Here is a 57,671-nt window from a genome sequence, read left to right on the forward strand (position 1 = left end):
TACGCCTTGGTAAATATGGGTAACACCAAGGGCTGTCATACGGTTTTCAACGATTTTGGATTGACGTCCTGTGATCACGGCGAGGTTGAAACCGCTGGTGAGGAGTGAGCGCACGCCATAACCATCGCGGGTATGGAAGGCTTTGAGCTCTTCGCCGCTATTACTCAAGTAAATACGGCCGTCGGAAAACACCCCATCGACGTCACAGATTAACAGTTTAATCTTTTGTGCGCGTTGCCACACATCATCACTGATTGGGCCGTAAAATCCTTGCTGTGGCATTAAATGACTCCTGCTTTAACCATGTCTAGCATGTTAAGAGCGCCGATAGGATGGCGGTCTTTATCAATAACAATTAATCCGTTGATGTTTTTTGAGTCCATCACTTGCAGCGCTTGGGCGGCCAATACATTATCCGTGATCGTGACGCAGTTACGGGTCATCACATCGGCAATGGGCGTCGTGCGTAAATTCACTTCGGCATCAATAACGCGGCGTAAATCACCGTCGGTGAAGATACCAACCAGCTTGCGCTGATCATCAATAATCGCCGTCATGCCTAAGCCTTTCTTGGAGATTTCGTACAGAGCTTCTGTGATGCAAATATCGTGGTTGACGAGCGGTAAGTCATCACCGCTATGCATGACATCGCAGACTTTTAACAGCAACTTACGTCCTAATGCACCGCCGGGATGGGACATAGCAAAATCATCACGGGTAAAGCCTTTTGCTTGCAGCAGCGCAATGGCGATGGCATCGCCCATCACTAAGGTTGCTGTGGTACTTGAGGTGGGGGCAAGTCCAAGTGGGCAAGCCTCTTCTGGGACTTCAATACATAAATGCACTTTAGATAATCGCGCCATGTTCGATTCGGGTTTACCTGTTACCGCGATAACGGGCACGCCCATACGTTGGATGACCGGCATTAAGGTGAGGATTTCGCTCGACTCACCGGAATTTGAAATCGCTAAAATCACATCGTTATCGGCCAATACACCCAGATCGCCGTGGCTGGCTTCACCCGGATGCACAAAAAATGCGGGCGTTCCTGTGCTGGCGAGGGTGGCAGAAATCTTATTGCCGATATGGCCCGATTTGCCCATTCCCATGACAATCACTTTGCCTGTGCAGTTGAGGATCAACTCGCAAGCTTCTGCAAATTCAGCCGAATCAACATATTGATAAAGATTGTCTAGGGCTGACTTTTCAATGTCGATAACTTTACAACCCCATTGGCGCAGTTGTGATTTGTCTACCATGTCTATCTCTCTTTTTGCATTGTCTTTGTCGCCCCATTGATGGGATTGGAATAGCACAATTTGGTACGCGATAAAGATGATATGTAATAGGCTTTCTGCCAAGTATTAGTTTGTTTTCAGACAATTTAGCTTATGTCTTACTGTGGTTTATTACCGAAAACAGCAAAACAATTGCGGCAGGCTAGAGCGATTGATCCGACTCGTCAAGTTCAGCTGCGTTAGCTATTCACGCACAATAACGTGTTTAGCGGCAGAAGGTCTTGAGCAATATCATCGTCTTTGTCGTTTATTTCAATGGATTTATTCCATATCGCAGCGGGTATTACCCTATGGGATGCCTCTATTGCGCAATTGCGTATCGACTCTCCCCGATAAAAGTGGGCAAAGAGTGAGCTAAGTGCGAACGAATTAGCCAATACTGCCAATTCTGCAACTAGGTTGAAAACATTAAGTAACATTTTACCTGTGCAGAGTGAAAACTTAGGGCGCATTTTCGCTGTAAATGAGGCAAATTGAAAGTATCGCAGGGCGATAGTGTCGATTCGGTTGTAGGTTAAAGCGCAATTACGTACAATTTGCGGCTCTTCGATTGGTCAGTCTCGGAAGACTAGGATCACCTCATTTGCAAATGTCGGAATCAAGCATGACTCAAGAACAAACGCCGTTGGTTGAGATCCGTAATTTGGGGTTTAGCCGCGGTCAGCGTGTGATATATGAAGATATTAGCCTGTCCATTCCAAGGGGCAAGGTGACGGCGATCATGGGGCCGAGCGGCATAGGCAAAACGACCCTGTTGAAATTGATTGGCGGCCAATTAACGCCTGACCATGGACAAGTGTTATTCGACGGTCACGATATCCATGGCGTGAGTCGCAATGAATTATTTAGTCTGCGTAAGCGGATGAGCATGCTGTTTCAAAGTGGCGCGCTGTTTACCGACATTAATGTGTTCGATAACGTGGCGTTTGCACTGCGTGAACATTCTGGACTGCCTGAAGACATTATTCGCACTATCGTGCTGATGAAGCTTGAAGCCGTAGGTTTACGTGGTGCAGCTCAGATGATGCCAAGCGAGTTATCCGGTGGTATGCAACGCCGCGCCGCATTGGCTAGAGCCATAGCGCTTGAACCTGAAATGGTGATGTACGATGAGCCTTTTGCAGGGCAAGACCCAATATCGATGGGCGTGTTAGTAAAGCTTATTCGTGAGTTATCCGATGCACTGAATCTGACTTCAATTGTGGTGTCCCACGATGTGGATGAAGTGCTTGGCATTGCCGATTATGTATATGTGGTGGCTGACAAAAAAGTCATCGCCCACGGTACCCCTGAAGAATTAAAGTACGCTGATAATCCGCAGCTGAAACAGTTTATTCAAGGTGCTCCGGACGGCCCTGTGCCGTTCCATTATCCGGCAAATGATTACCAGCAAGAATTAATGGCAAAAGGAGTTGGCAAGTGAAGTTAATCGACAGTATTGCCGACTTAGGCCGCAGCGCGATTGAGCTAGTGCTCGGTTTTGGCCGTGCAGGCCTTATGCTGTGGGGTGCGATTTTTCGCTGGCCACGCGTGCGTAAAGGTTTTCCATTATTAGTGCGCCAGATTTATGTGGTCGGTGTGCAATCTATGGTGATTATTTTAGTCTCAGGACTCTTTATCGGCATGGTGCTCGCACTGCAAGGCTATAACATTTTAGTTGGTTTTGGCACCGAAGAAAGCTTAGGTCCTATGGTGGCGCTCAGTTTACTGCGTGAGTTAGGGCCAGTTGTTACCGCGTTATTGTTTGCGGGACGGGCGGGTTCAGCATTAACCGCTGAAATTGGTTTAATGAAAAGTACTGAGCAGCTTTCCAGTTTAGAAATGATGGCGATTGACCCATTAAGGCAGATTATTGCACCGCGCTTTTGGGCTGGAGTGATCAGTATGCCATTGCTGGCGTTGATGTTTACCGCTGTAGGTATTTATGGCGGGCACCTTGTTGGCGTGGAATGGAAAGGGATCGACAGTGGTGCGTTTTGGTCGATTCTGCAGGCGTCTGTCGAATGGCGTCAGGACATAGTTAACTGCTTGATCAAAAGTGGTGTGTTTGCCGTAGTGGTCACTTGGATTGCGTTATATCGCGGTTATCAAGTGATCCCAAATCCGGAAGGCATCAGCCGTGCAACGACCCAGACTGTCGTTCAGTCGAGCCTCGCTGTATTGGCATTGGATTTTTTACTGACAGCCCTGATGTTTGGCCGCTAACGGAACACTGCGGATTTCGACACAGGTTAGATGGATTAACAGAGTGGTAGCTGAACATGTTGACACGAAAAATTGAATTATTAGTGGGTGTGTTTCTTTTAACAGGATTGGCCGCTTTTTTGGTCTTAGTCTTTAACGTCGCCAATATTGAAGTGAAAAGCAGCGATAGCACTTATACCATACAAGCCAATTTTACCAACATTGGTGGTTTGAAGGTGCGTTCGCCAGTCAAGGTTGGCGGTGTTGTCGTTGGCCGAGTGAGCAGCATAGATTTAGACCCAGTTAAGTTAGTGGCTGTGGTCACATTAGTGATGGACAAGCGTTACGATAAATTCCCTGAAACCAGTAGTTTAGCCATTTTGACTTCGGGTTTGTTGGGCGAACAATTCTTAGGGTTAACACCGGGTTTTGTCGACGATGATGTCAGTATGCTGAAAGATGGCGATAAGATTGACGACACTCGTTCGGCATTAGTGTTGGAGGAGCTGATTGGTCAGTTCTTATATAGTATGGGTTCGAAGGATAAATAGGGGTTACCGCTATGTTTAAAAACTTATCTCGTTTTTTATTGCCGTTAGTGATGGTTTTAGGGGCAACGAGCGCAGTCGCCGCTGATGTGGTTGTCGATACGACAGATCCGTATGCCATGGTGAAAGCCGTTGCCAATAAAACCTTCGATCGTTTTCACAAAGATAAAGCATTAATCGATGCAAATTCAGACCATTTAAAGGTGATTGTTCGTGAAGAACTCATGCCTTATGTCGATTATAAATACGCTTCTTATAAGGTATTAGGCCAATATCTTAAGGATTCAACCGAAGAGCAACGCAATCGTTTCGTCAATGCTTTTGAAGGTTATTTAATATCTACTTATGCTCAAGCCTTTACTGAATATACTAATCAAAAAGTGGAATTCTCACCTGGGATTGATTTTAGCAAAGAGAAAATGGTCGATGTAAACGTGCAGATCATCGAAGCCGGTCGCCCACCGATTAAACTGTTGTTTAAGGCGCGCCGTTTAAAGGATGACTCATGGAAGGCATTTGATTTAGTTGCCGAAGGTGTGAGCTTACTGTCTTCTAAGCAGTCGGAAATCTCTAATCTAATTCGCCAACAGGGTATCGATCCCGTGATTAAGATGCTCGAAGATCGCACTAAAGAGAAAGTGGTCATGAAGGCTAAGTCAGGGAAGTCACAGTCGTGATTGAATTTGTGCAACAGGGGACAGTTTGTCATCTCAAAGGGCGCATAACCCAAGTTGATGTCATTACACTTTGGCCACAGCGGCAACAACTGCTAAATGAGTCAACCCAGATATTGTCTCTGTCTGGGCTCGAATACAGTGATAGCGCTGGCATGGCATTTTTGCTGGCGTTAGTGCGTGAACATCGCAGCCAACTTGTATTGAGTTCTGCTTCACCACAACTTAAAAAACTAATTGATTTATATGATTTAGATGCCTTCTTTACCGAAGAAGCGCATTGAGAATAGGGTAATAGATTTCATGGAATGCAGCTTAATCGAACAGATTTTACGTGATGCGTTAGGGCTTGAAGAAGTTCACGCTAGCTCGGATGGTAGCCATTATAAAGTGATCGCCGTAGGTGAATGCTTCGATGGTATGAGCCGAGTCAAACAGCAACAAGCCATTTATGCACCGTTGACGGCACACATTGCCAGCGGTGAATTACATGCATTAACGATCAAAACTTTCACGCCGACTCAATGGAAACGCGAAAAAGTTTTCAACATGCCTAGCTAGTGAGGAAAAGTGGATAAACTAACAATTCAGGCAAGCCCCCCGCTTGCCGGTGATGTGATTATTTCGGGTGCTAAAAATGCAGCTTTGCCTATTCTGATGGCCGGTGTATTGGCTGAAACCGATTTTGTGGTTTCTAACGTGCCCAATCTGCGTGATGTGAGTACGAGCTGTAAATTATTACGCTGTCTCGGCGCTGAAGTGACTGAACTCGGTGACGGACAGATCCGCATTTCTACCACTAATCTGAATGAGTTTTGCGCTCCCTATGATCTAGTGAAAACCATGCGTGCTTCTATCTTGATCTTAGGGCCGTTATTGGCTCGCTATGGTACGGCTGATGTGTCATTGCCTGGCGGCTGTGCCATTGGCGCAAGACCAGTGAACTTGCACTTACATGGCCTTGAAATGATGGGCGCCAAGATTGAAGTGAAAGAAGGTTATATCAAGGCCCGTGTTGATGGTCGTCTTAAAGGCGCACATATCTTTATGGACATGGTGAGTGTTGGTGCGACCGAAAACTTACTGATGGCCGCAGCATTAGCCGATGGCGAAACCGTAATTGAAAACGCGGCCCGTGAACCTGAAGTGATCGATCTCGCTAATTGCTTAATTGCCATGGGTGCAAAAATCACTGGTGTAGGCAGTGCGACATTGCGTATTCAAGGGGTTGAGCGTTTACAGGGCTGTAATTACCGCGTGATGCCAGATCGTATCGAAACCGGTTCATTTTTGGTGGCCGCTGCGGTGACCCGTGGTCGCATTCGTTGTTTAAAAGCCGATCCTGCTTCACTTGAGTCGGTTATCGCTAAGCTTGAAGATGCAGGCGCGACGATTACTACGGGCGAAGATTGGATTGAGCTCGATATGCAGGGTAAACGTCCGAAGGCGGTGAATATCAAGACGGCACCTTATCCTGGTTTCCCAACCGATATGCAGGCGCAGTTTTGTGTGCTCAATGCCTTAGCACAAGGTACGGCAACCATAACTGAGACTATCTTCGAAAATCGTTTTATGCATGTGCCTGAACTTATCCGTATGGGCGCTACCATGGAGCTTGAAGGTAATACCTGCATCATTCAAGGGATTGAATCTTTAAGTGGTGCTCAGGTAATGGCGACGGATTTACGTGCGTCAGCGAGTCTAGTGATTGCGGGTTTAGTGGCCGATGGTAAGACGATTGTCGATCGTATCTATCACTTAGATCGTGGCTATGAGCATATTGAGAATAAGTTTCAAGGTTTAGGCGCACAGGTTGTGCGTATTCAGTGATCTGTTACTGACTTAAGCTAATTTTGAATCATTAAAAAACCAGCTAAAAGCTGGTTTTTTGTTTTCTGCAGTTGAGCTCGTAATACTGAGTGACACTCTAGTTATCGATCACAACCTTCTCATCGATAATCACAGGCAACTCTTGTTGTTTACCTTGGCGTATCACAGTCATCATCACTTTCTTACCCGGTGTGGTTTCAGCGATGCGGTCCATTAGCATTTCAACGCCTGGCACATCTTCACCATCGTATTTAATAATCACATCCCTTGGCATTAGCAGGGCTCGGGCCGCAGGGCCATTAGGATCGACACCCGTAACGAGCACACCTTTGAGATCGGGTAGATTAAGGATTTGTGCCACCACAGGATTAATCGGCTCGCCAGAAATTCCTAAGGCACCACGGATCACGCGGCCGTTTTTAATCAACTTACCCATAATGCTGTGGGCTAATTTAATCGGGATAGCGAAGTTAATCCCATGGCCGCCACCTTCTTCACCCACTTGGAATGCTGCGGTATTAATACCGATAAGGCTGCCGTTAGTGTCAATGAGTGCGCCACCCGAGTTACCCGCATTAATCGCTGCATCGGTTTGTAGGAAGTCTAAGTAACCTGAACTTAAGCCGTTGCGCCCCGTGGCACTGATGATACCTTGGGTAATGGTCTGGCCTAAATTGTAGGGATTACCAATAGCGAGTACGACATCACCGACTTGAGGCGGACTGTCGAGATTAACGGGGACAATTGGTAAGTTATCGCCTTCAATTTTGAGTACCGATAAATCGGTTTCAGGATCGAAACCAACCACTTCAGAGGTAAATTTGCGTCCATCTTGCAGGGCGACAACAATCTCATCGGCCTTCTTAATGACATGATAATTAGTGAGAATATAACCTTCTTTACTCATTATCACCCCAGAGCCTAGACCTTGAAGTGAGCCTGAATTAAGCGGCCGATTTTGATCTATGCTGAGGCTATAAATATTGACAACGGCAGGAGCTGCACGGCGTACCGCCTTGGCAAAGGATAGCTCGACTGTGTTGTTGGCACGGGTTTGTAGCAGACTACTACCGAGGGATTGGTTATCGAAATAACGTGTCACCAATAAAAACATGGCCGCCATGATAAGGCCGAAAAGGGTGGCTTTACCGAGATATAACAGAGTGTCTTTTATAGTCATGGCAGGATGGATCTAGAAAAAGGTGAGTTAGATTAACATGTTTAATCGATGTAAGCATAGGGAACCTAAGCTCCCTATGCTTATCTATGGCAGAAAAAATGGCCTATTTTGTCGATTAACGTAGGACTAAATACAACATGCTCTTATCACGCATTATCTTCAGTGCAACGGCACCTTCTTGATCTTTAAGTTGTGCTTTCAGTGTCTTAAGATCTTTAATCGCAGTACGGTTAATACCGACAATCACATCTCCTTTTTGTAAGCCACTCATGGCCGCGGGTGAGCCTTGTGCGACATCGGTAATTTCAATGCCCTTAGATGAGTTTTCTAAGGACGCACCTTGCAGCATAGGATGCACGGCACCAGCCGCTGTTTCACTGGTTTGGCTCGCTTCACCTAAGGTCACTTTAACTGTTTTCTTATCACCGTCACGGATGAGTCCTAACTCAACGTTAGCACCTGCACCCATAGTGGCGACTTTAGCCCGCAGTTCTTGGAATGACTTAATACCACGGCCATCAACGCTGATGATGATATCACCTGCTTTTATACCGGCCTTCTCTGCGGCACTGCCCTTGGCTACTTCATTCACGAAGCCACCGTGTTGAGTGTCTAAACCGAAACCTTGGGCGAGTTGGCTATCGAGATCACGTCCCGAAATACCTAATACACCGCGGCGTACTTCTCCGTGTTCGGCAATTTGTGCCACGAGGTTTTTCACCATATTAGCAGGGATGGCAAAGCCAATACCGACGTTACCGCCGCCCGGTGCTACGATTGCCGTGTTAATCCCAATTAACTCGCCGTTAAGATTGACGAGTGCGCCACCCGAGTTACCACTGTTAATCGCAGCATCGGTTTGAATAAAGTTTTCCAGCATTTCAATGCCTAAGCCGCTACGGCCTAAAGCACTAACAATGCCCGAGGTGACGGTTTGACCTAAGCCGAAGGGGTTACCAATGGCAACGGCAAAGTCACCTACGCGTAAATCATCGGAATCAGAGGATTTGATTGCGATGAGATTTTTCGCTTCAATTTGCAATAATGCGATATCTGACTCTGAGTCAGTACCAATCAGTTTTGCTTTTACTTCACGGCCATCGTGAAGACCAACTTGAATATCATCAGCACCGTCAATCACATGGTTGTTCGTGACGATATAGCCTTTTTCTGCGTCAATAATGACGCCTGAGCCTAAGCCTCTAAAAGGACGTTCTTGCACTTGCTCTTGTGGCGCATTAGGGCCGAAAAAGTAACGGAAAACATCAGGTACTCTTTGCTTAGAAACATGAGTCCCCGTTACTGCTACTGATACGACTGCGGGCGTCGTACGCTCAAGCATAGGCGCAAGACTTGGAATGGATTGTCCCTCAACCGTCTGTGGAATGGCGGCCTGTGAGACGACAGGCATTATAGTCAGGGTCGCGGCTAACATTGCGGCTGAAAGTACAGATAATTTTGTTTTCATCTATTCATAACTCCAAATAAGGGTTGAAAGATCTGGATGTAATGCATCAGCAATCGTGCGAGTGCCAGATCAAATCTGTATCGGTACCGGCTATTTGCCTAGGTAATCACTCTGACTCGCACCTTATTGAAAAAGTTCATTATATTAATAAATGTTAATTTTTTTAGCCTATTTTGTCGGCTGTTTCATACTTGTTTCTGAACAGAAATCTGTGGGCGAGATTAGGATTTTTCAAGCCCCAATATTAGCGGATTTTGCCGATTAAAATGACCTACAGCATAGATGCTTATTAGACGTTTGTATGCAGTTTAGCGTTAAGGTAAAAGTCGTATTCTGCATTAATATATCCTGCGTCATATTGGCCGTGCTAATATCGTCACAGTTTTAATAAAGGACATAAGAGAATTTAAACGTGCCTCAGTTAAGCCCTTGGCAGCATTATCAAAAAGATCTTACCCGTGACGGTTTTTCCCATGATCCGGCTCAAGAAATTGCCGTTAAGGCGTTACAACGTGTCTATGAAGACTTAACTACGGCAGAAGAGCCGAGTTCTATTGTAGGGAAATTGTTTAGCGCATTAGGCTTAAAATCGGCACCAGCATCACCTAAAGGCCTGTATCTTTGGGGCGGAGTTGGGCGCGGTAAAACTTACCTGATGGATACTTTTTTTGATGCCTTGCCTGGCGATCAAAAGCTGCGGGCTCACTTCCATCGTTTCATGCATCAGCTACATTTAGATTTAGATGAGCTGAAAGGCGTGCGCGATCCCTTGTTGGTGATTGCGAAAAAGATGGCTGCAAAATATCGCGTTATCTGTTTCGATGAATTCTTTGTCTCTGATATTACCGATGCCATGCTATTAGGTACGCTGTTTCAAGCGTTATTTAAAGAAGGCGTTGTACTGGTTGCAACCTCGAATATTATCCCCGACGACTTATACAAAAATGGCTTACAGCGCGCACGTTTCTTACCTGCGATAGCTCTAATTAATCAACATTGTGAAGTGCTCAATGTGGATTCTGGCATTGACTATCGATTGCGTACCCTTGAGCAAGCAGAGATTTATCATCATCCATTAGATGCACAAGCTGATGCCAATCTTATACGTTATTTTAGTCAGTTAGCGCCTGAGTCTGAGGTGCTTACTGCTGACATCGAAATAGAAGGCCGCAGTATTAGTATTCGGCAACAGGCGCAGGGAGTATTGTTGGCCGATTTTAGAGCGCTCTGTGATGGTCCACGAAGCCAGCGTGATTACATGGAACTTGCGCGGATTTATCACACTGTCCTCGTGAGTGGCATAGAACAAATGGGCGCCTTTTTGACTGGCGATGACATCGCTAGACGTTTTTTAGCTATGGTCGACGAATTTTACGAGCGCAATGTAAAGCTGATTGTATCGGCTCAAGTGCCACTCGAAGATATTTATGCCGATGGTTTGCTTAACTTCGAATTTAGGCGTTGCCGTTCACGCTTAATTGAGATGCAATCCCACGATTATTTAAAAACCGAACACCTGCCGTAACCCAGTAGTGTAAGAGTTTTGCATTAGCTGCGGCCTTAAATCACCAGAGGCTTGTTAATCCTTAGGATGACAAGTCCGATTGGTCGATATTTTATAATTTTTATCAAAATATCAGGTGATTTTTAACTCAGCTTTGTCTATACTCCGCCACCTGCCCACGTTACTCCGCCAATTGGGCGGAAGTTGTAAGCCGAAGTCGGTGCTCGAAGGGGTACTAAAAGGCAATTTTGTGTTGTTTGCAAATGCAGACAACATGTGAGACAGAAAATTAACTTTGGGTTTTTGTAATAATGAAGACTTTTACTGCTACACCAGAAACTGTAACTCGTGACTGGTTCGTCGTCGACGCAGACGGCAAAACTTTAGGTCGTATCGCTACTGAAATCGCTGTCCGTTTACGCGGTAAGCATAAGCCAGAATACACTCCACACGTTGATACCGGTGATTACATCATTGTTGTTAATGCTGAAAAAGTGACTGTTACTGGTAACAAAGCGAAAGGCAAAACGTACTACTCGCATTCAGGCTTCCCTGGTGGCATTAAGCAAATCAGCTTTGAAAAGCTGCAAGCGCAAAAGCCAGAAATGATCATCGAGAAAGCAGTTAAGGGTATGTTACCAAAAGGTCCTCTGGGCCGTGCCATGTTCCGTAAACTGAAAGTTTACGCTGGCGCAGAACATAACCACACTGCACAACAACCTCAAGTTCTTGATATCTAAACGGGATTAAGCAAATGGCTGCAACTCAGTACTACGGCACTGGCCGTCGCAAAACCTCTACAGCTCGCGTTTTCGCTAAAGCAGGTAGTGGCAACATCGTTGTAAATCAACGTCCTTTGGATCAGTATTTTGGTCGTGAAACTGCTCGTATGGTTGTTCGTCAACCTTTAGAGTTAGTTGAAATGACTGACAAGCTGGACATCTATGTAACTGTTAAAGGCGGTGGTATCACTGGCCAAGCAGGCGCAATCCGTCACGGTATTACCCGTGCTCTGATGCAATTAGATGAAGCACTGCGTCCATCACTTCGTTCTGCTGGTTTCGTTACCCGTGACGCTCGTAAAGTTGAGCGTAAGAAAGTGGGTCTACGTAAAGCACGTCGTAAGCCACAATTCTCTAAGCGTTAATTCGTTTTTGGAATATCAAAAAACCCAGCCTATGCTGGGTTTTTTATTGGCTAAAAATTGACGGTATAAGAAAACTCTTTGGTTGGAGTATGCTGATATACAATAAATTTATATTAAGCGAGTGAGTTTGAGGTAAGCATGACTTTTCAAATTTTTATGCTAGCAGTGGCACTTGTGTTGGTTTTGGAAGGCCTTGGGCCATTATTATTCCCAAATAAATGGCGTCGTTATTTAAATGAACTCTCCCATCAAAATCAGCAAGTTATCCAGCGACTTGGTGGGGCATTAGTCACTGCTGGAGTCGTCATTTGGGTTATTTTTGCGTGAAAAATAGCCTGCTTGCCCTTATTAACTAAGATCTGTTAAAATTCTTTTTTAACCGCAACCTTGCAGCAAATAATGGGCAAAAACGTAGTTGTTCTCGGCACCCAATGGGGTGACGAAGGAAAAGGTAAGATTGTCGACCTTCTAACAGAACAGGCAAAATATGTAGTTCGCTATCAAGGCGGCCACAATGCTGGTCATACCTTGGTTATCGACGGTGAAAAAACCGTTCTTCATCTGATCCCATCGGGTATCCTGCGCGATAATGTGAAATGCATTATTGGCAACGGTGTGGTGCTTGCACCTGACGCCCTGATGAAAGAGATCAACATGCTGAAAGATCGTGGAGTTCCTGTTGAGGAACGTCTGTTGATCTCTGAAGCGTGTCCGCTGATCCTTCCCTTCCATTGTGCCCTTGATATTGCCCGTGAAAAAGCGCGCGGTAATAAAGCTATTGGTACAACTGGCCGTGGTATTGGACCTGCGTATGAAGACAAGATCTCTCGTCGCGGTCTGCGAGTAGGCGACCTGTTCAATGCTGAACTGTTTGCTGAAAAGCTGAAAGAAGTTATGAAATATCATAACTTTATGCTGACAGAGTACTATCAAGTCGAAGCGGTTGATTACGAGCAAACGCTAGCAGATGCTTTGGCTATGGCCGATTATCTGAAGAGCATGTGTGTTGATGTGACTGAATTATTGGATACTGCGCGTAAAGCCGGTGAGCCAATTTTGTTCGAAGGCGCTCAAGGTACATTACTCGACATTGACCACGGAACATACCCATTTGTAACTTCTTCAAATACCACTGCCGGTGGTGTTGCGACGGGTTCAGGTTTTGGTCCGCGTCACTTAGACTATGTCTTAGGTATCATGAAGGCTTACACCACTCGCGTAGGTGCAGGTCCATTCCCAACTGAACTATTATGTGAAGTCGGTGATCATTTAGGTACTAAAGGTCATGAGTTTGGTGCGACAACGGGTCGTAAGCGTCGTCCAGGTTGGTTGGATGCTGTGGCAATGCGCCGCGCAGTTCAAATCAACAGTGTTAGCGGCTTCTGCTTGACTAAGTTAGATGTACTTGATGGTCTGAAAGAAGTGAAGATTTGTGTCGGTTATCAGAATCCTGATGGCACTATCTCTAAAGTCACTCCGCTGGCCGCTGAAGGTTATGAACTGGTTACGCCGGTTTATGAAACTATGCCGGGTTGGAGCGAGTCGACTTTTGGCGCGACATCAATTGAGCAACTGCCTCAAGCAGCGATCAATTATATCAAGCGTCTTGAAGAGTTATTAGAAACACCTATCGACATTATCTCTACGGGTCCTGATCGTAACGAAACCATGATTTTGGTTAATCCGTTCAATTAAGATCTGTTAAGGCCGTGTTTCACGGCCTTTTTCTCTGCTTCTTTATGCCTTTCTCTGTTTCATTCTGCGGTTAGAAATTCAGCTCAAGCTCAAGAAATAGGTTATACTGCCGATGCAAGTATTCATCCTACTGTCATTGAGAGTCGTTATGCTACGTACAGCACTCGTTGCGCTACTGCCTTTAGTATCTTCAATGTGCTTTGCTGAAACGCAGGCGGTAGATATTTATAGTCAAGATCAATTGCTTGATTTGATCCGTAGCAATCAATACTTAGCGAAAGTGAAACGTGATGATTGCCAGTTAGTCCAAGACATTGAGGCGCGAGCCCAAGTCTTAAAACAGCCTTTATATCAATTTCTTTGGGGCGAAATGCTCAATCATGGAACGTGTGTGAAGGCTAACCCTGTGAAGGGTATTGCTTTGTTACGTGACTCGGCCGAACAAGGTAGCTCAGAAGCGATGTTAAAGCTTGCCGAGTATTATCAGAGTGGGAAATTTGTCATCCGCAATAAAGACAGAGCAGTGCATTATTTACTGCCTGCGGCTGCAAGTGGCAGTTTATCCGCTCGTATGATGTTAGTTCGTTTATTCGGTGAAGGTTATGGTAGTCCTAGGGATTACGAGATGGCCTATCACTGGTTATATAACGATGTATTTGCGGACGAGGCGACTAAGAATAAAGCCTTGTCTTTACTGCAGGTGTTAGCAGCTAAAATGCCCCCCAGTGCAGTGGCGCGGGCCCAGCAAGAACAGTTGCGAACCCGTTAAGTGGTCTCTTAATCTAGAGACACATTATTTGGATATTGAATGATCAAAGACCCTCATTTTGAGCGTGAACAGGATAAGTACGAAAACCCTATCCCAAGCCGTGAGTATATTCTCGATTACTTACGTTCTCAAAAATCACCTATCACCCGTGACAGCATTGCCGCGGCGTTAAACATCCAAGAGGAAGAACAACTTGAGGCCTTGCGCCGTCGCCTGCGTGCGATGGAACGCGATGGCGAACTGGTGTTCACCCGTGGGCAAAGCTATGGCTTACCCGAGAAAATGGATCTGATCCCCGGCACTGTGCTCGGACACAGAGAAGGCTTCGGCTTTTTCAAACCCGATGAAGGCGGCGATGACTTATTTATTTCGAACCGCGACATGCTGATGTATTTCCACGGTGATAAAGTGCTGGCGCAAAAAGCGGGCACAGATCGTCGTGGCCGTCGCGAAGCGCGTTTGGTTCGTCTGATCCAGCCGCGAAGTGCCGCGATTGTTGGCCGTTATCATGTCGATAGCGGTATGGCCTTTGTCATTGCCGATGATAAGCGTATTACCCAAGAAATTTTAGTCGCGAATGAAGATCGCAACGGTGCCCGTCAAGGTGATGTGGTTGTGGTTGAATTAACGCGTCGCCCAGGCCGTTTTGTTAAGGCTGCGGGTAAAGTGACTGAAGTGCTTGGTAAGCAAATGGCGCCGGGGATGGAAATCGAAATTGCCCTGCGTAATTATGATTTACCCCATACTTGGTCACCTGTGATTGAGAAGAAACTGCGCCGTATTCCCGATGAAGTAACCGACGCCGATAAAGTCGGTCGTGTGGATTTACGTCATCTGCCATTAGTGACTATCGACGGTGAAGACGCCCGCGATTTTGACGATGCCGTGTACGCGGAGAAAAAAGCCGGTGGTGGCTGGCGTTTATGGGTTGCGATTGCCGACGTCAGTTATTATGTGCGTACCGATTCTGCCTTAGATACCGAAGCGCGTGCCCGTGGTAACTCAGTGTATTTCCCGTCGCAAGTGATCCCTATGCTGCCGGAGAAAATCTCCAATGGCCTCTGTTCGCTTAATCCCCACGTCGACCGTTTATGTATGGTCGCCGAGATGACCGTATCTGCTAAAGGTAAGTTATCAGGTTATAAGTTTTATCCGGCTGTGATGTATTCCCATGCCCGTTTCACTTATACCCAAGTGGCAGCAATGTTAGAAGGCGGCCCCATTGCGCCTGAGCATGAGGCTTTGTTCCCGCATTTGCAGTGTTTACAGTCATTGTATTTAGCGCTCGATGAGCAAAGGGCCGAGCGTGGTGCGATTGCGTTTGAAACCATGGAAACGCAGTTCATTTTCAATGAGCAGCGCAAGATTGATAAAATCGTGCCGCGTGGCCGTAATCAAGCCCATAAAATCATTGAAGAATGTATGATTTTAGCCAACGTTTCTGCAGCTAAGTTTGTGAAGAAACACAAAGGCGAAGTCTTGTATCGTGTGCATGAAGCGCCATCCGAGCAAAAATTGGCGAACTTTAAAGAGTTCCTTGCTGAGCGTGGTTTAAGCATGCCCGGTGGACTTGAGCCTACGCCGTCAGATTATCAGAATGTGATGTTGCAAATTGCCAACCGCCCTGATGCTGAACTTATCCAAGTGATGTTACTGCGCTCTATGCGTCAGGCAATTTACACTCCGGATAACGAAGGTCACTTCGGTTTAGCCTTAGAAGAATATGCGCATTTTACTTCGCCCATTCGCCGCTATCCGGATTTAGTGTTACATCGTGTGATCCGTTATTTACTCGCGAAGGAAAGAGGCGAAACCACTGAGAAGTGGACGCAGGATGGTGGCTACCATTATCAACTCGATGAACTCGATCAATTAGGCGAAGAGTGTTCGACCACAGAACGTCGTGCCGATGAAGCAACTCGCGATGTCAGCGATTGGCTGAAGTGCGAGTTTATGCAAGATCACGTCGGCGATACCTTCGAAGCTGTGATTGCTTCAGTAACCAGTTTTGGTTTGTTTGTGCGTTTAAATGAGCTATTTATCGATGGCTTAGTGCATATCTCAAGCCTAGGTAGCGATTACTACCAGTTCGATCCAATGCGTCAACGTCTTATCGGCGAGCACACAGGCCAAGTCTATCAAGTGGGTGATCCTGTGACAGTTAAGGTCGCTGCAGTCAACTTAGATGACAGACAGATTGATTTGGTTATGCTGGGTGATGACGGCAAAGGTGGTAAACGTAAAGCATCTGCCAGCCGTGATAAGCCGATGACAGCCCGTGAGCGCGTTAATCGTGAAGGCGCTAAGCAAGGTAAAGCAGGCAAAACCGCGGTATCTAGCGCCAAGGCTGAAACAGGCAAAACCAAACCTAAGGCCAAAGCTGGCACTAAAGCTAAAAAAGCAGCAGTAAAAGATCCGGCTAAAAAGCCAAAAGCCGCTAAGCGGAGCACGAGAAAGAAATAAATGAAAAAACAAGATATTATTTTTGGGATCCACGCAGTTGAAGCCCTGTTAAAACACAGCCCTGAGCGCATTATTGAGTTGTGGCTGTTACAAGGTCGTGACGATGAGCGCTTAACTGTGCTGGCCGATCAGGCCAAAGCCTTTGGCACGACGATTCAAGTCGCTTCTCGTAAAGCCTTAGATGACAAAGCGGAAAGCAGCCAACATCAAGGCATAGTCGCGCGCGTTAAAGCGGCGAAAGTATTGAATGAGCAAGATTTAGATGTGCTGCTTGCTAACACTGAGCAAGCATTCCTGTTGATCTTGGATGGTGTGACGGATCCCCATAACTTAGGCGCTTGCCTACGTAATGCCGATGCGGCTGGCGTACAAGGTATTATCGTGCCTAAAGACAATTCAGTTGGCTTAACTGCGACTGTGAGTAAAGTGGCATGTGGCGCTGCGGAAACAGTACCTTTATTCCAAGTGACTAATCTTGCGCGCACTATGCGTCACCTGCAGGATAAAGGTGTGTGGATTGTGGGCACTGCGGGCGAGGCAGATTGCGAGCTTTATCAAGCGGATCTCAAGGGATCATTGGCGATTGCTATGGGAGCTGAAGACAAAGGCTTACGCCGATTAAGCCGTGAGTCTTGCGATTCACTGATCTCTATCCCTATGGCCGGTAGTGTGTCTAGCTTGAACGTATCGGTTGCAACGGGTATTTGCTTATTTGAAGCAGTGCGTCAGCGTCGTAGCTAATACACTCACGTTTGCCTGATTTCGAACATGAGGTATCAGGCTTGCAGTAACGACTTGTTGTAGTAACTATATGTTTTAGTTAGAGCTTACAGAAATAAAAAGGCCGATTAACTTTAAACAGTTAATCGGCCTTTTTATTGGCCTTTTTATGTCAGCGCTTTGTCTAGGTTGATCTGATGGCTATCGGCGTCATCCGTTTGAACGGCTTCAGGCTCTGCTTGCTCGATATCGAAACTGAAGGCGAGTTGCTCCTCATCACTGTCATTTGCGTCGATAATATCGTCATCGACACCATCAGCCCCTAAATCATATTCCGCTTCATCTAGGTTAGCACTGGGTGTCATATGTTCTTGAATCGATTCGACATCAACTCGTGGATCCAGCGCTGCCGCCAGTGGTGAAGAGACTAAGTCGCCCGTCGCCATTATGTAGTCTTGGGTGACATTAGTTTCGACTTTTTGCTGTGAATGTACATAACGTAAACGCACAAAGAGTATTAAGGTACAGGCTGACATAAAGCCATATAACATGTTATTGCCAAACCATTGCATTAATGTCGATGCGATAAGCGGACCGATACTGGCGCCTAAGCCGAAGGTTAATAATATTGTTGCTGATAAGCCGACCCGCTCATTTTGCTCTACTCGAGAGTTGGCAAGCGCTGTGGCGAGCGGATAGAAAGTGAAACCTAAAATACCAAATAGGAAAGTCATCACCAGTGAAATCACCGGATGATAGGGGGTTAAGGCGATAGCCAAGGCTAAGATACCGAGCAATATACAGTTGATACGGATAAGGCGACTGCGGGACATAATGTCGGACAATTTTCCCATTGGCCACTGTGCCAGTAATCCCGCTAAAATCGTTGCCGTCATATACGTGGCGACTTTTTCAGGCGGTAAACCTAAGTTACTGGCGTAGGCGGGAGCGAGACCATAAAACGAACCCACTATCATGCTACCAATCGCGATTGTCGTGAGTGCTTGTGGTGCTTTTTTCCAGTAATAGGCAATTTTGAGTGGGGCAGGAACTAAGGGCGCAGGGTGAAGACGACGCGTGAGTGAAATCGGTACGATACAGAGTGAAAAACAAATTGCGATAAGCAGTAGTGGCTCTAGTCCTAATTCGGGGAAAATACTGATCGCACCTTGGCCCAAGATTAAGCCGAAGTAAGATACGATCATATAACTCGCAAACACTGTGCCCCTTTGATTACTTTCAGCTTGTTCGTTAAGCCAACTTTCTAACACCATGTATTGGCACATCATCCCCATGCCGACCACGAGTCTGAGGAGCAGCCAAACCGCAAGCTCATCCACGAGTGCATGGCCTAATGCCGATGCAGCGACTATGCCTGCGCTGGCGACAAAGGCGCGGATATGGCCCACTTGAGCGATAAGTCGATGACCAATCTTAGAGCCTGCCACTAGGCCAACATAGTAGGCCGACATCATGCCGCCAATCCATATTTGTGGCACATTCATTACTGAGAGTCTGAGCCCAAGATAGGTGGTAAGCAAGCCGCCGGCTAATACCATTAATAATGTGGTGCTATATAAAGAGGCGAAAGTGCGCAGCGGATTAGTCATATACAACTCCGAAAACACAAACTAGATTGATAATGAGGAGTGAGTATATCAGGGGTTAGTGTTTATGTTGTGTTGCAAATTGTTGGTAAATCTTGATTAATTGCGCATTTCTGCTCAAAAAATCACTGAATTATGTCGGAACAACTCAAGGGGATGCTTGTAAAGTATTCACATAGACGCCAGCCGAGTAGGCTATTAGCGTCATCTTACTCTATGTGTTTCGTCGTATTTTTTAAAAAGAGTTATCTAAAAGTGTAAAGCAAGTTGAAGGTGGTGATGGTATCCATGGGTTGGCTTCCTTCTGGTACCACTTCAGTGTATTTGATGTTCATACCGATCTTAAATGCCCAATCTTGGAACACCAGATTTTTATAGTTCATATCTAAGGTGAGGGTGTTGTTGTTCTCGCCCACTTCCGCGGTGAGATCGGCATTGAGACTGCTGTATTCCTGTAGTTTTTGAGAGAATTTGGCAGCGGTACGAAGAATGACATCTTTTTCGGCATCAGGGTTGGGAATGGTTACCGACTCTGCAGGTAAGTTATATCGATAACCTGGGCCGAACTCGAGACTGAGTTTTGTTTTATAACTACTGATAGCATTGAAACCGTAACCACTCGAAAGCGTTGATATTTGCGTGTAACTACCGAATTGATCCCAAGTAAAATCACCACGTCCGAAGACATAACCCTTAGTCAGTTTATAGTTCGATTGTAACTGTAGCTCATATTTTTCGGAGGTTGTTTGACTTTTTTCTGAGGCAAAATAGGCTTTTAGTGTGGCTTCTTGCTTGGTTTGCTTTGTATCGTAAATCAGTTGGGTTCGACCATTAAAACTGCTGGATTCGGTATTGCCTGTGTTCAGTTGCAAGCCAGCTTCGATTTCCGCGGTAAAATCGCTGGGCGGTTCCTGATAATCAGGTGGAACAAGCGCAAGCGCAGGAAATGAAAGGAAAAACAAACTGATTGGCGCAATAACTTTTAGCATTATGTTTTATTCTTGGTTAGCTGATTTCAGACGTCCGAATATAGGCGAACCGCCATCATACCTGTATTGATTGGCGAGGCAAAGTTATTGCTTGAGTTTCTGGCTTGCTTTCTGTACTATCTCGCGCTCAAATCAGTCACTATTTTTCGTTCCTTGCCTCCATTTGGTTTGACTGAGCCAATACCGAGGCTACATAACCGTAAGGAGCAATAAATGCGTCATTACGAAATCGTATTTATGGTTCACCCAGATCAAAGTGAACAAGTACCAGGTATGATTGAGCGTTACACAGGTGTTATCACCGAAGCTAACGGCACAATCCACCGTTTAGAAGATTGGGGCCGTCGTCAACTGGCTTACCCAATCCTTGACCTGCATAAAGCTCACTACGTTCTGATGAACGTTGAAGCTAAAGCAGAGACGATCGAAGAGCTAGAAACAGCTTTCCGTTTCAACGACGCAGTTCTGCGTAACATGGTAATGCGTACTAAAGTTGCCGTTACTGAAGCATCTCCAATGGCTAGAGCTAGAGATGAGCGCGATTCACGTCGTGGCCCAGCTGGCGAACGCTCATATGATGAAGCTCACGCTGAAGAAATCGCTGAGTAAGGTAATCTGTGACCACCAATAACTTGGTGTTGTCAGGAACGATAACTCGTTCAAGACGCTTTAAAAGCCCAGCAGGTATTGCACACAGTGTAATTATGTTGGAACACAAATCGCAGCGTTATGAAGCCGAAATGCTCCGCAACGTCTACGTACAAATTCAAGTGATATTGAGTGGCCCACGCTTTGAAAGCGTCGCAGAAGATCTGAAAGCAGGTGTGGAAGTACAAGTGCAGGGCTTTATGACGCTTCAACAGGGGCGTAATGGTCAGAACCGCTTAGTCATCCATGCCGAAAATGTCGAATTGAAAACTTAGGAGACTGTCAACATGGCACGTTATTTCCGTCGTCGCAAGTTCTGCCGTTTCACCGCTGAAGGTGTTGCAGAAATTGATTACAAAGATATCGTTACTTTAAAGAACTACATCACTGAAAGCGGCAAGATTGTTCCTAGCCGTATCACTGGTACTAGTGCTAAATATCAGCGCCAACTAGCTCGCGCTATCAAGCGTGCTCGTTATCTTTCTCTACTGCCATACACTGATTTACATCAGTAATTGCAGTATTCCTAATCGAATATAGAGGATTTGATAATGAACGTTATTCTGCTTGATAAAATCGCTAACCTAGGCAACTTGGGTGACCAAGTTACTGTTAAAGCTGGTTACGCTCGTAACTACCTTTTGCCACAAGGTAAAGCTGTTGTTGCTAACGAAAGCAACGTTAAAGTATTTGAAGCTCGTCGCGCTGAATTAGAAGCTAAATTAGCTGCTGAATTAGCTGCTGCTAACCTACGTGCTGAGAAAATCACTGCACTGGAAGCTGTTGTTATTGCTTCTAAAGCGGGTGATGAAGGCAAACTGTTTGGTTCAGTTGGCAACCGTGACATCGCTGATGCAGTGACTGCTGCTGGTGTTGAGCTGGCTAAATCAGAAGTTCGTTTACCATTAGGCGCTCTGCGTACTACTGGCGACTTCGAAGTTGAAGTTCAGTTACACACTGAAGTTAAAGCTGTTGTTAAAGTTTCTATCGTTGCAGAAGCTTAATTACTCCTTGCTTTAATCTTAAGAGAAACACCGCTTCGGCGGTGTTTTTTTATGGCTGAAATTCAGTATTTAGCTGTGGTCAATATGGTTTGATATTGGTTTGCTATGGATTAATACCAATCACATTAAATATCTAATCAGTTCAGAGCCTCACAGGCATCTCAATCCAAGGCGCATTGACGCAGAAATGGTTATTCCCTTTTAAGTCAATGCAACACGGGAGTGGGATACCTGTGAGGCTCCCGAAGGGCGGCTGATGTTAACGGCATGGCAAAGCGCTTTATACTGCGTTTAAGGCTTTCGACAGAGCACCACTATGCCTTCAAGCCTTCGCCTTGTCTAAAGCGCTTTGAACTCCCGCTGAATTAACAGATATTTAATACGATTGGTATAATGCGGCAAGTGATATGTCTACTCATTCAGTCTCAAAGCGTATCCGCCTTTAAAATACTAGCCCAAATAAAAGCCGCTCACTGTCATGACAGTGAGCGGCTTTTGACTAGATGGGTTAAATCCGTGTTTGGCTCAGAGTATTAATTTCTCACTAAATCCAATTCTTGGATTAAGTTATCGGCATGGTCCACTTCATCCATCATCCACAGGATATAGCGAATATCCACGTGCACTGCACGGGTGATGGTTGGGTTGAAGAACCAATCTTTAGTGATAGCTTCATAGGTTGAGTCGAAGTTAAGGCCCACTAACTCACCTTTTCCGTTGAAGACTGGTGAACCAGAGTTACCACCTGTGGTGTCCACGCTGGATAAGAAATTAACCGGTACTGAGTTAAATTCCTCTGGTTTATCTAAACAAGAGAAGAGTCTGCAAATCCAGCTTCGGGGATCTTGATAAACCGACTTCACCAGATGATCGCCAAAACGTTGTTCGCTAATCGCATCGAGGAGTTTTTTCGGCGCATTATAGGGCTCAACGCCTGTGTGTTTTGCGACTATGCCATCAAGACGAGTAAACGGCTGTTTATAGAGCGCATCACGTGATTGATAACCATCAACCATGCCATAGCTGATCCGTAGCGTACCGTTGGCGTCAGGGTAGACTGGCCAGTTGTTTGCTTTGTAGTATTCGATCACAGCCGCGATATAATCAGGGCGAGCACTAGATAGCTTGCCGTCTAAGATTTTTTCTGATTTTTCCTGTGCCATATTCGTGTCGTAAAGTGCTACGGCTAAACGAATAAAGGGATCTGCACTGGTTTCGAAAGCGCTAGCATCGGCATTCATCCACGCAAGGCGCTTAGCTTGGTCTGTGAGCGTAGTGAGTGAGTACAAACCATCGAGTTTAGCTGCGAGATCGGCATCTTTCGTGTTCACATTTAGCATCTCATCGAGTGCTGCTACGCGATTTGATTGGCTAAGGTAAGCATTTAAATCCTGTAGCCACAAAGTCTTATCAACAGTGACATCAAAACTTGAATCGATACGTTTAAGACGTGAGCTTAGCATAGCAATATCACGTTCTTGGTAGCCTTGCTCACGCTCGGCATCGGGCTTTTGTTTTTCTTTAGCAAGACGGTAGAGGCTGTTTGCTGCGGTTAACAATGTGCTAGATTGAGCATTGGTAAAGTAGTAATTACTTTGGAATGCTTGTTGTTGCTCGGCGAGTAACACTTCTAACTCAGCAATGAGATTTTGATTTAGCTTAGGGTTTTGTTTAAGCCAAGCTAAAAAATTATCTTCACGGCTTTGCTTAATGCCAATGATATCCGTTGCTTTAAAACCCGCTAATAGGCCGTTGAGTTTCTTCATCCGGTTGGCCATTGAGGCCATATTACCTGCGTACTTAATGGCGATATCGGCATCTTTTTGTCCCATAGCCTCGATAGTATCAATCTGTAATTGATAGCGCTTAGCTTGGGTTGGGTACAACCAATCACTGGCAAATTTAAGTTCACTGGTCAGATTGTAACGGCTAGTCGTGCCTGGGTAACCCGCCACAAACACGCCATCACCGGCTTTTACGCCATCGGCATTGACCTTAAGGTAGCTCTTTGGTTGGTAAGGAATGTTATCGTCGCTATACGCGGCAGGTTTGCCATCTTTACCAACATAAGCCCGTAGGAAGGCAAAATCACCCGAATGGCGTGGATATTCATAGTTATCAATATCGCCACCATAGCCCCCAACACTTTCAGGTGGTGCGTAGACTAAGCGCACATCGCGGATCATCAATTGCTTGATTAAGTAGTATTCTAAGCCGTTATGGAAACTGCGCACATTACAACGATAGTTAGCATCGGCTTCACAGCTTTTGATGAGCGCTTTACTGTGATTTTGAATGTCTTCGTAACGACTTAGCGGGTCTTGGCTGAGGTCTTTATTGATTTGCTCGGTGACATTGGTCACTGCTTCTGTGATGTATAAACGTTCGTTAGGACCGGCAGAGGGCTCCTTGTCCATCGATGTTGCTAAAAAGCCTTGTTCTAGGTAGTTATGCTCTTGCTTAGTGTTATATTGTATCGCCTTGTAGGCACAATGGTGGTTTGTCACAACTAGCCCTTGGGGGGAGACAAAACTGGCGGTACAATAGCCCAACCCAACCACGGCGTTCATTGGATAACTTGTCAGATCGGCCAGTTTTTCTGCCGGAATATCGATTCCGCGTTCACTGAGTTTGTCTGCAATTGAAGGCATTTGATAAGGTTGCCATTGTCCTTCGTCGGCAGTTGCTATGCCGGATGTCAGTACTAAGGCCGCAACCAATGCAATACGCATGTTCTTTCCTTATTGATTGTTAGAGTGTCCGTTGGAATGAAATAACAGGCGAGTGTAAACATCCTGTTTGCTTGACGCGGGTTTTATATCATATTTTGTTAAGTTGTTGGAAATCGGGAGCGTTAATGTCACAACAAGGTGCTTTTAAGCCTAAAAGTAAGCCAAGAGATTTGCAGCTTGATGGACTCAAGCTGCCACCGCATTCAATTGAGGCTGAACAATCGGTATTAGGCGGCTTGATGTTAGATGCCGAAGCGTGGGACAGGGTCGCAGAGGCTGTCGTAAAAGAGGATTTTTACTCTCGCTCACATAAGATGATCTTTTCTGCCATGCACAGATTGGTCGATTTAGGGCAACCGATCGATTTGATCACTGTTTCTGAACAGCTCGAAGTTGAGAACCAATTAGAAGATGCCGGTGGTTTTGCCTATTTAGGTGAGATTGCGAAAAATACCCCAAGTGCGGGTAATATTTTATCTTACGCTGAAATCGTCCGTGAACGTGCTGTCGTTCGTGACATGATCCGCGTCGCGCATGAGATTGCCGATGCGGGCTATAACCCAGAAGGTCGGGACTCGGGTGAATTACTCGACCTGGCTGAGAGTAAAGTATTTAAGATCGCCGAGATGCGAACCAATGCTAATGAAGGTCCCGAAGGTATCAAAACCATTCTGGAAAAAACCGTCGATAAGATTGAACAGCTTTACAATAACCCCCATAACGGTGTGACTGGAGTATCGAGTGGCTTTAACGATTTGGATAAGATGACCGCTGGCTTCCAGTCCGGTGACTTGATTATCGTTGCGGCGCGTCCTTCTATGGGTAAAACCACCTTTGCGATGAACTTGTGCGAACAGGCCGCAATGAATGAAGATAAACCCGTACTTATTTTCAGTCTCGAGATGCCGTCCGAACAGATTATGATGCGTATGCTGGCCTCCTTGGGTCGTGTTGATCAAACTAAGATCCGTACTGGTCAACTCGATGACGAGGATTGGGCGCGGGTTTCATCGACCATGGGTATCATGCTCGAGCAAGGCAAAATGTATATTGATGATGGTTCGGGATTAACCCCGACAGAAGTTCGCAGCCGCGCGCGTCGTATTGCCCGTGAGTACGGTGGTTTATCTATGATCATGATAGATTACCTGCAGTTAATGCAGGTGCCCGCCTTAAAAGATAACCGTACCTTAGAAATTTCTGAAATTTCACGCTCGCTGAAAGCATTAGCCAAAGAGTTGGAAATCCCGATTATTGCCCTGTCGCAGCTTAACCGCTCGCTCGAACAAAGGGCCGATAAACGTCCTGTTAACTCGGATTTGCGTGAATCGGGCGCTATCGAGCAAGATGCGGATCTCATCATGTTTATTTATCGCGATGAAGTGTATAACAACGATTCTCAAGATAAAGGCACGGCAGAAATCATCATTGGTAAGCAACGTAACGGCCCCATTGGTCGGGTGCGGCTCACTTTCCAAGGGCAATTTTCGCGTTTCGATAATTATGCTGGGCCGCAGTTTGAAGAAGATTAATTGACGTTTAAAAACAGTCAGTTTGCGTTTGCAGAAGATGAGCTGTATTGATGTATTTTTTATATCCGTGACTTTTTATTTCCTGAGTAAACAAGGTAAATTTTGAACCCTTTTCCCCGTGCAGAAATTAGCAGTAGTGCACTGCAAACCAATCTCGCTGCGTTGCGTCAACAGGCACCAGCGAGTCGTGTGATGGCCGTCGTTAAAGCGAACGGTTATGGTCATGGATTATTGAATGTCGCTAATTGTTTAGTCAATGCCGATGGCTTTGGCCTAGCACGATTGGATGAGGCCTTAGAATTACGAGCGGGCGGCGTGACAGCGCGTTTATTGTTACTAGAAGGTTTTTTCCGTGCCACCGATCTCCCGTTACTCGTCGGGCATGATATTGACACTGTAGTGCACCACAGCTCTCAGCTTGAAATGTTAGAGCAAACTGTGTTGTCAAAACCTGTCACTGTCTGGCTTAAAGTGGATTCAGGCATGCATCGTTTAGGTTTTACGCCCGAACAATTTTCAACGGTTTACGCAAGGTTAATGGCCTGTCCCAATGTGGCAAAACCGATCCATTTGATGACACATTTTGCCTGTGCGGACGAGCCTGAAAACACCTATACCTCAGTACAGATGGCGGCTTTTAATACGTTAACGGCAGGCTTGCCCGGATTTAGAACCTTAGCAAACTCTGCTGGTGCTTTGTATTGGCCTCAGAGCCAAGGCGATTGGATCCGTCCTGGTATCGCACTCTATGGTGTATCTCCTGTTACTGGTGATTGCGGTGCGAATCACGGGCTAGTTCCTGCGATGGAATTGGTATCACAGTTGATTGCGGTACGGGATCATAAAGCCAATCAGCCAGTGGGCTATGGTTGTTTCTGGACCGCGAAGCAAGATACCCGTTTAGGTGTCGTGGCGATTGGCTATGGTGATGGTTATCCTCGCAATGCACCGGAAGGCACACCCGTGTGGGTCAATGGTCGTCGCGTACCCATAGTAGGCCGCGTCTCTATGGACATGTTGACTGTCGACTTAGGCCAAGATGCGCAAGATAAGGTTGGCGACAGTGCTTTGTTGTGGGGTAAAGCATTACCCGTTGAAGAAGTCGCTGAACATATCGGTACTATCGCTTATGAATTAGTCACTAAGCTCACCCCAAGGGTTGCGGTTTGCTTAGCTTAACCCTGACAAATGGAAGTATTTGGGGACACTTTTTAGCAAGAAAACGGTGATTAAACACCGTTTTCTTTTATGTAAAGTGTCAGGATGAATAATTGCCTCTACACGAATGGTTACTGCAAATAACACTATGAATTATAGTTATTTGTTAGCGAGAGAAGTGTCGAACCTGTAGGGCTGAGATAAGCGAAATAGTGGTTTGCAGTTCACCGTTGGCGACGCAATATGTTTTGGACCTGAGGATGAAGCTGTGCTGAACTGGTGTTAGGCGGCAAAATAGACGATAAAAATATCTCAATTCAGGTTACGGTAAACCAGCTGTTCTGATCTTTGTTATCTGGCTTTAAAAAAGCGAATGAAACATAAGATCCAGAGCGACAGGATATTTAATGTATTTTGAGCTGACTGGCTTGATGCATTTAAGCTATTAGTTTTCAAAACATATTTCAATATAAGCAGTACCATGCGGGCTTGTAAATGGCATGATAATCTTAGTGCCATTAGCTTTATGGGAAATAGTATGGCCTTTTCCTGATACGACCATAGGAGTGGCCATTTCAAATTCATAGCCTTTTTGACCCAAAAGATTTTTTGCGCCACCAGTCACCATATTCGTAATTTCGCCTACTAAGTCAGTCACTTCCTCGTTAATTTTACCCGGGTTTTCGCCCAGCATATTCTGCATTATCTGCAAAACAAGCTTTTGTTCGAAGGTAATCGACAGTGATCCTTTTGTTTGGGGTCCAACAAGACCTATTAGGCCGGATACATCACCCTTAGCTAAGTTATCTACTTTGATTTGGGGTTTGCCCGGCGTCAAATCCATGCTCGCCATCGTAGATATGACATTGAGCAAAGATTGGAGGAAAGGATTAATAAAATTAACGTTCATGCCTAAGTTTGTCCTCTTTTGAGCCTAAACCATGGAGTAATGGCATTGCTTAAGGCTATTAGAAAAGTTGCTTATCGACAGCAATCTTGATCACACTCTATCAGCTTAGATGAGACAGCTATAAATGTGAGGCTAATTTAAAGATATTCTTATCATTTATCTGAGTTATAGGCCGCTAAAGCTCCATATAACCGTGCCCTTTATTGTTTAGACCGTTTTGTATCATGGTTTATAAGTTTGTTTGGAAGAGGCTTATCGTCAAATGGCGTTGTTTTACGTCTCATACATACAAAAATGGGCTGCATTAGCCCCATTCATAGTGGCTCATGAGTGCCGATGCTGCAAAGTTTTTTAGCCTTTTTATGGAGTAACTCGACTTTTATTAGTACTTGAACTTGTGAGAAGGCGTTGCTACTCAACTCTCTATCCCATCGCGTCTTACGTAATCCCATTTTATATGGCTATTTTCGGCATTGTGGAGTGCTATCAAAAAGGCGTCTTGGCCTTGAGTGTCTTAGCTGACTTTGTAAAAGTACGATGTTCGCTGTAAACTGTCTCACTTTTTGCTTCACCCTAACGACGCATTTGTAGTGTGTTGTTCAGTACGTGTTTTCAGGTCAATTATTGGGAACACCATCTTGAGCGCTCAATCTTATAATTTGGGATACCTCACAGGATGCCCGGCAATTAGACAAATGCACAAATGTGTAAAAACAGCTTAAAATGTGAGTGTAATGATTCAATCTAAAATGAGTAAAAACCCTGTTATATCAGCTATTCCAATCGTTAGGACCTTTTCCATTGCGCCCATGTTGGACTTGACGGACCGTCATTATCGTTATTTTGCACGTTTGATGTCGGCTAATGCTTTGTTGTATACGGAAATGGTGACAACAGGAGCGATATTGCATGGTCGTGGTGATTACTTGGCATATAACCAAGAAGAACATCCTTTGGCGTTGCAGTTAGGTGGCTCTAATCCCTTAGATTTGGCTCGTTGCGCTAAACTCGCTGCTGAGCGAGGCTACGATGAAGTTAACCTCAATGTGGGTTGTCCTTCCGATCGAGTGCAGAATGGTCGCTTTGGCGCGTGTTTGATGGCAGAACCTGAGTTAGTGGCTGAGTGTGTTGACGCCATGAAACAAGTCGTTGATATTCCTGTGACTGTGAAAACGCGTATCGGAATTGATGAACAAGATAGTTATGCGTTTTTAACCCAGTTTATTGATGTGGTCAGTGCAAAAGGGTGTACGGATTTTACTATCCATGCGCGTAAGGCGTGGCTTCAAGGATTAAGCCCAAAAGAGAATCGCGAAATCCCGCTGCTCGATTATGAGCGTGTGTATCAACTTAAGCGTGATTATCCTGCACTTAATATTGGTATTAATGGCGGCGTAACAACTCTTGAGCAAGCACAAGTTCATTTAGTGCAGCTCGATGGAGTAATGATGGGGCGCGAGGCTTATCAGAATCCTTATATTCTGGCGCAGGTGGACCAAATATTGTGTGGCAGTCAAAAAGCAGTGATCAGCCGCGAGGCTGTGATTGAGGCTATGTTGCCTTATATTGAAGCGCATTTGCAGTCTGGTGGCCGGCTCAATCATATTACTCGTCATATGATAGGTTTATTTCAAGGTTTACCAGGTGCCCGTGCTTGGCGTCGTTATTTGAGTGAAAATGCCCATAAAAACGGCACTGGGATAGAAGTGGTAAAGCAGGCTTTTCAGAATATTCAGGCTGAAGTTGTAGAGTAATTCCACTCGACTTAAAAGATGGTGAAATTTACTAATTTGAGTAGTATTTTTCACCACTTGTTATTTTCCAATCCATCCCTATATCTCATCTTGTCCACATAAATTTTTTTAAAATGATTAAAATCATAATCTTAAAAATATTTTTATAAGTTGGCACGCAGTTTGTAATAGTCCCTTCGTCAAGTTAATTAATCGAAAGGGATGCCATCATGTTTACGTTAACCATTAAAAAATCAGTACAAATGAGTGTGTTATTAGGCGCGTTAGTCGGTAGCGTTGCAGCACACGCAGAAGCCGCACCAATATCAGATGTTGTGGGAACTATTGAGCAAACATTGACCGCACAGACACAAGAATTATTCGTCAGTGTAAAGCGTGAATTTGTGATGTCATTGCAAACACAACTGGCTGAAAGTATGTATGACTTCAACAGTCAACTTAGCTTAAACGCTGAAAATAAAGGTGAATCGGCAGGTGCCGATGAATATAGCGCTAAGTAAAGGATCTGCTTATGTGGTTTGTAGCACCTTTGATGACATTGCTACTGTTACCTGTAATTAGTCTTGCGTTGTTTTCAGGCATTATTTGCTGGTTTCAGTGGCATAGTGTTAATGATAAATAAGTTAGCGATCAACTGAGCCGAGGTTTTAGATGAAACGATTAAAAGTGCGTATGGAGAGTCCAGAGCGGTTAGTGTGTGGTGTTGCTGCAGGCATGGCGTGGAAATTTGGTTGGTCTTGTTTTTGGACTCGTGCGGTGTGGGCTGGTGCAATTGTATTTATGCCGGGTGTGAGTTTGCTAATTTACTTTGTTTTAGCATTGTTAGTTGATCAATGGAAAAAACCAGCCTAATCATGCAGTGATGGCTGGCGTTTATGAGCTAATAAGTGGCTTGTTTTGATTTAAAATGTTGCAATTAAACCTATCAACAAGAGGGCACTTTGACCCTCATGCGACATGTATGTGCATACTGCCTTGCAGGCTACTTTTTCAAAAAAGCCTGAAATCTGCTTTTGGCTTCTTCACTTTTTAGCCTAGCGCTAAATTGTTCAAGTTCTTGGTGCATTTGGTGCTGTACACGATTTTTATGCGGACGCATTAATTGACGTGTGATTTGTAGTGCTTGTGGCGGTTGATTGGCCAATTTTTTTGCCTGAGATAATGCATAACTGAGTAAATCTTCATGGGCCACAATTTCGTTGATCATATTGAGTCTATGGGCCGTCTCGGCATTAAAACTTTCACCAAGTAGCAGTAACTCAGCCGCTTTTTGATAACCAATGAGTTCTGGTAAGAGTAGGCTAGCCCCCGCTTCCGGCACGAGAGCCAAGTTGACGAAGGGAAGTTGAAATTTCGCCGTGTTGTCAGCGTATACCAGATCGCAATGTAGCAGTACGGTTGTACCTATACCGACGGCGGCACCAGAAACAGCAGCCACCAGAGGTTTTTTGAGTTCGAGCAGACAAAATAAGAAACGTACTGCGGGATGATTTGGCCCTAAGTCACTATTTTTCAAAAAGTCAGCAACATCATTGCCTGAGGTGAAACAATTATCTTGGCCATGGAGCATAAAGGCACGAATGTCGTTGTCTGCTTCACCTTCGATCAGGTATTCTGTCAGTTGTTTATACATATTAAGATCAAGTGCATTGCGTTTATCAGGGCGATTAAAGCTAATAATACGCACGCCCTGATCATCCTGAACCTGTATATGACTCATGGGTTGTTTCCTTTACGACGACATTGGGTAGACATGGAGTTTAAGACATTGAAACCAATATTCAAACAGCTGTTTAATTGTCTAGTTTTATCTTGTGCATCATTTTCAGCGTTGGCGAACGTAGTCATGACTGAAGGTCATATACGCGCCATGCCTGAGACAGTACCAAATACTGCCGCTTACTTTACGCTTGAAAACCACACAGATAAAGCGATTCGTCTTATCGGTGTCAGTACGACTGTGGCAAAGGATGCCCAATTACACACGATTATCGAAGACCAAGGCATGGTGAAGATGCGCCATGTTGAAGGTTTTGACATCCCCTCCCATGGCACATTAACGTTAACGCCGTCAGGGGATCACGTCATGTTGCTTGGCTTAAAAGCGCCATTGGTGTTAGAGCAACAAGTTGAACTGCAATTAGAGTTTGACGGTGGCGAGAAAATGGCAATTACCCTGCCTGTTAGTAAAGCAGCAGAAAACGCCGCAGAGCAAGAGCATCATCACCATCATTAAGGAGTCGCTTGATGCAAATTACATGGAAAAAAGTTACCGGGGTCGGTTTATTTTTAGTATTAATCGGTTATGGCGTGAGTGTATGGTGGAGTATCGAACCGGATCCGATTAGCCCTCAACAATTAACAGCATCCAATAAGAATATTGTTGGGTACGCTACCACTACATCGCTAATCCTCACTGTCGAAAATTTACTCGATAAGCAAGGTGGTTGGTTATCAAACGATGTGATGCCACCTTCCATCTTCATGGATAACATGCCCGCATTTGAATATGGTGCTTTGGAGCAAGCCCGTGATTTAGCCTTGATTATGCGTAAAGAGTTTAGCCGCTCACAGTCACAATCTGCGGCGGACAAAGATTTAGGCGAAGCCCAATCTAAGCTCAATATTGACCACACTAGCTGGTTAGTACCCAGTGCCGAAAGCGAATATCGCGATGCAATCAAATTGCTGAAGCTTTATCGTGCCCGCATGATGGACCCTAATAATCAAGATGCACAGTTTTATGCCCGTGCTGACAACCTTAATGAATGGTTGAAAGAAGTGCAGAAACGTCTGGGCAGTATGTCGCAGCGTTTATCTGCCAGCGTTGGCCAAGAGCGCTTAAATACAGATCTAGCTGGTGACAATTCGGCGCGTCAATCAACCCCAAATTTGACCAGCCATCAGGTAAAAACCAGTTGGTGGAAAATTGATGATGTCTTCTATGAGAGCCGTGGTGCTTCATGGGCGTTGTTGAACTTTATGCGCGCAGTTGAAGTTGACTTTGCTGACGTATTGAAGAAGAAAAATGCTGAAGTAAGCCTAAGACAGATCATTCGTGAACTGGAAGCGACTCAGCAAACTGTCTGGAGCCCTGTTGTACTTAATGGCAGCGGTTTTGGCTTAGTCGCTAATCATTCATTGGTTATGGCTAACTATGTGTCGCGTGCGAATGCCGCGGTGATTGATTTAACGAACTTGCTATCTCAAGGTTAATTATGAAAAAAACTCTCCTCGCCAGTGCGGTATTAGGATTCTGTATGGCCTCATCTGCCCAAGCGGCAACTGTGGTTGGTTTTACGATTGGTGGTGATTACTGGCGCGCCGATACTAGCGGTACTTTTGCTGATAAAGGTCAACCACAACAAACATTTGATTACAGTTCATCTGCTCAAGGCAGTTATTGGATTGCAGTTGAGCACCCATTGCCATTTGTCCCTAACATTAAAATCCGTGAAAATAGCCTAGATCAGAAAGGCAGCATGTCTGGTGCTGATTTCAACTTCAATGGTCATGATTTTAAAGGTAATGTGACTGCTTATACTGATTTGAGTAACACAGACTTCGTGCTGTATTACGAAATATTGGACAACGACATAGTGTCATTGGACCTTGGTGCAGCATACAAGTTAATGAATGGTTCACTGCGTGTTCAAGACCCTGGCCATCCTGAAGAGAAAGATGTCGATAGCGGTATTGTGATGGGTTACGCCAGTACGCATGTAGGTATGCCTGGCTTAGGCTTGTACGGTTTTGCTGATTTGATGCAGGGCGTTAATGAGTCAAGCGTGCACGACTATGCTATTGGTTTAGGTTGGCAATTTGATGGTTTGGCCGTCGATACACGGGTACGTGTAGGCTACCGTGAATTTTTATTCGATGTGAGTAATTTCTCGGGTGTGAGTGCTGATACTAAATTTAAAGGTTATTTTGCGGGTGTTGAAATCAACTTCTAATTTTGTTGATTTTAACTTCTAAGCATAAAAAACCGCCAAATGGCGGTTTTTTTATATTTAATGACTGAGAGCGTTGTTACTGTGCAATCAAGCCATTATTGATGGCGATAACATCATCTTCATTCAATGTACCCGCAGCTTGCTTTAGTGCAACTACTGAGTTGATGTAGCTATAGCGCGCATCGGATAATTTACGTTTTGAGTCGTACAAGTCACGGGTACGGTTCAAAACATCAACGATAGTACGAGTACCCACTTCGAAACCCGCTTGAGTGGCTTTTAGGGCACTTTCTGATGAAATAACCGATTGCTCATAAGCTTTGATTGAGCTGATAGAAGCACCTACGTTGTTGTAGTTATTACGAACGTTTTTCACTACACCACGGTAAATTTGCTCAAGCTTTTCACTTGCTTCAACATACTGGAATTGTGCTTCATTAACTTGTGAGCTGACTTTAAAACCTTCGAAAATCGGAATGCTTAAGTTGACACCAACGCTGACATTATCAAAATCAGGTTCGTTGAGATTCCCCATTTTTTGCTCAAGACCTTTGTTGTAACCGGCATTTAAGCTTAAAGACGGCATGTGGCCTGCTTGATAAAGCTTAATGGTCTCTTGGGCAATATCTTTACCAATACGTTGAGTCATTAAATCAACACTATTGGTTTCAGCAATTTTTAACCATTCGCTAGATGACGTTGGCGCTGGCGTAACGGCTGAGAAACGGTTGGTATCTAACACATTAATCGTCTTGTGATCGATGCCGGTGATTTCACGTAAGGCTTCATAACTATTGGCGAGCGTGTTTTCGGCTAAAATTTCAGTGGCTGAGGCTAAGTCATATTGCGCTTGAGCTTCATGCACATCAGTAATCGCGGTTAAACCCACTGCGAAACGTTGTTTAGTTTGTTCAAGTTGACGCTCGATTGCGCGTTTTTCTGCACCTTGGAACTCGTAGTTGTCTTTCGCCGTTAATACATCGAAATAGGCTTTAGTGATACGAGTAATCAAGTTTTGTAATGCTGAAGCATAAGCGGAATCAGCTTGAGAAGCGGCTTTCTCAGCAAGACTTAAACCAACCCAAGCACTGTGATCATAGATGACTTGATTTAATTTCAGGCTACCTACTAGACCACTTGCATCATCCTTCGGATCATTCCAAGCTTTGTCATAACCGACGTTTGCACTAATGGTTGGCAACAGCGGAGCGCGGTTTTGCTCGATTTTCTCAAACAAACCATTACGCTGGGCTTGGGCTTGCAATACGAGCGGGTCGCTGGTCAGTGCTTGCTGATAAATTTGCAACAAATCATCTGCTTGCACCGCTGAAGCGGAAGCCGCAAGTGTTAATGCTGCGCATAAATTATGGATCTTAAATTTCATTTGCTGTCCTTATTAGACAAAATCCCCCCACGGAGGAATATTTTAACTTCGTTTAGACTAAGTAATGCCTTTACCAAGGCGGTTTGCGCTTCCCGACGCTTCCCGATACAGCTAAAACTTAATGACCTAGAGTCTAAGAACTCTGACACTTTCAAGTCAAATTCGAAGTGTAACAGATTTTATTTTAAAAATGTGCTCAAATTGCCTTGATTGTAGGCGCAAATTTAACTTTTAAGGATAGAGTATGAAACCCCCTGTTTTTTCGCAAACGGATATTGAGATCTTAGGAAAAAAATCCCTTTATCAAGGGTTTTTCTCAATGGATGAATACACTTTCAAGCATAAATTATTCGCTGGTGGCTGGAGTAAACCTGTCACTCGCGAAGTGTTTGAACGGGGTCATGCTGTGGTCGTCCTTCCCTATGATGCCAAGCAAGATAAAGTCGTACTCATTGAACAGGTACGCTTTCCTGCATTAGCAACCACTAAATCTCCTTGGCTTCTTGAGTTAGTCGCGGGTATGATTGCGCCCGCAGAAACGCCTCTGGATGTTGCACACCGAGAATTAATGGAAGAAACTGGCTTAATGGCTAAGCAAATACACAGTGTAAATAGCTATTTAGCGAGTCCAGGTGGTAGTACAGAACGTTTCTATTTCTATTGGGCTGATGTCGATTCAAACAACGCCCGTGGATTGCATGGATTAGCTGAAGAGCACGAAGATATTCGATTGCATGTCATGAGCCGCGAGCAAGCTTATGAGCGAGTGGTTGCGGGTGAGATCGATAATGCGTCGACCGTTATTGGATTACAATGGTTACAATTGAACTATCAGCAACTGGTTTAAGTTGGGATGAATTTGGCTACTTCGAGTCTAAAACGGCGCTATAAACCCAACGTCAGTGATTTTTTAGCACTGTGCGGGCGTAATTATGGTTACATGTTGAAATGGTTACCGTTAGAGATAGCTATCGGTGAGTCATGGCGACTCGAAGGTGAGTTTGGTATATTAGTAGTGCGAATTTTAGAAAATACCAAATATACTCAGCTAGTTGAGATATCTCGTCCCATCGAAATCAAGGAGTTTATCAATACTCCCAAGGTGTTAGTGAGAATTTATCACGATGCTAAATTAGCAGAAGTGTTAACTGGCCAACAGATTTACCAATTACGCCCAGTGTATGATTATCCCAATGTACGCATGTATCAAAGTGATGAAAAGTACCAGGTGAATGCATTCCTGGGAGAGTTATTAAAGATTGGTTACCAACACAGTGTCGTGTGCCAGTCTTAGAATTGGGTATTCAATGTGCTGAAAGAGGCTGTCTCTTACTCCATAGCTGAAGGGGAAAGCGTGCGTATCGTGCAAGTCACAGATCCGCATCTTTTTGCCGATCCTGAAGCTCAGCTATTAGGAGTTAATACTAGCAAAAGTTTTGCTGCCGTATTAAATACGATTAGAGCTGTGGACTATCCTGCTCACTTGATGCTCGCCACGGGCGATTTGAGTCAAGACTATTCGGCTGAGTCCTATCAGCAATTTGTGAAAGCAGTCACCCCCGTTGGCTTACCTTGCCATTATCTTCCTGGAAATCATGACGATCCACGGATCATGTATCTGCACATGCAGGGTGAACAGATTTTTGGGCAGCAGCGTATTCTGGCGGGAAACTGGCAAATCCTCATGTTAGATTCAACCGTGCGGGGAAAGCCTGGCGGCAATATGGCCGAGACTCAGTTCGAATTAATTGATGAAGCCATTGCCGCACATCCTGAATGCCATACTTTACTGGTGATGCATCACAATCCCATCGTTGTGAATTGTACTTGGCTGGATCAGCACTGCATGGACAATGGCGCCGAGTTTATCGCGCGAGTGGCAAAGTATCCGCAGGTCAAAGGATTGCTCTGGGGACATGTGCACCAATGTATTGATACCCATCATAATGGGCCCCATGGCACGTTGCAGTTGATGGCGACACCTTCCACTTGTATTCAATTTAAGCCGTTATCGCCTTATTTTGCCTTGGATGGCGTTCAACCGGGTTATCGTTTGCTGGAGTTGAAAGCCGATGGTAGCATCAACACTAAAGTGTATCGCGTACCGGGTAACCATTTTTCCCCCGACAACAACTCTAGCGGTTATTAACGCGAATAGCCGCAGCCTGAGGAAATATGCTGCTTTATATTCACGGTTTTAATAGCTCTCCATTTTCAGATAAAGCTGTGACGACGGCTAAGTACATGGCGCAGCATCACCCTAGTGTGGCCTTCCATCAGCCCCAATTGCCTAATACGCCTAAGGCTGCGATGGTGCTCTTAACCGCTTATGTTGAGGCGGCGATTGATGCCAAAGAGCCATTAGCTTATATAGGCTCATCTTTAGGCGGGTATTTCGCCAGCTATTTAGCCGAAACCTATGGTGGCAAAGCGGTGTTAGTTAATCCTGCGGTAAAACCCTTTGAGTTGTTCGATGAGTTTATGGGGCCGCAATTCAATCCTTACACTGAACAGCATTATCTTGTCTTACCTGAGCATAAGTCTGAAGTCGCTGAATTTAATACGGCTGTGATCCGCAATCCGGATCGTTTTTTGGTATTATTGCAGACAGGTGATGATGTGCTGGATTATCGCGAAGCGGTCAATAAGTATCATCACTGTCAATTGCGAGTTGAAGCGGGTGGTGATCACAGCTTTGTTGGTTATGAGTCGCATCTGCAAACTGTAAGCCAATTTTTACACTTACCTTGACAAACTGACATGCCGAGCCGCAACATGGCCGGATATAACAACCTATAGCGTGCCCTATGACAAATCAATACACCTCTGACGCCATTGAAGTTCTCAACGGACTCGATCCTGTTAAACGCCGTCCAGGTATGTATACCGACACCTCCAGACCGAACCATTTGGGCCAAGAGGTCATAGATAACAGTGTCGATGAGGCATTGGCAGGTCACGCGACAAAAATTGAAGTTGTTCTACATACAGATAACTCCCTCGAAGTCACTGATGATGGCCGTGGTATGCCAGTGGATATCCACCCAGAAGAAGGCATTCCTGGGGTTGAGTTAATTCTGACCAAATTGCATGCTGGCGGTAAATTTTCGAATAAAAACTATCAGTTCTCCGGTGGTTTACACGGTGTTGGTATCTCGGTGGTTAACGCTTTGTCGCGCCGTGTCGAAGTCACGGTTCGCCGTGATGGCCAAGTGTATGACATCGCTTTTGAAAATGGATTTAAGGTTGAAGATTTACGCCCAACAGGGACCTGTGGTCGACGTAATACGGGGACTAGAGTGCATTTTTGGCCCGATGCGGGCTATTTTGATTCGGCTAACTTCTCAAATTCAAAACTGATTTATCTGCTGCGGGCTAAAGCGGTACTGTGTCCAGGTTTACGGATTAAATTCACCAATAAACAGACAAACGAAGTCCATGAATGGTTCTATGAAAGCGGCCTAACTGATTATTTAAAGGCGGCTATCGGTGACAATTTAAGATTGCCAGAAGAGCCGTTTGTGGGTTGCTTTAAAGGCCAACTAGAAGCCGCAGATTGGGCCATTACTTGGTTGCCTGAAGGCGGAGAATCTATTGGCGAGAGTTATGTTAACTTAATTCCGACTCCGCTCGGTGGTACCCATGTGAATGGTTTCCGCCAAGGTTTATTGGAATCGATGCGGGAATTCTGTGAGTTCAGAAATTTAATTCCCCGTGGCATTAAACTTTCACCCGAAGATATCTGGGATCGCGCCGCGTTTATATTGTCGGTGAAGATGCAAGAACCGCAATTCGCTGGTCAAACAAAAGAAAAGCTTTCTAGTCGCCAATGTGCTGCTTTTGTGTCTGGCGTTGTGCGTGACGCATTCTCACTCTGGTTGAACTCAAATACCGAGTTAGCTGAATCCTTAGCCGAAATGTGCATTAATAATGCCCAGAGTCGTTTAAAGGCTGCCAAAAAAGTGGCCCGCAAAAAGGTGACTTCGGGACCTGCACTGCCGGGTAAGCTGACAGACTGTAGTGGCCAAGATCCGATGCGCGGAGAGTTATTCCTCGTGGAAGGGGATTCTGCGGGTGGTAGTGCTAAACAGGCCCGCGATCGTGAGTTTCAAGCCATCATGCCGCTGCGTGGCAAAATCTTGAATACCTGGGAAGTCGATGCTTCACAGGTGTTAGCTTCACAGGAAGTCCATGATATTTCGGTCGCGATTGGTTGCGATCCCGATAGTAGTGATATCTCTGAATTACGTTATGGCAAGATTTGTATCCTTGCGGATGCCGACTCAGACGGACTGCACATTGCTACCTTGTTATGCGCGCTATTTTTGAAGCATTACCGTATCTTAGTTGAGCAGGGTCATGTGTATATTGCTATGCCGCCGTTGTTCCGTATTGATATCGGCAAAGAGGTTTATTACGCCTTAGATGAGGCAGAAAGAGCGGGTATTTTAGACCGTATTGCCGCTGAGAATAAAAAGGGTAAGGTACAAGTCACCCGCTTTAAGGGCTTGGGTGAGATGAATCCTTTACAACTTCGTGAAACAACGATGGATCCAAACACCCGTCGTTTAGTACAGTTGACGATAGATGACATCGAAGAAACGGATGCTTTGATGGATATGTTGCTCGCTAAGAAGCGTTCGCCGGACCGTAAAAACTGGCTTGAAGATAAGGGTGACATGGCTTTACTTTAATGTTGTGCACTATTGCCGATAACAATAAAACATAGGCATAAAGAAAATTACAATGTTGTATATTAAAACTAATAATTATAATTGCTTAAAGGTGTTTTCTGCCGGTTTTACGCTCTTAGCGAGTGTGACGTTATTGCTCTGCAATAGCGCCTTTGCGGGTTCCCAATCGATCATGATTACCGTTGCTAAGGGGTTTGGTTTATCGCTTTATGCCTCGGATATTGGCGATGCTAAGCAGATGGCGATGGGGGCTAATGGCACTTTATTTGTCGGTTCCAATAAGAGCGGCACTATCCATGCTCTCGTTGATAGTAATCAAGATGGTCGTGTCGATAAGCGCTATGTGATAGCCAAAGGGCTTGAATCACCCGATGCGATTGCATTCCACAATGGTGACTTGTTTGTCGCCACTGAAAATCAAATCGTGCGCTTTGTTGATATTGAGCAAAGATTGCGCCGCCCGAGTCGACCCAAAGAGATTTACAGTGACTTGCCTTACTCAGAGAAGAAAAGTTCTCGGGCAATTAATTTTGGCCCAGATGGCCGTTTATATGTGTCTATTGGTGCGCCCTGTAACGTCTGTGAAGCGCCAGTGCCTTACAGTAGTATCATAGCGATCAATGTCGATACAGGCGCGAGTGAGCAGATTGCGGCTGGTGTGCGTGATGCAAGTGGATTTGATTGGTCGCCAATAGACAAAAAATTATGGTTTGCCGATCAAGGCCGTGATTGGATGGGGGACAACTTGCCACCCGATGAGATTAACCGCATCGATGTGATAGGGAGTCATTATGGCTTCCCTTATTTACATGCCAGTAGTGTTGTCGAACCCGCCTATGAAAAACCGAAAAATTTAAAAATCACTCTGCCAATGTATGAATTGCCAGCCCATGTTGCACCCACGGGACTTGCATTTTATCGCGGCAGTCAATTTCCCGATATTTACCATAATCAGTTGTTTGTCGCCGAAAATGGCTCGTGGAATCGTTCGAGTAAAGTTGGCTATCAAGTGGTGATGTTGAAGATTGAAGATCAAAAAGTGGTGAGTCGTGAAACGGTTGTTAGTTTCCTTGACGGTGAATTTCCCGTTGCTCGACCCTTTGCGCTGTTATCGGCATCCGATGGTGCTATGTACATCTCTGATGATTTAAAAGGTAACGTGTATCGCTTGTTTTATAAGGGCGATAGTACTGAAGAAACACAGGAACTAGAAGAAAATGAGTGACGCTATCAAGTTAAGTCTCGATGGGGTAGAGCAAATGCCATTGCGGCGCTTTACCGAAGAGGCTTATCTGAACTATTCCATGTACGTCATTATGGACCGAGCCCTGCCACACATTGGTGATGGACTTAAACCGGTACAGCGTCGAATTATCTATGCGATGAGTGAGTTAGGTTTATCGGCTCAATCTAAGCATAAAAAGTCGGCTCGTACGGTTGGTGACGTATTAGGTAAATACCATCCTCACGGCGATAGTGCCTGTTATGAGGCTATGGTATTGATGGCGCAGCCATTTTCATATCGCTACCCGTTAGTCGATGGCCAAGGTAACTGGGGTGCCCCCGATGATCCTAAGTCATTTGCGGCTATGCGTTATACCGAAGCACGTCTCTCTAAATTCTCTGAAGTGTTACTCAGTGAACTGGGACAAGGTACGGTCGAGTGGGGTGCTAACTTCGACGGTACTTTGAAGGAACCTAAAGTACTGCCTGCACGTTTACCGCATATCTTACTCAATGGTATTACTGGTATTGCCGTAGGTATGGCGACGGATATTCCGCCGCATAACGTGAGAGAATTAGTCTCCGCCTGCGTAGCATTGCTCGATGATCCTAAGCTTGAACTCGAGCAATTGATGGCCTTTGTACCAGGTCCTGATTATCCAACTGAAGCCGAGATTATTACCCCGTCTGCCGATATTGCAAAAATTTATGAGTCGGGCCGTGGGTCATTAAGAGCACGTGCGGTTTACACTGTCGATGGCGGTGAAATCATCATCACGGCGCTGCCGCATCAAGCCAGTAGCGGTAAAATCTTAGAGCAAATCGCCGGTCAAATGCAGGCGAAGAAATTGCCTATGGTGGCCGACTTACGCGATGAGTCGGATCATGAAAACCCAGTGCGTCTTGTGGTGGTGCCTCGCTCCAATCGCGTCGATTGCGATCAACTGATGGCGCATTTGTTTGCCACCACAGATTTAGAAAAGAGCTTTAGAGTTAACTTAAATGTGCTGGGTCTCGATGGGCGTCCGCGAGTTAAAGGGTTGAAAACCTTATTAACTGAGTGGTTAGAGTTCCGCGTTGATACGGTTAAACGTCGTTTAGAATATCGTTTAGACAAGGTGGTATCGCGGTTACATATACTCGAAGCCCTAATGATCGCTTTCCTCAACATTGATGAAGTGATCGAGATTATTCGTTTTCACGATGATCCTAAAGCTGAGTTGATGGCCCGTTTTTCACTCAGTGATAAACAAGCCGAATCGATCCTCGAGTTAAAGTTACGGCATTTAGCTAAGTTAGAAGAATTTAAGATCACGGCCGAACAAAATGAGCTTGAAGCCGAACGCGAAAAACTGGAGCAGTTATTGGGCTCAGAGCGTCGCTTGAAGACGTTGATCAAGAAAGAATTAATTCAAGATGCCGAAACCTATGGCGATAATCGTCGCTCGCCAATCGTATTGCGTAATGAGTCCAAAGCATTAACTGAACAAGAGTTAACGCCGACAGAAGCCGTGACTGTTGTCTTATCTGAAAAAGGTTGGGTGCGTTGTGCTAAGGGCCACGATATCGATCCTTTGTCGCTCTCCTATAAGTCTGGCGACCAATATCTATGTAGCGCGATGGGACGTAGCAATCAGGCCGCAGTGTTTATTGATTCGTCTGGGCGGGCTTTTGCGACGGATAGCCATACTCTGCCATCGGCCCGTAGCCAAGGTGAGCCTATTACGACTCGCTTCAATATGGCTCCTGGCGAAACCATGCAGCATGTGTTGATGGGTGAAGAAGACCAATGTTACTTGTTAGCAACGGATGCGGGTTACGGTTTTATTTGTTCATACAACGATATGGTGTCGCGCAATAAGGCGGGTAAAGCCTTGCTGAGTCTACCAACAAACGCTAAATCATTAACGCCTAAGTTGATCGACCGCACTAAAGAAATGTCACTGCTAGCGATTACAAACGAAGGGCGGATGTTACTGTTTTCGCTAGAAGCGTTACCGCAATTATCCAAGGGTAAAGGTAATAAAATTATTGGCATACCAACCGAAAGGGCCAAGAATCGCGATGAACTTATGACGCATTTACAATTAGTGCCGAGTGATACGCCGGTTACCTTGTGGGCAGGTAAGCGCAAACTCACACTGAAGCCAAGCGATCTTGAGCATTATCGAGGTGAACGTGGTCGTCGTGGTGCAAAATTGCCTAGAGGATTACAACGTGTCGATAGCGTTGAATTAGGTGACGGCGGTGATGCTTTAGCGAGCATCTAATGCTTTGTAATGGTTTCAATGCTGTAAAGAATTAAATGGGTTAACTAAAACCACCTTAGTTTGGCTTAGGTGGTTTTTTATTTTTGGCGCTTTTGGATTAGATTTGAGCCATAAAAAAACCTACTGTATTACTACAATAGGTTTTTATTATCTCTTAGGTAAGAGATTAGAAGTCGTAACGTACGCCTACAGAGAATACGTTGTCATCTTGTAGATCTGTTTTAGCATTAGCAACAGTAAAATCACCACGGTACATAGCGTATTGACCATAGATCATAGTTGATTTCGCTAAGCGATAATCAGCACCAATGTTGAAGTTTTGGAAATTGATGTCATCAGCACCTTTTACGCCGCCCAGTTTAGTGTAAGCGCCACCTAAACCAGCTTCATCAATGCCGTATTCAGCCTTCAGGTTTACACCGTTCAGATCATAAGAAACGTTAACAAAGTAAGTGTTACCTTCGATGTCATTGTTCACAACATCTTCAGAGTTTTGGAATAAACCACCAACTTTGAATTGACCGAATTTTGCTTGGCCAACTAAACGGTATGCATCAACACCCGCGATGCCTTTGTTATAGGCTACTGCAGCATAGTAATTCTGCTCTTTAAACTTGCTGTCACCTAGAGTTGCGCTTAATGCATATAGGCTTTCAGAAGTCTTAGCTGTAGTGTCGTTATCATCAAATTGATAGTTAGCGTTTAATGTCACTAAGCCTGCAATTTTTGGTGAATAGTACCAAGCACCATCGGCAGTACGAGTTTGGGCACTGACTAAACGGTCGATATCGGCGTTAGTGTTACCGAAAATATCCACAGCACCTTCGGCTTGTTTGAATACTGAGTCATTACGACCCACTAACACAGTACCAGCGTTAGTTTTTAAACCTAAGAAAGTGTTACGTGCTTTGAAAACATCACCTGCACCAGAAGTGTTTTCAACTTGGAATTCCATTTGGTAGATAACGTCAAAGCCATCAGCGATTTTTTCTGAACCTTTAACACCTAATAGAGAGAAGTTGTTTTCTAAATAAGTACCTGCGTTATTCTCATCGGCATAGTTTGCTTCTAAGCCGTTAGTACCTGATTGTAGAGTGGCACCTGTGTCAGTATGGGTTAGAGCAAGCTCTAAACGACCATAGAAGCTTGGGCCTTCGGCTAGCGCACCGAATGAAGCCAATGCCAATACTGATGCAACTGATGCAGAGATGAATGTCTTTTTCATGTTTTGTGCTCCCTCGAACCTAAGTTCTTATCCATTTTTCATGGTTTTTGTGTGGTTTAACGCATTTGCTACCTGAGTCGGTAACAAAGTTGCCGCCGATTTTTACAGTTTTACGACTCGCAGGCTGTGGCGCAGATCATGTTTTTGGCTCTCCTTGCCTATATTCGGGCCATTTCTGGGATCTTTCCTTATATCTTGACTGCAAATTTACCTGAAAGGGGTAAAACTCTATTTTTCACTTACTACTTAAGTGGTAGGTAAGGCGGATTGCCTTAGATAGTGCGTCGGCGAGGGTAACTGTAGCATATACTAATGCTGTAGCAAGTCTGTCATATTGGTTATAGATTTGTGTTTGGGGGCGATATCTAAGCAGAAAAAGCGGCCGAAGCCGCTTTTTTATCAATAAATAACCTTGGGGTTAGTTGATTAATCTATTTAAAAATCAACGCGTAAACCGACAGTAAAGATGTTGTCATTCAGGTCTTGCTTTACATCGGCCAACATAAGATCACCATCGAAGCGCGTGTAGTGACCATAGACCATAGTCTTAGTGCTCAGGCGGTAATCTGCGCCCACACTGAACTGTTGCAGGTCAACATCACGGACCTGTTCTAGGCCACTGTTGTCTTGGTCACCAACATAACGGCTCACGTACTTGCCTAGACCTGAGTCATCTTTGCCGTACATCATCTTTAGTTTTAAGTCGCCAATTAAGTAGGCTGCGTTGACAAAATAGGTATCGCCTGAGAGATTGGCAAACTTATCATCTACATGCTCACTGTGTTGATATAAGGCACCTAAGATTACGTCACCGAATTTAGCTTGGGCCACACCACGGTAGGCTTCAACATTATCAATACCATCACTATAGGCGGCAGCGACATAGTAGTTTTGTGCTTTAAAGGCTTTATCCCCTAAGGTGGCGCTCAGAGCATACATTTGATCTTTGCTATACACGTCGTTGCCATTGCTATCCACTTGGTCATAGTTATCACTCATCAGATAAGTGGCATTAAGCGTCACGAGATCGGCAATTTTAGGTGAATAGTAAGAAATGCCATCGGCGGAGCGTGTTTGGCCTGCAACCAGTAAGTCGATATCAGCATTGGTATTACCGAAAAGATCGAAGCTACCTTCAGCTGCTTTAAATACGGTATCGTTACGACCCACTAAAGCCGTACCTGCGGCACTTCTGATACCTAGGAATGTATTACGGGCATTGAAGGTTTTATTTGAGTTATCAAAGTTTTCGACACCAAATTCCATTTGATAAATGATGTCAAAGTAAGGGCTTACAGCTTCAGAACCTTTTACGCCTAACCAAGAGAAGTTGTTTTCAAGAACAGTGCCCTCCTTTTGGTTTTGAGTTGCATAACCTGTGTCTGAATTGGTAATGGCAAGATCAGCATGACCATAGAATTCAGGGCCATCGGCGAGTGCTGTGAATGAATAGAGTGTGAGGCTAGAAATAATAGCCGTCGTCAGTAGATTCTTTTTCATCTTCATTTTCCTGTGCTTATCGCTGTTATATGCATTGATAACTTCAGTATCTATGCATGCTGTTGAGCTTTTATGCGGCAAAGTCTGCACAGACTTGAAATGATAAAGTGTGATCTTGATCAAGTTTCATATAAAGGATGGCTTATTCAACATATTGTTTTACAAGTGAAATACATGTTTTTATTAAGTCGATTACCAAATGACTCGGTGGTAAATGATGGGCCTTTGCTTTTATTACACTCATTTAGTATTCGTATCCCTTTGCATCTAGTGTTTGGTGGCTGAGGATCTGATTTCGGTTTATGTCGATATCGTTTAGAATCCACGGCACATTTCTGGTGTTGCTATTAAGCTGCCCTGTTGGCATCCATTCGATGCTAGGGCAAGCGCTCCTGCTGTTATTGAGTAATATAAGGTAAGTATTTATGACTGAGGCCTATCTAAATCGATTTGGCGGAATTGGCCGTTTGTATGGACAAAAGGCTCTGGCTAAATTTGCCACATCCCACGTGGTGGTGATTGGTATTGGTGGCGTAGGTACTTGGGCGGCAGAGGCCTTAGCGCGAAGCGGCATCGGACAGATAAGCTTGATGGATTTAGACGATATCTGTGTCACTAACACTAACCGTCAAATTCACGCGCTCAGTTCCACTATCGGCAGCTCTAAAGTCGCTGTGATGGCGCAGCGGATCCGTGAAATTAATCCTGATTGCCAAGTGAATGAAATTGAAGATTTTATTACATTGGATAATCTAGGCGAGTATTTGCTCGGGGCTAAAGAGGGGGGCAATATTGATTATGTTATTGATTGTATTGATGCCGTTAAGCAGAAGGCTGCGTTAATTGCTTGGTGTAAACGTCAAAAAATTAAGATAGTGACAGTGGGCGGTGCGGGTGGACAGACAGATCCGACGCAAATTCAGTTAACTGATCTCGCTAAAACCTACCAAGATCCTTTGCTAGCCAAAGTGCGTAATATTTTGCGCCGCGAGTATAACTTCTCTAAAAACCTGCAACGCCGGTTTGCTATCGATGCTGTTTTTTCCAGTGAGCAGTTAGTGTATCCCCAAGCCGATGGCTCAGTGTGCGGTACTAAAGCGGCGGCTGATGGCAGCATGAGGATGGATTGTGCTTCTGGTTTTGGGGCTGTAACTATGGTCACTGGGACATTTGGTTTTGTGGCGGCAAGTCGCGTATTAGCGCGATTGGCACAGCAGGCTCAAGAGGCGGTTTAAACTCTTAACCTAGATTCAGTCAAGATATCACCGCTTTCAAGGGCGGTGATGCCCCTTCAATATTATGTAATTTCATTAGGTTATACCTAGATATAAAAATCTTGTTGATTATTGACTGGTTCACATTGAGTGTATGGAAATTTAATATCAAATTGTGGGCCGCCTAGTTTTGAGTCTGCGCAATAACTCATAGTGCCTTTCAACAGTGTTGCGGCATTAAAGGCCGCTGATAATCCTAAGCCAGTACCACCTTTATTACGATTTGTAGTAAAGAAGGGTTCGAACATGTGCTCAGCAACATCGGCTGGAATGGCTAAGCCATTATTTTGAATGCTGATTTGAATTGATTCTTCATCCAAAGTCGCACTAATGTGGATAAGATTGTCTTCATGTCCTTGGAATGCATGGGTAAAGGCGTTCGAGAGAATATTACTAACAATTTGATTTAACAAACTGATATTGGTTTTGATATTGAGTGTAGGCTCCACGTTGATCTCCGTTGAGGCGTTAACATTGGGATGCATAATTAATGTCGACTCTAGGATTTCATGTAGCTGCTGGTTTAGATTACAGCATTGGTGTTCTTCGTGACTGCGATCGATGGCGATCGTTTTAAATTTTTGAATTAAACTACTGGCTTTAGTGATATTACGGACAATGAGTTCACAGCTTTCTTGGTACTCATTAAGTATTTCATTTATCTCATCTAATGTGGCTTGATCGCTGTGGATCAGGTCGATCAGTTCTTCAATATGGCTGAGCTGCGCACTTGCCGCCGTCAAACAAATGCCAATTGGGGTGTTTATCTCATGTGCAACCCCTGACACGAGTCCACCCAAGGCAGCCATTTTTTCTTGCTCAACTAAAACCTGTTGTGCTCGTTTTAGTGCGCTAAGGGATTGTTCTAACTCTAGTGTTCTTTCTTTTACTTGCCTTGCGAGCTCTTCTTTATAGCTACGTTCGAGCTTGAGTAGCCGCTCTCTATCTTCTAAGGCTATTTGCAGTTCCGTCTTAGAATTCTTTAAGGCGCTAAATGAGCTTCTAAGTTGTACTTGCATGCTATTGATGGAATCGGCGACTTGTTTGAATTCATCAATTTTTTCATGACGGTCAAATTGTAGTGGCTCGTATTCATGGTCTATGTCGATATTTTTGCAGTATTGGCTGAGTTTATCTAAGTGTTTAGTAATGTTGAACCACACTAAAAATAGAATAAACCCAGCCACTAAGAAGGTTTTAATGCCATTAGAAAGCAGAATGATAATGGCCTTATCATACAAGCGTTGATAGATAGCATCGACATCGACTTGTATTTCGAGTGTGCCGACATTGATGTTTTCAGTCGGTGATTTATAGACTAAAGGAAAGGTTTTATCTAAGGAGTGTTCTTGTTTCTGCTCGCCTGCATTCCATGCTTGGCCGCTGTCATCTTTAATCGAAATATAGTTAATATCGGGCAGCTGAATTAGCCCATTGAGCTGAGTGTTAATGAGCCGCTCGTCAATAACCCAAATACTGGCGGCGAGTACATCTAAGTTCACCTTTTCCATGTTGGAAAATACTCTATCGATACGCACTACATCATTGCGATAATCACTGATCAACTGATATGCAGTGGTGATTAAGGTGATAACAGAACTAAAAAGTACAATAGACAGGGTAAGGTGCCTGCCTATGGGGCTTTTGATAAGTTGGCTAAAGAATGTCAGCATCTTAAATTTTCTTTATGCAATAGCGGCTTGAGATGCTTATAAGCATAGACCTACAGATCCAGAAAGTGCATTTTCTCGCAGATAAAATCAACGAAATATGTCTTCATTTGTGGCATTAAATTTGCTTATTAGCCGATAAGTTCAATTTTTTGTCACTGGGATAGCACTATGTTTAAACTCAAGCTGGATTCAGTTAAGTTTTTTAGCCCGAAGAAAATGATGTTTAGAGTCATGCTGTGGCTTATGGTGAGTTGTTCTGTCTTACTTCTTATTCCCCCTAATGTGCTGGCAGTGCTGGCGCTCGATAAATTTGTGCCAGAACATGCACAGTTTGTTGGATTAGGTCTAATCGTTTCTATCGCTTATTTTTTGAGTCAATTAATTAACTTAGGCTTAGATGAGTCTATCCGTCATTTAAGTGATAAGCGTGTTATTGAGACGATTGAAGCTAAAGTGAATCTACTTGATCCCGCTGAGCGAGCTTTAGTGAGGGAATTCTTTCTTCAAGGCGCCACGATTTTGACTCTGCCGCAAAATGAACCCGCTGTAAAAAGTTTAGTGAATGCCTGTATCTTAGAGAAGCTCGGTAATGAGCGCCATTATGCAATTCAGGGACCGACCGCTGACTATAAGATTGCCATGAAAGCGCGTATGTACCTCAACCGTGATGTGCTGCGTTTGCCAGCCGGTGAGCCGAGCCAAGAAGAAATGCAGTCGTTGATTAAGGCGCGTCCGCAATTTTTGAATGGATTAGTACAAAACAGAAAACACGCAGCATAGGCGTGTTCTACCTCACTCGGATGAGTGCTAGCTATGTTTTAGTTAGCATTTTTAACATGCGAGACAACAAAAAAATGGGGGTGATAGGACCCCCTAGATTTTGCATTTATACAAGAAACATGAAGAACAACTGGAGCAAAAACTATGGTTTCGGTGCCGACTTCACAATGAACATCCAAGTGATATAAGACACTATCCCTATTGTGCTAAAGATAACGATCATTGAAAGTAAGCCTATGGGGTTACCAAACATTAGATCTAACCAAAATGCCATGACTGAAATCCTCTTTCCTGTGAAGTCCTCGCTAAATTAGCGGTATTCGATAGCTAAAATACTGATCTCGATCAATAAAAAATCGACATAGGAATACAAAGTCATAACCCTTAGTTAACTCTGTGATCTTGGTCAAATTTAAGAGTATGCTTAACAGCGACGAGTTCAAATAATTTAGCTTTGTTTCTTCTTCCGTTAGCGTCTAGGATTAACCTATTCAACTCGATCGATATTCAGTTAACGCGCTATTCCATTTATTCGTTCTTGTTTTTATATGAAGGCGCGATATCAGTTTTTTAAAGGAGTAAAAAATGGATTCTAAAAAAAGTCACAAGGATTCAATGGGATATAATTCTATCTTTGCGCCACTATTGTTGCTGATTTATCCCCTCTATTGTTTGGTGATCACAGGGCACTTTGTTGCCATTTTGTGTTTAAGCGCGCTCGCCGCCATTTTAATGTTCAACATCAATAAATTAATTCGTAATTTGAGACAACTTGAGCGTGCAGCACACCACTTAGGCGAGGGAGATTTGAGTTATCAATTGGAAGAGAAAGATGCGGGTGTGTTCATTAAGGTAGTACATAACATTAATCGCATGGGTGAGGATGTCAGCCGTACGATTTTGTCTTTATCTGATACCTGTGAAGGGATGAAAAAAGTCGCCTCGGATATCAAGGTTATCAGTGAACAGGCAAAGCAAGGCGTGTTAGAGCAAGAGCATCAAACTGAACTGGCAGCCAGTGCAATGACGCAGATGGTTTCAAGCGTACAAGCCGTATCGCAAAATGCGGTGAGTGCTGCGCAGGCAGCTGATATTGCACAAAGTTCTGCTAAGCGCGGCGATCAAATCATGAATGGCATAGTCACTAAAATTGGCGCTATGTCGCAACAGATCCATGATACTCGAACCGTGATCGAGCACTTGGCCGCCGACAGCAACAATATCAGTAGCATTATTGAAACCATTTCGCAGGTGGCCGAACAGACCAATTTACTCGCCTTAAATGCTGCCATTGAAAGTGCGAGAGCGGGTGAACATGGCCGCGGTTTTGCTGTAGTTGCCGATGAAGTGCGTAATCTTGCTAAACGAACATCCGAAGCAACGGTTGAGATCCAGCAGCAAATCGCCGCATTACAAAAAGGCGCACAACATGGTGTTGAAGTCATGTTGAAAAACGTGGCGATTGCCGACGAAACGGCTGATATGGTTGATCAAGCTCACAGTGCACTCGGGCAGATTGTCGCTCAGGTGGAGACCATTACCGATATGTCCCACCAAATCGCCACGGCATCGGGACAACAACATACAGTAGCAGAGGAAATTAATAAAAATATCAGTGTGATGGCTGAGCTAGCCCTGAGTAATGCCTCCCACACCAACAACACTAACTTATCGAGTTTGAAAGTGTATAACATGTCGCAGGAAATAGGCTCCTTGCTGCATCGATTCCATGTGAATGCGGCATTTTTTAATTCGAGTCAGGCGCAAAATAAACTCTTTGTGAAATGGGGGCCTGAGTTAGACATAGGAATGCCTGAGATCAATCGTCAACATCAGCGCTTAGTCTCATTGATCAATGAATTACACCGCACATTAAATGAAGAGTATGGACTCGAAGCCATCAAACGTATCGTGCAAGGGTTAGTGGATTACACGGCCAATCACTTTGCCTATGAAGAGGAACTCTTTGCGCGTTTTGGTTATCCTCAAACTGACAGTCACAAGGAAAAACACGGCAAGTTAGTTGGGCAAGTACTTGATTTTCAAAAGCGAGTTGTTAGAGGTGAAGATGTTGCCGACGAATTAATGGCTTTCTTGAAAGCTTGGTTGGTAAACCATATTCAAAAAAGTGATAAAGAATATACCGTTTTTTTATTATCCCATGGCGCAGAATAACCCCAAGAGCATGATTTTTGAGCGGTTAAATGCAATTTGTATTAAAGTCGCGGCAAAAGACTTGCCATTGTCATAAGCAAAGGTATAATTCCCAGCACTTAGAGACAGCCAGTTGTTTTGATTGCTTCTAAGTGCATATTTGATATGCCAGTGTGGTGAAATCGGTAGACACAGGGGATTCAAAATCCCCCGCCCTTAAAAGCGTGCCAGTTCGAGTCTGGCCACTGGTACCAAATCCTTCAGATGAAGGAACTAAAACCGACCTAGAGTCGGTTTTTTGTGCCTGAAATTTGGTTTTCGAACGGTGCTCTAGGTTGAGCTAGTGGGATTCGGCGATATCCATTTGTGTCATAGTCACGCCTTTGATTTGTGCATAAATCGCTTTGCCATGAGTGAGTTGCAGTTCGTCGCAGGCCCAAGGGGTGATGTTGGCCCAAAGTTCATCGCGGCCTAGGGCGATTTTTAATTGGATTTGCTCGCCGTTATCGCTGGGGTATAACTCTTTAATTTCTCCCTTTAGCAGGTTGCGGATACTTGAGCCTTTGGGGATCTCAGTGCAAACCGAGACATGATTTGCCTGAATACGCACTTTGAGTTTCTTCGCCGTTTCAGCCAGATAGCCACTTACCCACAAATAGTTTCCATCATCCATCACGAGTCGAGTCATGGGGTAGTCGGGATGTCTGTCGGCGACCTTTGCACTGAGGAGTGAGCTGAGTTCCTGCAATGGCACCCAAGGGCGCATTTGCTCGCTATTCCACACTTCACTTAAGGCCCCTTGGGCGATCAATTTTCCCTGATGCAGCACCAGCATATAATCCGCCAGTTGTAAGATCTCATCTAAGCTGTGGCTCACATACAAAATCGGCAGTTTTAGTTCCTGCGATAAGGTTTGCAGGTAGGGCAGTAACTCGCGTTTACGGGGTAAATCGAGTGATGCCAGCGGCTCATCCATCAGCAGCATGTCAGGTGATGTCAGCAGGGCACGGCCAATGGCAACCCGTTGTTTTTCACCGCCAGATAGCGTGCTGGGATAACGACTGAGGAGTTTTTCAATCCCTAGTAGTTGCACAATTCTATCGAACAAGACTGGGTTAGCTTTACGCACACCATAGTTGAGATTGCCCTTCACGCTATAGTGCGGGAACAGTCGTGCTTCTTGAAATACATAGCCAATTTGGCGCTTCTCTGGGGGAAGGTTCACTTTGCCTTGTTGATAAAGCAGTTTGTCACCGAGGCGGATTTCACCGCTATCTGGGGTCGAAAGCCCGCCGAGCAGGTTCACTAGCGAGGTTTTACCCGCACCCGAGCGGCCAAAAACGGCTGTCACGCCTTGCAATGGCAATTGGGTATCGACTTTCAGTTGCAGTTGTCCGAGCCGTTTTTCAATATTGATCCTTAACATACGCTTGCTGTCCTCTGCAGGGCTTTTTTACTCAGCCATTGGGAGGCGAGTAAAGATGCTAGTGCGATCACTATTGAGATAATGCACAGACGCATGGCCTGATATTCTGCCCCTGGGGTTTCAATAAAAGAGTACATGGCGAGCGGAATAGTACGAGTTTCACCGGGAATATTAGAAACGAAGGTAATGGTCGAGCCAAATTCCCCTAGGCTGCGGGCAAAGGCGATAATCATCCCCGACACTATCCCTGGTGAGGTGAGCGGCAGTGTGATGGTGAGAAATACCCGCCATCGACTGCTACCTAAAGTGCGTGCGGCTTGTTCGAGTCGAATATCAACGGTTTCAAAGGATTGGCGTATGGCTCTGACCATCAGCGGGAATGACACTATCGCCGCCGCGAGGGCCGCACCGCGCCAACTAAAGCTAAAACTGATGTCAAACCAATTAAATAACCACTGGCCGATAAAACCTTGGCGGCCCATGCTGATCAGCAAGAGGTAACCCACTACCACAGGCGGTAACACCAGTGGTAGATGGAGCACACTGTCAAATATAGCCTTGCCAGGAAACTCGACCCTTGCCAGCAACCAAGCGCATAAAATACCCAAGGGTAAACTGGCGATAACGGCAACGGATGACACCTTTAAGCTGAGCAGCAGTGCGGCAATTTCATAGTCGCTCAAAAGAGAGCCACTTAGCAGAGAGCCGCTTAACAAAGAACCACTCAGCACCCTAATTCACTCCAAAGCCATATTTCTCAAACACATTTTTTGCGCTTGGGCCCTGCAGATATTCATTGAACGCTTTGGCGCTTGCGGTCGATTCTTGTTTGACTAAGGCGACAGGGTATTCAATTGGGCTGTAACTCGTTTCTGGGAAGGTGCCAACGATTTTGATCTTTTGGGCGACTTTCGCATCGGTTGAATACACTATGCCAAGCGGCGCTTCACCCTGTTCAACCAAAGCGAGGGCGGCACGGACATTGTTAGCACGGGCGAGTAAGGGCTCAGCGGCTTGCCATAGCTTGAGGTTTTCGAGGGCTTGCTTGGCATATTGTCCAGCAGGCACATGATCTGGATCGCCAACAGCCATACGACTGCCTTTTAATGCGGCTTTAATATCCCAATCGCCATTGAGCACGACTTCTGTGATGGGACTATTTTTCTCGGCAATCAAGACTAAGGTATTTTTTAACAAGGTTTTTCGGCTGTTAACATCGACCGCTTTTGCATCGACCAGATAATCCATCCACTTTTGATTCGCCGAGACAAACAGATCGGCGGGCGCACCATTGGCCACTTGTTTTGCCAGTGTTGAAGAAGAGGCGAAGGAGAATATCACCTTAGTATTGTGTTCTTTTTCATATTGCTGGCCGATTTCGTTAAGTGCATTGGTGAGCGATGCCGCTGCAAAAACAGTCACTTGCTCATTGTCTGCCGCAAAAATTGGGCTAGATGTCAGTACCATTGTAAATAACGAAGCCGTGGTAAAACGCAGTAATTGCTTAAGGTGAATGGATTTCATTGTGTTCCTCCGTGATAAAAAGTGATCGTTATATACCAATCTATATATCGATCATTCAAGCCCTAAGCAATCAATTAGTGATCTGTGTGCGGTTTCTTGCGGATTAATGGCATTCATCCGCTGAAATATCTCGGCAATCTTATTGGTATCCTCAAGACGATGAAGGACAATAGGACTCAAGTCAGACTTGGGTGCTGGATAGACGATGGATTTACATGCATTACTTACGCTTTCCCTCGGGGATAAGCCCTTCGCCAATCCTAGGCGGATAAGCCTGCTTGAGCAGGTTGCCAACACAGGCTCGATCAGCCAAGGCGCCAAGCTTGCGGGGATCAGTTATAAAGCGGCGTGGGACGCGATCAATGAGATGAACACCGCCATGCCCGAACCCGTAGTGTGTAGCGAAAAGGGCGGCAAAGGCGGTGGCGGCGCTAAACTCACCGAATTTGGCGAACGGTTGCTTAAGGTGTATTCCATCACCTCCCAAGTACAAGAAATGGCTTTGGCTGCCTTGCTCGATGAGTCCGTCGATATGCACAGTTTATTGGATGTGATGGCGCATTTCTCTCTCAACACCAGCGCCCGCAATCAGTTAACGGGGCGTATCAATAGCATTGACTCATTTGGATTAAATGACAAAATCAGCGTGACCTTAGCGGGCGGACAACAGATTCAGATTTCAGTGACCCATTCGAGCCGCGAACGCTTGCAGTTAGCCCTGGATAAATCTGTGTTGTTACTGTTTAAAGCCCCCGCTGTACTGGCGACGACTCATGCCTGTGAAGTGGATGGGCAAAATTGCCTAAGCGGTCGTTTGCTGAGCGTGACTGAACTTGGCGATAAGGCCGAATTAGCCATAGATATTGATGGCAAAGACATCATCTATTCAGTGATGCCACTCACCCAAATGCAGAGTTTGGCTGTCGGCGAATCATGTTTCGCCTGTTTTGATGTCACGCAGGTGATCCTCGCCAGCATGAATTAGTCGAATTGAATAATTAATTCGATTAATCATTGGGTTATTCACTGTGGATGGCCAGTGACTTGGCGTTATTGTTTTCGCAATGGGTTGGTGGGGAATCTAATGGTTTCTTTTATTTACGAACTTGATTTGTATTTTTCATTCTTTTAGAGAAGATCAACGTCGTGGGGCTTCACCTTACAACGTTGATTTTTCTTGAAACAGAATCAAATGAAGTATGTATCTAGATTCGTTTAAATGGCTGAACTACCACAAGTGGCACAGTCATAGAATGTAGACCCCAACAATTTATCACCTGACGATTTGATAACGCACTAAATTGGCATGGCAGTCTAAGCACCACTCAATCGTGCTTTCCTTGTCAATTTCTACACAGATATTTGCAAATCTTTACCTGTTAACGACACTTCCTTCGTCTACTGTCTTTGGCTAACTCTATATACTGTTGGAACAATTTCAGTTCCTTAGCAAGATGAATGCTTGCTGTCTTTAGCATTGATGGACACGACAATACCGATGAAAAAATCCTCAAAGCGTAAATTGCTGCTCGCGTTAAGCGGCTTAATCCTCCTGATTGGCGGTGCTTATTTTATGTGGCATAAGCCTGAAACGGCACCTACCTATGTGACTGAAGCGGTGCGCCGTGGCGATATCGAAAACTCAGTGCTGGCCAATGGCATGTTGCAGGCATCCAAACTGGTGAGTGTGGGCGCGCAGGTATCGGGGCAAATCTTAAGTTTGCCGCTGGCACTGGGTGATGAAGTAAAGAAAGGCGATTTGATTGCTCAGATTGATAGCTTAGCGCAGCAGAATAATTTGAAGGATGCCCTCGCATCACTCAAGAGTATCAATGCTCAGTTCCGCGCTAAACAGGCGCAGATCCGCCAAGCTAAATTGGAATTTAGCCGCCAGCAGCAAATGCTTGCCGATAAGGCCAGTTCTCGCGCCGATTATGAAGTGGCCGATGCTAATCTAACGGTTTATCAAGCCGAGCTTGAGCAATTAGAAGCGCAAAAACAGCAGGCTGAAATTAACGTCGACAGTGCCAGAATCGATTTAGGTTATACCAAAATTACCGCGCCAATGGATGGCACTGTGGTGTATTCCGCGGTGGAAGTGGGGCAAACCGTTAACGCTAATCAAACAACACCGACCATAGTTGAAATGGCGCAGCTGGATACCATGACAGTTAAAGCGCAGATTTCCGAAGCCGATGTTGTCAATGTCCATCCGGGTCAAGCCGTGTATTTCACTGTCCTTGGAAAACCGAATCATCCCTACCGCGGCGTTTTGAGGGCGATTGAACCTGGGCCGATTTCGATGGATGGCGACGATAGCAATATGAGCTCTAGCGACTCAGACGCCATTTATTACCATGGTCTGTTTGATGTAGAAAACCCTGACCGCACCTTGCGTATCGGCATGACGGCGCAGGTGTCTATAGTGTTAGCTAAGGCCGATGATGCGCTATTAGTGCCTGCGCAGATATTGCGTATAAAGCCGAGGGAGAAATCCGCGGCGCCAGAGGCTAAGCCTGTCGAGCGTAAAGCTCGCAGCGGCCCGCAATATCAAGTGCCTGTATTAGTTGATAACCAAGTGCAATATGTGGATGTCACTGTGGGGATTAACAACAAAATCAATGCTGAAATCACCGCGGGTTTGAAGGAAGGCGATCAGGTTGTGCTTGGCATGCCGTCTTCCGATGATGGCAGCAGTAAATTACGTCGCCCACCTAGCGTGAGGTTTTAACAGTGACAACGGCATTACTTGAAATTTCAGGTTGTTATCGCA

57 protein-coding genes and 1 tRNA gene (2 of these 58 cut by a window edge) are annotated in these 57,671 nt (G+C 45.0%); 41 read left to right on the plus strand and 17 right to left on the minus strand.

Features of this window, described 5'->3' with window-relative positions:
• Together kdsC and L5L77_RS10365 are read right to left on the minus strand one after the other, a co-directional pair.
• A protein-coding gene (gene kdsC / locus L5L77_RS10360; protein ID WP_028759542.1) for a 3-deoxy-manno-octulosonate-8-phosphatase KdsC crosses the window boundary here: on the minus strand, positions 1–282 show its 5' portion. It extends 270 nt beyond the left edge of the window; only the first 282 of its 552 coding nucleotides appear in the window; it begins with the start codon at positions 280–282; its stop codon lies off the left edge, out of view.
• On the minus strand, positions 282–1,259 hold the full coding sequence (locus L5L77_RS10365) for a KpsF/GutQ family sugar-phosphate isomerase (protein WP_168825500.1): 978 nt from the start codon (positions 1,257–1,259) through the stop codon (positions 282–284). The genes kdsC and L5L77_RS10365 overlap by 1 nt, the downstream gene beginning before the upstream one ends.
• Positions 1,260–1,902: 643 nt before the next feature.
• Here L5L77_RS10365 and mlaF point away from each other — a divergent pair.
• The 7 genes from mlaF to murA are packed head-to-tail and all read left to right on the plus strand — an operon-like array spanning position 1,903 to position 6,534.
• Positions 1,903–2,721, plus strand: coding sequence for a phospholipid ABC transporter ATP-binding protein MlaF (gene mlaF, locus L5L77_RS10370; protein WP_063882287.1), 819 nt, complete (start codon positions 1,903–1,905; stop codon positions 2,719–2,721).
• Positions 2,718–3,503 carry a lipid asymmetry maintenance ABC transporter permease subunit MlaE gene (gene mlaE, locus L5L77_RS10375; protein WP_105251396.1) on the plus strand — a complete coding sequence of 262 codons (786 nt, stop codon included), beginning with the start codon at positions 2,718–2,720 and terminating at the stop codon, positions 3,501–3,503. Before mlaF ends, mlaE begins: the two co-directional genes overlap by 4 nt.
• Before the next feature lie 56 nt (positions 3,504–3,559).
• Positions 3,560–4,033, plus strand: a complete 474-nt coding sequence (gene mlaD / locus L5L77_RS10380) for an outer membrane lipid asymmetry maintenance protein MlaD (protein WP_028759401.1) — start codon at positions 3,560–3,562, stop codon at positions 4,031–4,033.
• Between the two features lie 11 nt (positions 4,034–4,044).
• A complete protein-coding gene (locus L5L77_RS10385; protein WP_105251397.1) occupies positions 4,045–4,707 on the plus strand; it encodes a phospholipid-binding protein MlaC in 663 nt (220 codons plus the stop codon).
• Complete coding sequence (locus L5L77_RS10390; RefSeq protein WP_263142841.1) at positions 4,704–4,988, plus strand: lipid asymmetry maintenance protein MlaB; 285 nt, start codon at positions 4,704–4,706, stop codon at positions 4,986–4,988. Before L5L77_RS10385 ends, L5L77_RS10390 begins: the two co-directional genes overlap by 4 nt.
• Positions 4,989–5,007: 19 nt before the next feature.
• Entirely contained in the window at positions 5,008–5,265 is a 258-nt protein-coding gene (locus tag L5L77_RS10395) for a BolA family protein (RefSeq protein ID WP_006086065.1), read from the plus strand.
• Between the two features lie 9 nt (positions 5,266–5,274).
• Positions 5,275–6,534: a UDP-N-acetylglucosamine 1-carboxyvinyltransferase gene (gene murA, locus L5L77_RS10400; RefSeq protein WP_105251399.1), complete on the plus strand. Its 1,260-nt coding sequence runs from the start codon at positions 5,275–5,277 to the stop codon at positions 6,532–6,534.
• 97 nt (positions 6,535–6,631) lie between these two features.
• Here the strand turns inward: murA and degS are convergent, their stop codons facing one another.
• Both degS and degQ read right to left on the minus strand, forming a co-directional pair.
• Positions 6,632–7,714, minus strand: a complete 1,083-nt coding sequence (degS, locus tag L5L77_RS10405; protein ID WP_105251400.1) for an outer membrane-stress sensor serine endopeptidase DegS — start codon at positions 7,712–7,714, stop codon at positions 6,632–6,634.
• Positions 7,715–7,829: 115 nt separating this feature from the next.
• Positions 7,830–9,182 (minus strand): Do family serine endopeptidase DegQ, encoded by a 1,353-nt coding sequence (gene degQ, locus L5L77_RS10410; protein ID WP_131524126.1) that lies wholly within the window; start codon positions 9,180–9,182, stop codon positions 7,830–7,832.
• A 412-nt stretch (positions 9,183–9,594) separates the two neighbouring features.
• Here degQ and zapE point away from each other — a divergent pair, with 412 nt between their 5' ends.
• From zapE to rlmB, 8 genes are all read left to right on the plus strand, one after another.
• Entirely contained in the window at positions 9,595–10,707 is a 1,113-nt protein-coding gene (zapE, locus tag L5L77_RS10415; RefSeq protein WP_263142838.1) for a cell division protein ZapE, read from the plus strand.
• Between the two features lie 290 nt (positions 10,708–10,997).
• The gene (gene rplM, locus L5L77_RS10420; protein ID WP_105251403.1) at positions 10,998–11,426 is read left to right on the plus strand and encodes a 50S ribosomal protein L13; all 429 of its coding nucleotides are present in this window, start codon (positions 10,998–11,000) and stop codon (positions 11,424–11,426) included.
• Between the two features lie 14 nt (positions 11,427–11,440).
• A complete protein-coding gene (rpsI, locus tag L5L77_RS10425; RefSeq protein ID WP_006083052.1) occupies positions 11,441–11,833 on the plus strand; it encodes a 30S ribosomal protein S9 in 393 nt (130 codons plus the stop codon).
• Positions 11,834–11,971: 138 nt separating this feature from the next.
• A complete protein-coding gene (locus L5L77_RS10430; protein WP_105251404.1) occupies positions 11,972–12,160 on the plus strand; it encodes a DUF2065 domain-containing protein in 189 nt (62 codons plus the stop codon).
• Between the two features lie 72 nt (positions 12,161–12,232).
• A complete protein-coding gene (locus L5L77_RS10435; protein WP_028759421.1) occupies positions 12,233–13,528 on the plus strand; it encodes an adenylosuccinate synthase in 1,296 nt (431 codons plus the stop codon).
• Between the two features lie 112 nt (positions 13,529–13,640).
• On the plus strand, positions 13,641–14,297 hold the full coding sequence (gene motX / locus L5L77_RS10440) for a flagellar protein MotX (RefSeq protein ID WP_113939975.1): 657 nt from the start codon (positions 13,641–13,643) through the stop codon (positions 14,295–14,297).
• A gap of 39 nt (positions 14,298–14,336) precedes the next feature.
• The gene (rnr, locus tag L5L77_RS10445; RefSeq protein ID WP_263142837.1) at positions 14,337–16,760 is read left to right on the plus strand and encodes a ribonuclease R; all 2,424 of its coding nucleotides are present in this window, start codon (positions 14,337–14,339) and stop codon (positions 16,758–16,760) included.
• On the plus strand, positions 16,761–17,501 hold the full coding sequence (gene rlmB, locus L5L77_RS10450) for a 23S rRNA (guanosine(2251)-2'-O)-methyltransferase RlmB (RefSeq protein WP_028759536.1): 741 nt from the start codon (positions 16,761–16,763) through the stop codon (positions 17,499–17,501).
• Between the two features lie 146 nt (positions 17,502–17,647).
• On the opposite strand, the gene L5L77_RS10455 is transcribed toward rlmB, so the two are convergent.
• Complete coding sequence (locus L5L77_RS10455; RefSeq protein ID WP_198573779.1) at positions 17,648–19,090, minus strand: MFS transporter; 1,443 nt, start codon at positions 19,088–19,090, stop codon at positions 17,648–17,650.
• 242 nt (positions 19,091–19,332) lie between these two features.
• Entirely contained in the window at positions 19,333–20,076 is a 744-nt protein-coding gene (locus L5L77_RS10460; RefSeq protein ID WP_219255974.1) for a YdiY family protein, read from the minus strand.
• Positions 20,077–20,289: 213 nt separating this feature from the next.
• Between L5L77_RS10460 and rpsF the strand changes: the two genes are divergently transcribed.
• From rpsF to rplI, 4 genes are read left to right on the plus strand one after another with little or no spacing between them, the layout of a single operon-like run.
• Complete coding sequence (gene rpsF / locus L5L77_RS10465) at positions 20,290–20,685, plus strand: 30S ribosomal protein S6 (protein ID WP_105251410.1); 396 nt, start codon at positions 20,290–20,292, stop codon at positions 20,683–20,685.
• An 8-nt stretch (positions 20,686–20,693) separates the two neighbouring features.
• Entirely contained in the window at positions 20,694–20,999 is a 306-nt protein-coding gene (gene priB / locus L5L77_RS10470; protein WP_105251411.1) for a primosomal replication protein N, read from the plus strand.
• A 12-nt stretch (positions 21,000–21,011) separates the two neighbouring features.
• Complete coding sequence (gene rpsR / locus L5L77_RS10475) at positions 21,012–21,239, plus strand: 30S ribosomal protein S18 (protein WP_006083042.1); 228 nt, start codon at positions 21,012–21,014, stop codon at positions 21,237–21,239.
• Between the two features lie 36 nt (positions 21,240–21,275).
• Positions 21,276–21,728 (plus strand): 50S ribosomal protein L9, encoded by a 453-nt coding sequence (gene rplI, locus L5L77_RS10480; protein ID WP_113939970.1) that lies wholly within the window; start codon positions 21,276–21,278, stop codon positions 21,726–21,728.
• A gap of 533 nt (positions 21,729–22,261) precedes the next feature.
• Here rplI and L5L77_RS10485 read toward each other — a convergent pair.
• The gene (locus tag L5L77_RS10485) at positions 22,262–24,460 is read right to left on the minus strand and encodes a S46 family peptidase (RefSeq protein ID WP_263222694.1); all 2,199 of its coding nucleotides are present in this window, start codon (positions 24,458–24,460) and stop codon (positions 22,262–22,264) included.
• Positions 24,461–24,585: 125 nt separating this feature from the next.
• On the opposite strand from L5L77_RS10485, the gene dnaB reads away from it, so the two are divergent.
• Both dnaB and alr read left to right on the plus strand, forming a co-directional pair.
• Positions 24,586–25,992, plus strand: a complete 1,407-nt coding sequence (gene dnaB, locus L5L77_RS10490; RefSeq protein ID WP_105251415.1) for a replicative DNA helicase — start codon at positions 24,586–24,588, stop codon at positions 25,990–25,992.
• 102 nt (positions 25,993–26,094) lie between these two features.
• Positions 26,095–27,171, plus strand: coding sequence for an alanine racemase (gene alr, locus L5L77_RS10495; RefSeq protein ID WP_263142828.1), 1,077 nt, complete (start codon positions 26,095–26,097; stop codon positions 27,169–27,171).
• A 424-nt stretch (positions 27,172–27,595) separates the two neighbouring features.
• Here alr and L5L77_RS10500 read toward each other — a convergent pair whose 3' ends face one another.
• The gene (locus tag L5L77_RS10500; protein ID WP_105251417.1) at positions 27,596–28,060 is read right to left on the minus strand and encodes a chemotaxis protein CheX; all 465 of its coding nucleotides are present in this window, start codon (positions 28,058–28,060) and stop codon (positions 27,596–27,598) included.
• 734 nt (positions 28,061–28,794) lie between these two features.
• On the opposite strand from L5L77_RS10500, the gene dusA reads away from it, so the two are divergent.
• From dusA to L5L77_RS10515, 3 genes are all read left to right on the plus strand, one after another.
• Positions 28,795–29,814 carry a tRNA dihydrouridine(20/20a) synthase DusA gene (dusA, locus tag L5L77_RS10505; protein WP_263222696.1) on the plus strand — a complete coding sequence of 340 codons (1,020 nt, stop codon included), beginning with the start codon at positions 28,795–28,797 and terminating at the stop codon, positions 29,812–29,814.
• 209 nt (positions 29,815–30,023) lie between these two features.
• Entirely contained in the window at positions 30,024–30,314 is a 291-nt protein-coding gene (locus L5L77_RS10510; RefSeq protein ID WP_263185669.1) for a hypothetical protein, read from the plus strand.
• Between the two features lie 151 nt (positions 30,315–30,465).
• Positions 30,466–30,666 (plus strand): PspC domain-containing protein, encoded by a 201-nt coding sequence (locus L5L77_RS10515; RefSeq protein WP_263185670.1) that lies wholly within the window; start codon positions 30,466–30,468, stop codon positions 30,664–30,666.
• A 130-nt stretch (positions 30,667–30,796) separates the two neighbouring features.
• Here the strand turns inward: L5L77_RS10515 and L5L77_RS10520 are convergent, their stop codons facing one another.
• A complete protein-coding gene (locus L5L77_RS10520) occupies positions 30,797–31,534 on the minus strand; it encodes an enoyl-CoA hydratase (RefSeq protein ID WP_263146715.1) in 738 nt (245 codons plus the stop codon).
• Positions 31,535–31,567: 33 nt separating this feature from the next.
• On the opposite strand from L5L77_RS10520, the gene L5L77_RS10525 reads away from it, so the two are divergent.
• The 3 genes from L5L77_RS10525 to L5L77_RS10535 are packed head-to-tail and all read left to right on the plus strand — an operon-like array spanning position 31,568 to position 33,770.
• On the plus strand, positions 31,568–32,050 hold the full coding sequence (locus L5L77_RS10525; protein ID WP_028761867.1) for a copper chaperone PCu(A)C: 483 nt from the start codon (positions 31,568–31,570) through the stop codon (positions 32,048–32,050).
• An 11-nt stretch (positions 32,051–32,061) separates the two neighbouring features.
• Positions 32,062–33,030 carry a DUF2333 family protein gene (locus L5L77_RS10530; protein WP_105251468.1) on the plus strand — a complete coding sequence of 323 codons (969 nt, stop codon included), beginning with the start codon at positions 32,062–32,064 and terminating at the stop codon, positions 33,028–33,030.
• A 2-nt stretch (positions 33,031–33,032) separates the two neighbouring features.
• On the plus strand, positions 33,033–33,770 hold the full coding sequence (locus L5L77_RS10535; protein ID WP_028761742.1) for a TIGR04219 family outer membrane beta-barrel protein: 738 nt from the start codon (positions 33,033–33,035) through the stop codon (positions 33,768–33,770).
• Between the two features lie 76 nt (positions 33,771–33,846).
• Here L5L77_RS10535 and tolC read toward each other — a convergent pair whose 3' ends face one another.
• Positions 33,847–35,154 carry an outer membrane channel protein TolC gene (gene tolC, locus L5L77_RS10540; RefSeq protein ID WP_105251469.1) on the minus strand — a complete coding sequence of 436 codons (1,308 nt, stop codon included), beginning with the start codon at positions 35,152–35,154 and terminating at the stop codon, positions 33,847–33,849.
• 244 nt (positions 35,155–35,398) lie between these two features.
• Here tolC and nudF point away from each other — a divergent pair, with 244 nt between their 5' ends.
• Genes nudF through parC form a run of 7 tightly spaced genes read left to right on the plus strand, consistent with a single transcriptional unit; the run spans position 35,399 to position 43,342 of the window.
• Positions 35,399–36,001 (plus strand): ADP-ribose diphosphatase, encoded by a 603-nt coding sequence (gene nudF, locus L5L77_RS10545; RefSeq protein ID WP_263191675.1) that lies wholly within the window; start codon positions 35,399–35,401, stop codon positions 35,999–36,001.
• A 6-nt stretch (positions 36,002–36,007) separates the two neighbouring features.
• The gene (locus L5L77_RS10550) at positions 36,008–36,448 is read left to right on the plus strand and encodes a DUF1249 domain-containing protein (protein ID WP_263222697.1); all 441 of its coding nucleotides are present in this window, start codon (positions 36,008–36,010) and stop codon (positions 36,446–36,448) included.
• 15 nt (positions 36,449–36,463) lie between these two features.
• Positions 36,464–37,303: a 3',5'-cyclic-AMP phosphodiesterase gene (cpdA, locus tag L5L77_RS10555; protein ID WP_105251471.1), complete on the plus strand. Its 840-nt coding sequence runs from the start codon at positions 36,464–36,466 to the stop codon at positions 37,301–37,303.
• 26 nt (positions 37,304–37,329) lie between these two features.
• Positions 37,330–37,905: a YqiA/YcfP family alpha/beta fold hydrolase gene (locus L5L77_RS10560; RefSeq protein ID WP_263185673.1), complete on the plus strand. Its 576-nt coding sequence runs from the start codon at positions 37,330–37,332 to the stop codon at positions 37,903–37,905.
• 56 nt (positions 37,906–37,961) lie between these two features.
• Positions 37,962–39,848: a DNA topoisomerase IV subunit B gene (parE, locus tag L5L77_RS10565; RefSeq protein ID WP_263181661.1), complete on the plus strand. Its 1,887-nt coding sequence runs from the start codon at positions 37,962–37,964 to the stop codon at positions 39,846–39,848.
• A 52-nt stretch (positions 39,849–39,900) separates the two neighbouring features.
• Positions 39,901–41,073: a PQQ-dependent sugar dehydrogenase gene (locus L5L77_RS10570; RefSeq protein WP_105251474.1), complete on the plus strand. Its 1,173-nt coding sequence runs from the start codon at positions 39,901–39,903 to the stop codon at positions 41,071–41,073.
• Entirely contained in the window at positions 41,066–43,342 is a 2,277-nt protein-coding gene (gene parC, locus L5L77_RS10575) for a DNA topoisomerase IV subunit A (RefSeq protein WP_198573784.1), read from the plus strand. Before L5L77_RS10570 ends, parC begins: the two co-directional genes overlap by 8 nt.
• A 166-nt stretch (positions 43,343–43,508) precedes the next feature.
• On the opposite strand, the gene L5L77_RS10580 is transcribed toward parC, so the two are convergent.
• Both L5L77_RS10580 and L5L77_RS10585 read right to left on the minus strand, forming a co-directional pair.
• Positions 43,509–44,567, minus strand: coding sequence for a porin (locus tag L5L77_RS10580; protein WP_105251476.1), 1,059 nt, complete (start codon positions 44,565–44,567; stop codon positions 43,509–43,511).
• Positions 44,568–45,002: 435 nt separating this feature from the next.
• The gene (locus tag L5L77_RS10585) at positions 45,003–46,067 is read right to left on the minus strand and encodes a porin (protein WP_113941534.1); all 1,065 of its coding nucleotides are present in this window, start codon (positions 46,065–46,067) and stop codon (positions 45,003–45,005) included.
• Positions 46,068–46,492: 425 nt separating this feature from the next.
• Between L5L77_RS10585 and tcdA the strand changes: the two genes are divergently transcribed.
• Positions 46,493–47,302: a tRNA cyclic N6-threonylcarbamoyladenosine(37) synthase TcdA gene (gene tcdA, locus L5L77_RS10590; protein ID WP_113941536.1), complete on the plus strand. Its 810-nt coding sequence runs from the start codon at positions 46,493–46,495 to the stop codon at positions 47,300–47,302.
• A gap of 86 nt (positions 47,303–47,388) precedes the next feature.
• Here tcdA and L5L77_RS10595 read toward each other — a convergent pair whose 3' ends face one another.
• Positions 47,389–49,014 carry an ATP-binding protein gene (locus L5L77_RS10595; RefSeq protein ID WP_263185675.1) on the minus strand — a complete coding sequence of 542 codons (1,626 nt, stop codon included), beginning with the start codon at positions 49,012–49,014 and terminating at the stop codon, positions 47,389–47,391.
• Between the two features lie 168 nt (positions 49,015–49,182).
• Here L5L77_RS10595 and L5L77_RS10600 point away from each other — a divergent pair, with 168 nt between their 5' ends.
• Entirely contained in the window at positions 49,183–49,794 is a 612-nt protein-coding gene (locus tag L5L77_RS10600; RefSeq protein ID WP_105251480.1) for a superinfection exclusion B family protein, read from the plus strand.
• A 142-nt stretch (positions 49,795–49,936) separates the two neighbouring features.
• On the opposite strand, the gene L5L77_RS10605 is transcribed toward L5L77_RS10600, so the two are convergent.
• Entirely contained in the window at positions 49,937–50,068 is a 132-nt protein-coding gene (locus tag L5L77_RS10605; protein ID WP_105251481.1) for a DUF3149 domain-containing protein, read from the minus strand.
• 311 nt (positions 50,069–50,379) lie between these two features.
• Between L5L77_RS10605 and L5L77_RS10610 the strand changes: the two genes are divergently transcribed.
• Positions 50,380–51,969 carry a bacteriohemerythrin gene (locus L5L77_RS10610; RefSeq protein ID WP_263185676.1) on the plus strand — a complete coding sequence of 530 codons (1,590 nt, stop codon included), beginning with the start codon at positions 50,380–50,382 and terminating at the stop codon, positions 51,967–51,969.
• 146 nt (positions 51,970–52,115) lie between these two features.
• Positions 52,116–52,202 (plus strand) — tRNA-Leu (locus tag L5L77_RS10615).
• Positions 52,203–52,288: 86 nt separating this feature from the next.
• On the opposite strand, the gene modC is transcribed toward L5L77_RS10615, so the two are convergent.
• From modC to modA, 3 genes are read right to left on the minus strand one after another with little or no spacing between them, the layout of a single operon-like run.
• Positions 52,289–53,374: a molybdenum ABC transporter ATP-binding protein ModC gene (modC, locus tag L5L77_RS10620; RefSeq protein WP_263185677.1), complete on the minus strand. Its 1,086-nt coding sequence runs from the start codon at positions 53,372–53,374 to the stop codon at positions 52,289–52,291.
• On the minus strand, positions 53,368–54,105 hold the full coding sequence (gene modB, locus L5L77_RS10625; protein ID WP_263222698.1) for a molybdate ABC transporter permease subunit: 738 nt from the start codon (positions 54,103–54,105) through the stop codon (positions 53,368–53,370). Before modB ends, modC begins: the two co-directional genes overlap by 7 nt.
• Before the next feature lies 1 nt (position 54,106).
• Entirely contained in the window at positions 54,107–54,898 is a 792-nt protein-coding gene (modA, locus tag L5L77_RS10630) for a molybdate ABC transporter substrate-binding protein (protein ID WP_263185678.1), read from the minus strand.
• Positions 54,899–55,103: 205 nt separating this feature from the next.
• Here modA and L5L77_RS10635 point away from each other — a divergent pair, with 205 nt between their 5' ends.
• The 3 genes from L5L77_RS10635 to L5L77_RS10645 form a co-directional block, all read left to right on the plus strand.
• Complete coding sequence (locus L5L77_RS10635) at positions 55,104–55,883, plus strand: TOBE domain-containing protein (protein ID WP_263185679.1); 780 nt, start codon at positions 55,104–55,106, stop codon at positions 55,881–55,883.
• 513 nt (positions 55,884–56,396) lie between these two features.
• Positions 56,397–57,629: an efflux RND transporter periplasmic adaptor subunit gene (locus L5L77_RS10640; protein ID WP_263185680.1), complete on the plus strand. Its 1,233-nt coding sequence runs from the start codon at positions 56,397–56,399 to the stop codon at positions 57,627–57,629.
• A 2-nt stretch (positions 57,630–57,631) separates the two neighbouring features.
• On the plus strand, positions 57,632–57,671 hold the 5' portion of the coding sequence (locus L5L77_RS10645; RefSeq protein ID WP_263185681.1) for a MacB family efflux pump subunit. The gene runs 1,979 nt beyond the window's last position; 40 of the gene's 2,019 nt are visible here — the first part of the coding sequence; it begins with the start codon at positions 57,632–57,634; its stop codon lies beyond the right edge, outside the window.

It is taken from the genome of Shewanella sp. SM29, assembly GCF_025654245.1.
In the GTDB taxonomy this organism is placed as follows: Bacteria; Pseudomonadota; Gammaproteobacteria; order Enterobacterales; family Shewanellaceae; genus Shewanella; species Shewanella oncorhynchi.

Coding starts and splice junctions, on each gene's coding strand:
- L5L77_RS10535 (WP_028761742.1), top strand. CDS start 33,033: ATGAAAAAAACTCTCCTCGCCAGTGCGGTATTAGGATTCTGTATGGCC.
- L5L77_RS10485 (WP_263222694.1), bottom strand. CDS start 24,460: ATGCGTATTGCATTGGTTGCGGCCTTAGTACTGACATCCGGCATAGCA.
- motX (WP_113939975.1), top strand. CDS start 13,641: ATGCAAGTATTCATCCTACTGTCATTGAGAGTCGTTATGCTACGTACA.
- rplM (WP_105251403.1), top strand. CDS start 10,998: ATGAAGACTTTTACTGCTACACCAGAAACTGTAACTCGTGACTGGTTC.
- L5L77_RS10640 (WP_263185680.1), top strand. CDS start 56,397: ATGAAAAAATCCTCAAAGCGTAAATTGCTGCTCGCGTTAAGCGGCTTA.
- nudF (WP_263191675.1), top strand. CDS start 35,399: ATGAAACCCCCTGTTTTTTCGCAAACGGATATTGAGATCTTAGGAAAA.
- parC (WP_198573784.1), top strand. CDS start 41,066: ATGAGTGACGCTATCAAGTTAAGTCTCGATGGGGTAGAGCAAATGCCA.
- L5L77_RS10385 (WP_105251397.1), top strand. CDS start 4,045: ATGTTTAAAAACTTATCTCGTTTTTTATTGCCGTTAGTGATGGTTTTA.
- L5L77_RS10550 (WP_263222697.1), top strand. CDS start 36,008: ATGAATTTGGCTACTTCGAGTCTAAAACGGCGCTATAAACCCAACGTC.
- L5L77_RS10510 (WP_263185669.1), top strand. CDS start 30,024: ATGTTTACGTTAACCATTAAAAAATCAGTACAAATGAGTGTGTTATTA.
- L5L77_RS10530 (WP_105251468.1), top strand. CDS start 32,062: ATGCAAATTACATGGAAAAAAGTTACCGGGGTCGGTTTATTTTTAGTA.
- L5L77_RS10365 (WP_168825500.1), bottom strand. CDS start 1,259: ATGGTAGACAAATCACAACTGCGCCAATGGGGTTGTAAAGTTATCGAC.
- L5L77_RS10455 (WP_198573779.1), bottom strand. CDS start 19,090: ATGACTAATCCGCTGCGCACTTTCGCCTCTTTATATAGCACCACATTA.
- L5L77_RS10610 (WP_263185676.1), top strand. CDS start 50,380: ATGGATTCTAAAAAAAGTCACAAGGATTCAATGGGATATAATTCTATC.
- L5L77_RS10580 (WP_105251476.1), bottom strand. CDS start 44,567: ATGAAAAAGACATTCATCTCTGCATCAGTTGCATCAGTATTGGCATTG.
- L5L77_RS10560 (WP_263185673.1), top strand. CDS start 37,330: ATGCTGCTTTATATTCACGGTTTTAATAGCTCTCCATTTTCAGATAAA.
- parE (WP_263181661.1), top strand. CDS start 37,962: ATGACAAATCAATACACCTCTGACGCCATTGAAGTTCTCAACGGACTC.
- mlaD (WP_028759401.1), top strand. CDS start 3,560: ATGTTGACACGAAAAATTGAATTATTAGTGGGTGTGTTTCTTTTAACA.
- L5L77_RS10515 (WP_263185670.1), top strand. CDS start 30,466: ATGAAACGATTAAAAGTGCGTATGGAGAGTCCAGAGCGGTTAGTGTGT.
- L5L77_RS10585 (WP_113941534.1), bottom strand. CDS start 46,067: ATGAAAAAGAATCTACTGACGACGGCTATTATTTCTAGCCTCACACTC.
- degS (WP_105251400.1), bottom strand. CDS start 7,714: ATGACTATAAAAGACACTCTGTTATATCTCGGTAAAGCCACCCTTTTC.
- rlmB (WP_028759536.1), top strand. CDS start 16,761: ATGAAAAAACAAGATATTATTTTTGGGATCCACGCAGTTGAAGCCCTG.
- rpsR (WP_006083042.1), top strand. CDS start 21,012: ATGGCACGTTATTTCCGTCGTCGCAAGTTCTGCCGTTTCACCGCTGAA.
- L5L77_RS10395 (WP_006086065.1), top strand. CDS start 5,008: ATGGAATGCAGCTTAATCGAACAGATTTTACGTGATGCGTTAGGGCTT.
- L5L77_RS10600 (WP_105251480.1), top strand. CDS start 49,183: ATGTTTAAACTCAAGCTGGATTCAGTTAAGTTTTTTAGCCCGAAGAAA.
- modC (WP_263185677.1), bottom strand. CDS start 53,374: ATGTTAAGGATCAATATTGAAAAACGGCTCGGACAACTGCAACTGAAA.
- rpsF (WP_105251410.1), top strand. CDS start 20,290: ATGCGTCATTACGAAATCGTATTTATGGTTCACCCAGATCAAAGTGAA.
- tcdA (WP_113941536.1), top strand. CDS start 46,493: ATGACTGAGGCCTATCTAAATCGATTTGGCGGAATTGGCCGTTTGTAT.
- L5L77_RS10525 (WP_028761867.1), top strand. CDS start 31,568: ATGGAGTTTAAGACATTGAAACCAATATTCAAACAGCTGTTTAATTGT.
- L5L77_RS10605 (WP_105251481.1), bottom strand. CDS start 50,068: ATGGCATTTTGGTTAGATCTAATGTTTGGTAACCCCATAGGCTTACTT.
- L5L77_RS10595 (WP_263185675.1), bottom strand. CDS start 49,014: ATGCTGACATTCTTTAGCCAACTTATCAAAAGCCCCATAGGCAGGCAC.
- degQ (WP_131524126.1), bottom strand. CDS start 9,182: ATGAAAACAAAATTATCTGTACTTTCAGCCGCAATGTTAGCCGCGACC.
- rnr (WP_263142837.1), top strand. CDS start 14,337: ATGATCAAAGACCCTCATTTTGAGCGTGAACAGGATAAGTACGAAAAC.
- dusA (WP_263222696.1), top strand. CDS start 28,795: ATGATTCAATCTAAAATGAGTAAAAACCCTGTTATATCAGCTATTCCA.
- rpsI (WP_006083052.1), top strand. CDS start 11,441: ATGGCTGCAACTCAGTACTACGGCACTGGCCGTCGCAAAACCTCTACA.
- L5L77_RS10435 (WP_028759421.1), top strand. CDS start 12,233: ATGGGCAAAAACGTAGTTGTTCTCGGCACCCAATGGGGTGACGAAGGA.
- L5L77_RS10430 (WP_105251404.1), top strand. CDS start 11,972: ATGACTTTTCAAATTTTTATGCTAGCAGTGGCACTTGTGTTGGTTTTG.
- dnaB (WP_105251415.1), top strand. CDS start 24,586: ATGTCACAACAAGGTGCTTTTAAGCCTAAAAGTAAGCCAAGAGATTTG.
- modA (WP_263185678.1), bottom strand. CDS start 54,898: ATGAAATCCATTCACCTTAAGCAATTACTGCGTTTTACCACGGCTTCG.
- L5L77_RS10635 (WP_263185679.1), top strand. CDS start 55,104: ATGGATTTACATGCATTACTTACGCTTTCCCTCGGGGATAAGCCCTTC.
- mlaF (WP_063882287.1), top strand. CDS start 1,903: ATGACTCAAGAACAAACGCCGTTGGTTGAGATCCGTAATTTGGGGTTT.
- L5L77_RS10500 (WP_105251417.1), bottom strand. CDS start 28,060: ATGAACGTTAATTTTATTAATCCTTTCCTCCAATCTTTGCTCAATGTC.
- rplI (WP_113939970.1), top strand. CDS start 21,276: ATGAACGTTATTCTGCTTGATAAAATCGCTAACCTAGGCAACTTGGGT.
- tolC (WP_105251469.1), bottom strand. CDS start 35,154: ATGAAATTTAAGATCCATAATTTATGCGCAGCATTAACACTTGCGGCT.
- L5L77_RS10460 (WP_219255974.1), bottom strand. CDS start 20,076: ATGCTAAAAGTTATTGCGCCAATCAGTTTGTTTTTCCTTTCATTTCCT.
- L5L77_RS10570 (WP_105251474.1), top strand. CDS start 39,901: ATGTTGTATATTAAAACTAATAATTATAATTGCTTAAAGGTGTTTTCT.
- L5L77_RS10520 (WP_263146715.1), bottom strand. CDS start 31,534: ATGAGTCATATACAGGTTCAGGATGATCAGGGCGTGCGTATTATTAGC.